Annotated in this window: 45 protein-coding genes, 1 tRNA gene and 2 rRNA genes (2 of these 48 running past the window's edge); 32 read left to right on the top strand and 16 right to left on the bottom strand. The window is 48.5% G+C overall.

The window, feature by feature from the left end:
• The 3 genes from OIR97_RS04485 to OIR97_RS04495 all read left to right on the top strand — a co-directional run.
• Positions 1–529 (top strand): 23S ribosomal RNA (locus tag OIR97_RS04485); it begins 2,216 nt to the left of the window's first position.
• Between the two features lie 99 nt (positions 530–628).
• A 5S ribosomal RNA gene (gene rrf, locus OIR97_RS04490) occupies positions 629–743 on the top strand.
• Positions 744–828: 85 nt separating this feature from the next.
• Positions 829–905 (top strand) — tRNA-Met (locus OIR97_RS04495).
• A gap of 478 nt (positions 906–1,383) precedes the next feature.
• On the opposite strand, the gene OIR97_RS04500 is transcribed toward OIR97_RS04495, so the two are convergent.
• From OIR97_RS04500 to OIR97_RS04510, 3 genes are all read right to left on the bottom strand, one after another.
• On the bottom strand, positions 1,384–1,836 hold the full coding sequence (locus OIR97_RS04500; protein ID WP_169544399.1) for a PaaI family thioesterase: 453 nt from the start codon (positions 1,834–1,836) through the stop codon (positions 1,384–1,386).
• A 604-nt stretch (positions 1,837–2,440) separates the two neighbouring features.
• Positions 2,441–3,232, bottom strand: a complete 792-nt coding sequence (locus tag OIR97_RS04505) for a class I SAM-dependent methyltransferase (RefSeq protein ID WP_169544400.1) — start codon at positions 3,230–3,232, stop codon at positions 2,441–2,443.
• Between the two features lie 621 nt (positions 3,233–3,853).
• Positions 3,854–4,417 carry a TetR/AcrR family transcriptional regulator gene (locus OIR97_RS04510; protein WP_169544401.1) on the bottom strand — a complete coding sequence of 188 codons (564 nt, stop codon included), beginning with the start codon at positions 4,415–4,417 and terminating at the stop codon, positions 3,854–3,856.
• A 46-nt stretch (positions 4,418–4,463) separates the two neighbouring features.
• On the opposite strand from OIR97_RS04510, the gene OIR97_RS04515 reads away from it, so the two are divergent.
• Genes OIR97_RS04515 through OIR97_RS04525 form a run of 3 tightly spaced genes read left to right on the top strand, consistent with a single transcriptional unit; the run spans position 4,464 to position 5,958 of the window.
• A complete protein-coding gene (locus OIR97_RS04515) occupies positions 4,464–4,835 on the top strand; it encodes a hypothetical protein (protein ID WP_169544402.1) in 372 nt (123 codons plus the stop codon).
• Positions 4,836–4,887: 52 nt separating this feature from the next.
• Positions 4,888–5,532: a hypothetical protein gene (locus OIR97_RS04520; RefSeq protein WP_169544403.1), complete on the top strand. Its 645-nt coding sequence runs from the start codon at positions 4,888–4,890 to the stop codon at positions 5,530–5,532.
• 48 nt (positions 5,533–5,580) lie between these two features.
• Positions 5,581–5,958: a hypothetical protein gene (locus tag OIR97_RS04525; protein WP_169544404.1), complete on the top strand. Its 378-nt coding sequence runs from the start codon at positions 5,581–5,583 to the stop codon at positions 5,956–5,958.
• A gap of 110 nt (positions 5,959–6,068) precedes the next feature.
• Here the strand turns inward: OIR97_RS04525 and OIR97_RS04530 are convergent, their stop codons facing one another.
• The 5 genes from OIR97_RS04530 to OIR97_RS04550 form a co-directional block, all read right to left on the bottom strand.
• A complete protein-coding gene (locus OIR97_RS04530; RefSeq protein ID WP_169544405.1) occupies positions 6,069–6,812 on the bottom strand; it encodes a substrate-binding periplasmic protein in 744 nt (247 codons plus the stop codon).
• A 402-nt stretch (positions 6,813–7,214) separates the two neighbouring features.
• Positions 7,215–8,561: a dihydrolipoyl dehydrogenase family protein gene (locus tag OIR97_RS04535; protein WP_169544406.1), complete on the bottom strand. Its 1,347-nt coding sequence runs from the start codon at positions 8,559–8,561 to the stop codon at positions 7,215–7,217.
• Positions 8,562–8,732: 171 nt separating this feature from the next.
• A complete protein-coding gene (locus OIR97_RS04540; protein WP_169544407.1) occupies positions 8,733–9,197 on the bottom strand; it encodes a nuclear transport factor 2 family protein in 465 nt (154 codons plus the stop codon).
• Between the two features lie 114 nt (positions 9,198–9,311).
• Positions 9,312–10,109 carry a cysteine hydrolase gene (locus OIR97_RS04545; protein ID WP_169544408.1) on the bottom strand — a complete coding sequence of 266 codons (798 nt, stop codon included), beginning with the start codon at positions 10,107–10,109 and terminating at the stop codon, positions 9,312–9,314.
• Between the two features lie 305 nt (positions 10,110–10,414).
• Positions 10,415–10,957 carry a PAS domain-containing protein gene (locus OIR97_RS04550; protein WP_169544409.1) on the bottom strand — a complete coding sequence of 181 codons (543 nt, stop codon included), beginning with the start codon at positions 10,955–10,957 and terminating at the stop codon, positions 10,415–10,417.
• Between the two features lie 271 nt (positions 10,958–11,228).
• On the opposite strand from OIR97_RS04550, the gene OIR97_RS04555 reads away from it, so the two are divergent.
• From OIR97_RS04555 to OIR97_RS04580, 6 genes are read left to right on the top strand one after another with little or no spacing between them, the layout of a single operon-like run.
• The gene (locus tag OIR97_RS04555; protein ID WP_169544410.1) at positions 11,229–11,510 is read left to right on the top strand and encodes a hypothetical protein; all 282 of its coding nucleotides are present in this window, start codon (positions 11,229–11,231) and stop codon (positions 11,508–11,510) included.
• Positions 11,507–12,025, top strand: coding sequence for an ATP-dependent zinc protease family protein (locus OIR97_RS04560; RefSeq protein ID WP_169544411.1), 519 nt, complete (start codon positions 11,507–11,509; stop codon positions 12,023–12,025). The genes OIR97_RS04555 and OIR97_RS04560 overlap by 4 nt, the downstream gene beginning before the upstream one ends.
• A gap of 4 nt (positions 12,026–12,029) precedes the next feature.
• Complete coding sequence (gene rimK / locus OIR97_RS04565) at positions 12,030–12,935, top strand: 30S ribosomal protein S6--L-glutamate ligase (protein WP_169544412.1); 906 nt, start codon at positions 12,030–12,032, stop codon at positions 12,933–12,935.
• Positions 12,935–13,978, top strand: coding sequence for a succinylglutamate desuccinylase/aspartoacylase family protein (locus OIR97_RS04570; RefSeq protein ID WP_169544413.1), 1,044 nt, complete (start codon positions 12,935–12,937; stop codon positions 13,976–13,978). Before rimK ends, OIR97_RS04570 begins: the two co-directional genes overlap by 1 nt.
• A gap of 33 nt (positions 13,979–14,011) precedes the next feature.
• Positions 14,012–14,974: a mechanosensitive ion channel family protein gene (locus OIR97_RS04575; RefSeq protein WP_169544414.1), complete on the top strand. Its 963-nt coding sequence runs from the start codon at positions 14,012–14,014 to the stop codon at positions 14,972–14,974.
• A complete protein-coding gene (locus OIR97_RS04580; RefSeq protein WP_169544415.1) occupies positions 14,971–15,942 on the top strand; it encodes a zinc transporter ZntB in 972 nt (323 codons plus the stop codon). The genes OIR97_RS04575 and OIR97_RS04580 overlap by 4 nt, the downstream gene beginning before the upstream one ends.
• A gap of 63 nt (positions 15,943–16,005) precedes the next feature.
• Here the strand turns inward: OIR97_RS04580 and OIR97_RS04585 are convergent, their stop codons facing one another.
• Positions 16,006–17,166, bottom strand: coding sequence for a hypothetical protein (locus tag OIR97_RS04585; protein WP_169544416.1), 1,161 nt, complete (start codon positions 17,164–17,166; stop codon positions 16,006–16,008).
• Between the two features lie 258 nt (positions 17,167–17,424).
• On the opposite strand from OIR97_RS04585, the gene OIR97_RS04590 reads away from it, so the two are divergent.
• On the top strand, positions 17,425–21,033 hold the full coding sequence (locus OIR97_RS04590; protein ID WP_169544417.1) for a Dyp-type peroxidase: 3,609 nt from the start codon (positions 17,425–17,427) through the stop codon (positions 21,031–21,033).
• A gap of 9 nt (positions 21,034–21,042) precedes the next feature.
• Here OIR97_RS04590 and OIR97_RS04595 read toward each other — a convergent pair whose 3' ends face one another.
• Positions 21,043–24,111 carry an adenylate/guanylate cyclase domain-containing protein gene (locus tag OIR97_RS04595; RefSeq protein WP_169544418.1) on the bottom strand — a complete coding sequence of 1,023 codons (3,069 nt, stop codon included), beginning with the start codon at positions 24,109–24,111 and terminating at the stop codon, positions 21,043–21,045.
• 332 nt (positions 24,112–24,443) lie between these two features.
• On the opposite strand from OIR97_RS04595, the gene OIR97_RS04600 reads away from it, so the two are divergent.
• The 5 genes from OIR97_RS04600 (at position 24,444) to OIR97_RS04620 (ending at position 29,241) form a co-directional block, all read left to right on the top strand.
• On the top strand, positions 24,444–24,755 hold the full coding sequence (locus tag OIR97_RS04600) for a peptidase associated/transthyretin-like domain-containing protein (protein ID WP_169544419.1): 312 nt from the start codon (positions 24,444–24,446) through the stop codon (positions 24,753–24,755).
• Positions 24,756–24,860: 105 nt separating this feature from the next.
• Positions 24,861–25,559 carry a Crp/Fnr family transcriptional regulator gene (locus OIR97_RS04605; protein WP_267177791.1) on the top strand — a complete coding sequence of 233 codons (699 nt, stop codon included), beginning with the start codon at positions 24,861–24,863 and terminating at the stop codon, positions 25,557–25,559.
• A 298-nt stretch (positions 25,560–25,857) separates the two neighbouring features.
• Positions 25,858–26,937 (top strand): saccharopine dehydrogenase, encoded by a 1,080-nt coding sequence (locus tag OIR97_RS04610; protein ID WP_169544421.1) that lies wholly within the window; start codon positions 25,858–25,860, stop codon positions 26,935–26,937.
• 27 nt (positions 26,938–26,964) lie between these two features.
• Positions 26,965–28,119 (top strand): saccharopine dehydrogenase family protein, encoded by a 1,155-nt coding sequence (locus OIR97_RS04615; protein ID WP_169544422.1) that lies wholly within the window; start codon positions 26,965–26,967, stop codon positions 28,117–28,119.
• 24 nt (positions 28,120–28,143) lie between these two features.
• Positions 28,144–29,241 (top strand): PQQ-dependent sugar dehydrogenase, encoded by a 1,098-nt coding sequence (locus tag OIR97_RS04620; RefSeq protein ID WP_169544423.1) that lies wholly within the window; start codon positions 28,144–28,146, stop codon positions 29,239–29,241.
• Positions 29,242–29,289: 48 nt separating this feature from the next.
• On the opposite strand, the gene OIR97_RS04625 is transcribed toward OIR97_RS04620, so the two are convergent.
• From OIR97_RS04625 to OIR97_RS04635, 3 genes are read right to left on the bottom strand one after another with little or no spacing between them, the layout of a single operon-like run.
• The gene (locus OIR97_RS04625; protein ID WP_169544424.1) at positions 29,290–30,669 is read right to left on the bottom strand and encodes an HlyD family type I secretion periplasmic adaptor subunit; all 1,380 of its coding nucleotides are present in this window, start codon (positions 30,667–30,669) and stop codon (positions 29,290–29,292) included.
• The gene (locus tag OIR97_RS04630) at positions 30,669–32,798 is read right to left on the bottom strand and encodes a peptidase domain-containing ABC transporter (RefSeq protein ID WP_169544425.1); all 2,130 of its coding nucleotides are present in this window, start codon (positions 32,796–32,798) and stop codon (positions 30,669–30,671) included. Before OIR97_RS04630 ends, OIR97_RS04625 begins: the two co-directional genes overlap by 1 nt.
• A 3-nt stretch (positions 32,799–32,801) precedes the next feature.
• Positions 32,802–34,577: a peptidase domain-containing ABC transporter gene (locus tag OIR97_RS04635; RefSeq protein ID WP_169544426.1), complete on the bottom strand. Its 1,776-nt coding sequence runs from the start codon at positions 34,575–34,577 to the stop codon at positions 32,802–32,804.
• A gap of 237 nt (positions 34,578–34,814) precedes the next feature.
• Between OIR97_RS04635 and OIR97_RS04640 the strand changes: the two genes are divergently transcribed.
• Positions 34,815–39,221, top strand: a complete 4,407-nt coding sequence (locus OIR97_RS04640) for a cadherin domain-containing protein (protein ID WP_267177792.1) — start codon at positions 34,815–34,817, stop codon at positions 39,219–39,221.
• Positions 39,222–39,232: 11 nt separating this feature from the next.
• Here the strand turns inward: OIR97_RS04640 and OIR97_RS04645 are convergent, their stop codons facing one another.
• Positions 39,233–40,420 carry an aminotransferase gene (locus tag OIR97_RS04645; RefSeq protein ID WP_169544428.1) on the bottom strand — a complete coding sequence of 396 codons (1,188 nt, stop codon included), beginning with the start codon at positions 40,418–40,420 and terminating at the stop codon, positions 39,233–39,235.
• Positions 40,421–40,467: 47 nt separating this feature from the next.
• Entirely contained in the window at positions 40,468–41,424 is a 957-nt protein-coding gene (locus tag OIR97_RS04650; RefSeq protein ID WP_169544429.1) for a LysR substrate-binding domain-containing protein, read from the bottom strand.
• A gap of 196 nt (positions 41,425–41,620) precedes the next feature.
• Here OIR97_RS04650 and speB point away from each other — a divergent pair, with 196 nt between their 5' ends.
• The 6 genes from speB (at position 41,621) to OIR97_RS04680 (ending at position 47,399) form a co-directional block, all read left to right on the top strand.
• Complete coding sequence (gene speB / locus OIR97_RS04655; protein ID WP_169544430.1) at positions 41,621–42,679, top strand: agmatinase; 1,059 nt, start codon at positions 41,621–41,623, stop codon at positions 42,677–42,679.
• A gap of 52 nt (positions 42,680–42,731) precedes the next feature.
• Positions 42,732–43,820, top strand: coding sequence for an ABC transporter substrate-binding protein (locus tag OIR97_RS04660; RefSeq protein WP_169544431.1), 1,089 nt, complete (start codon positions 42,732–42,734; stop codon positions 43,818–43,820).
• 96 nt (positions 43,821–43,916) lie between these two features.
• On the top strand, positions 43,917–44,954 hold the full coding sequence (locus tag OIR97_RS04665; protein WP_169544432.1) for an ABC transporter ATP-binding protein: 1,038 nt from the start codon (positions 43,917–43,919) through the stop codon (positions 44,952–44,954).
• Positions 44,951–45,808 (top strand): ABC transporter permease, encoded by an 858-nt coding sequence (locus tag OIR97_RS04670; RefSeq protein ID WP_169544433.1) that lies wholly within the window; start codon positions 44,951–44,953, stop codon positions 45,806–45,808. The genes OIR97_RS04665 and OIR97_RS04670 overlap by 4 nt, the downstream gene beginning before the upstream one ends.
• The gene (locus OIR97_RS04675; RefSeq protein WP_169544434.1) at positions 45,805–46,605 is read left to right on the top strand and encodes an ABC transporter permease; all 801 of its coding nucleotides are present in this window, start codon (positions 45,805–45,807) and stop codon (positions 46,603–46,605) included. Before OIR97_RS04670 ends, OIR97_RS04675 begins: the two co-directional genes overlap by 4 nt.
• Complete coding sequence (locus OIR97_RS04680) at positions 46,602–47,399, top strand: nitrilase-related carbon-nitrogen hydrolase (RefSeq protein ID WP_169544435.1); 798 nt, start codon at positions 46,602–46,604, stop codon at positions 47,397–47,399. The genes OIR97_RS04675 and OIR97_RS04680 overlap by 4 nt, the downstream gene beginning before the upstream one ends.
• Here the strand turns inward: OIR97_RS04680 and OIR97_RS04685 are convergent.
• Positions 47,377–49,323, bottom strand: a complete 1,947-nt coding sequence (locus OIR97_RS04685) for an AMP-binding protein (RefSeq protein ID WP_169544436.1) — start codon at positions 49,321–49,323, stop codon at positions 47,377–47,379. The genes OIR97_RS04680 and OIR97_RS04685 overlap by 23 nt on opposite strands.
• A 174-nt stretch (positions 49,324–49,497) precedes the next feature.
• Between OIR97_RS04685 and OIR97_RS04690 the strand changes: the two genes are divergently transcribed.
• The 7 genes from OIR97_RS04690 to OIR97_RS04720 form a co-directional block, all read left to right on the top strand.
• Positions 49,498–51,780 carry a PAS domain S-box protein gene (locus OIR97_RS04690; protein WP_169544437.1) on the top strand — a complete coding sequence of 761 codons (2,283 nt, stop codon included), beginning with the start codon at positions 49,498–49,500 and terminating at the stop codon, positions 51,778–51,780.
• A 265-nt stretch (positions 51,781–52,045) separates the two neighbouring features.
• Positions 52,046–53,542: a glycerol-3-phosphate dehydrogenase gene (gene glpD / locus OIR97_RS04695; RefSeq protein WP_169544438.1), complete on the top strand. Its 1,497-nt coding sequence runs from the start codon at positions 52,046–52,048 to the stop codon at positions 53,540–53,542.
• 34 nt (positions 53,543–53,576) lie between these two features.
• A complete protein-coding gene (locus OIR97_RS04700; RefSeq protein WP_169544439.1) occupies positions 53,577–54,659 on the top strand; it encodes an ABC transporter ATP-binding protein in 1,083 nt (360 codons plus the stop codon).
• Between the two features lie 5 nt (positions 54,660–54,664).
• Positions 54,665–55,738: an ABC transporter ATP-binding protein gene (locus OIR97_RS04705; protein ID WP_169544440.1), complete on the top strand. Its 1,074-nt coding sequence runs from the start codon at positions 54,665–54,667 to the stop codon at positions 55,736–55,738.
• Between the two features lie 2 nt (positions 55,739–55,740).
• A complete protein-coding gene (locus OIR97_RS04710; RefSeq protein WP_169544441.1) occupies positions 55,741–56,628 on the top strand; it encodes a carbohydrate ABC transporter permease in 888 nt (295 codons plus the stop codon).
• On the top strand, positions 56,628–57,437 hold the full coding sequence (locus tag OIR97_RS04715; protein WP_169544442.1) for a carbohydrate ABC transporter permease: 810 nt from the start codon (positions 56,628–56,630) through the stop codon (positions 57,435–57,437). The genes OIR97_RS04710 and OIR97_RS04715 overlap by 1 nt, the downstream gene beginning before the upstream one ends.
• A 15-nt stretch (positions 57,438–57,452) precedes the next feature.
• A protein-coding gene (locus OIR97_RS04720) for a DUF2160 domain-containing protein (protein WP_169544443.1) crosses the window boundary here: on the top strand, positions 57,453–57,671 show its 5' portion. The gene runs 63 nt beyond the window's last position; the window shows 219 of its 282 coding nt (coding positions 1–219); it begins with the start codon at positions 57,453–57,455; its stop codon lies off the right edge, out of view.

Here is a 57,671-nt window from a genome sequence, read left to right on the forward strand (position 1 = left end):
CAAGTCGAGCAGAGACGAAAGTCGGTCATAGTGATCCGGTGGTCCCGCGTGGAAGGGCCATCGCTCAACGGATAAAAGGTACGCCGGGGATAACAGGCTGATAATGCCCAAGAGTCCATATCGACGGCATTGTTTGGCACCTCGATGTCGGCTCATCTCATCCTGGGGCTGGAGCAGGTCCCAAGGGTTTGGCTGTTCGCCAATTAAAGAGGTACGTGAGCTGGGTTTAGAACGTCGTGAGACAGTTCGGTCCCTATCTGCCGTGGGTGTAGGATATTTGAGAGGAGCTGCCCCTAGTACGAGAGGACCGGGGTGGACGTACCTCTGGTGGACCTGTTGTCACGCCCGTGGCACTGCAGGGTAGCTAAGTACGGAAGGGATAACCGCTGAAAGCATCTAAGCGGGAAGCCCACCTCAAAACCAGATATCCCTTGAGAGCCGTGGAAGACCACCACGTTGATAGGCTGGAGGTGGAAGAGTGGCAACACTTGGAGCTGACCAGTACTAATCACTCGATAGAGTTTGATCTGAGCACGTTCATGCACAGTAGTCAAAACAGACACTCAATAAACGAGGCGCTTCCCTCAACGAAGCCCTCCGGATGTAATTTATATCTGTCTTTCGCCGGCCTGGTGGCTATGGCGGGAGGCCCGCACCCGATCCCATCCCGAACTCGGCAGTGAAAACTCCCAGCGCCGATGGTACTTTGTCTTAAGGCACGGAAGAGTAGGTCGCCGCCAGGCCTGCGAAAGACAGATATTAACCTCTCACAACGTCAAACAAAAAAACACCCAAATGGGTGTTTTTTGCTATAACACTCTACACAACCGCGGGGTGGAGCAGCCCGGTAGCTCGTCAGGCTCATAACCTGAAGGTCGTAGGTTCAAATCCTACCCCCGCAACCAATAAAATAAGGGTCCCATCGGGGCCCTTTTTTATTGGGTGGCTGGGAGATGGAAGGGGAGCTTAAGGAAAGGTCCATAAGACCTTTCCGAGGTTCGTCGCCAGTGCAATGCGCGCCAGACACTACGGAGAAAAGCGGCGCTAAATCCTACCCACGAAACCAAATGAAAAAAAGGTCATCCAACAGGATGGCCTTTTTGCATTTTGTTACTCTGGAATAGCATGAGAAACTCAGCCAGGCTTTGCAACGCAAAGGCTGGAAAGGTTCACAACAAGCAGAGTCAGCTGCTCAGGTGCAGGCAGGGGCAACGCCTCGAGCAAAATCCTGCCCACGAAATCAAAATCACCAACGGCTTAAACAGAAATGCTTGAGCCATTTTTGCGTTAACACGCACATGCAACAAAAACAAAATACGCATGGAGCAGCTTTGAACTCTTGTGGGTGACATTTGTCCATGAGGGTAACATTGTATAAGTGTGTTATATTCCTACCCTTATTTTGCCAGTTGCATATACACAGGGTAAATCGTTGCAGTCATAGATAGTGGCCTCAGAGAACAGATCCTTCCCAATCGTATGATTGCATTTTGAGAGTGCGTAGAACTGACCATTTTGGACGGCTTTAGCAATGTCAATATTGAGGTTTGTGGTCGCAAAATTTCCCTTGTTAGCATGTTGTAAGCCGGTTAGACCTAAGGCAAGGTCAAGTACGGCTGATATGATCGCGCCATTGATAAAATCTTGCCCAATTCCCCCAAGATGAAAGGCTGAAATCTTTTTGACCATACATTTGGGTGCCAGTGGATCATCTAAAGAGATTGTAATTCCCATATGGCTTGTAAATTCGGCATTGTTAAAGTGGGCTTCAATCTCCCCCCAATTATTGTCTGTAAGGTGTTTTGAAATTAACTCGGAAGTTGGTTTTTTCTTCATTCTATTCCCTTTTATCAGAGCGTTGGTTAATGTCTTGCTTAGTTACTGGAAAGGTAAGGTATATGAAGTCTATGGAATTTATTAGACAATTCCCGATATCCATTGCGATCGCTATTGTCAGATGAATAGTCTCTCGTTTCTTAGACACCTTCTATTTTAAATCTGAGAAGGGTTTCTTTGGTGTGTGGAGGCGAATTTTATAGATTGTCGTTGTTTGCGTGCCCCCGCAACCAATAAAATAAGGGTCCCATCGGGGCCCTTCTTTATTGCTTGGCTGGGAGATGGAAGGGGAGCTTAAGGAATCAAGATTCGTCGCCAGCGCGCAGCGCGCCAGATGCTACGGAGCACGGGCAAAGCCCGAGCGCACGCTAAATCCTACCCACGAAACCAAATTTCCGTGAAATATTCATAAAATTCAAACTATTGGCTATATCGGTTCAAAACGGTACGGACCCAAGCTACAATTTAGAAACCAAAGCTGAACTATAGCGATATGTTTGTTTTTATGCTGAAAAGTGAAAGTGATCTCTTATCTCTAAAAGGTCTGTTTATGACCCAACTCGGACAAGAGCGTTCCTGGCGAACTAAGGTTTGATCTGGGTGTTCACTTGTAACCAATCGCCATGTGTACGGCATCAGCATAGATAATCCGGTCACCTTGGACAAACGGCTCAAGCGCTTCGGAAACGTCAGTGATCAGGGCCGCCTGAGCATCTGCATCGAGCGCCATGAAGGCGCCTGCAATTGGCATTGAACCAAGATGTAGGGGCACGAACTCCTCCGCCAACGGAACATCAATCATTAGTTCCTGCCTACGGACCTCGACCTCGGAAAAACCAGCGTTGCTGACTTGTGTTGCGAGCTCGTCGGCCGAGGGGGTTTCTCTCTGAGAGCGCTGTTTGGAGGCTATTTCCGAGGAGATATGCTGCGCCAATGCGGCGGCTATCGCCTGTGTATAAGGGCTGTGACCGTCCCAGATCGAAAAAGCCATGCGCCCGCCTGGTCTGAGTAATCGGTGGAACTCACTAAGGGCTGCGGGCTTGTCTGGGAAATAGTGATAACCGTGTTGGGACATCAGCACGTCGTACGTTCTTGATGGTAACGCGATTTCGCCGACGTCGCTCTCTATCCAGCCGATTTCGAGCCCGTCTGCGATCTCCTCGGCCTTGGCGAGCATTGATGTGTTGATGTCGAGTCCGTCAACACGTCCCTCAGGACCAACTTTTGTCTTGGCCAACCGTGTTGTGACACCAGTACCGCAGGCGACGTCCAAAACATTTTCCCCAGCTTTTAAGCGCAGTGTTTCTATCAATGCCTCCGCCCATCGACCAAACCACAGCGGCACCATCACCTTTTCATAGATCTCAGGTCCATTGCCCGATAGCTGGAAGGTCACTGCAATCTCCTCAAATCTTGGCGACAATCATGTACGTTGATTATATCCGCTGAGTGGGCTGAGCACAATTACCGCTTGACCGTCGGTTTTTGGCACCAAGCTGACTACCCCCCCCCATTTCGTGCAAACACTGCCACTCTCTAAGGCTAAGCAGTCGTATATGGCAGTTTATCTGACAATTATGACCGATGCTTTGGTAGGCTCTCGTCGCCTCGAGCTCCCGCAACCAGTAATATCAACGGCGTGAGCAGAAATATGCTAAACCGTTTTTGCGTTGTGAATACTGCGGATGTGTTTGAGCTTACGAAGAGAGCAGGCTCACCAGACAGCCCGGCAATGCCCACCGCATTGCGAAACAGGCCCAAGGGCAGCGACGCAATATCCTACCCCCGAAATCACAATAAACGCTGCTATACCTATCATATAGCGGCGTTTTGTCGATAACAACCAATCCCAAAAGAACCAACCGTTGAAGCATAATGGAAGCAATATGATGTCTGGGAAATCGGCGGCATGTCAAATGTCGCCTGAACCTGCCATGAATAATGTACTAACTTCTCAGTGGCGTAAGGTCGGGTAGAAGGTCACGCTTAACAACAGCGGGTTGTTCATCTTTGTGCCCTATCTAACATTCATGGCTGAACGGTAGGCAGCAAGAATATACTGATCAACAGATTTCGGGACCTGTTTATGGGGCAAATAAAGTCGTACTGAGGCGAGCGGAAATGCAACAATTCCGTGAAGGCAGGCTTGGATGTTCAAGTTATGCTTTTTTGAGTAATCAACCAAAGCGGAGTGGGTTTCTGCGTTGATTCCTTCGACAGCTTGCCTGATTTCCGATGGAGCTTTCTCATTTAATAGTGTTTCGCGGCGTCCAACGCATAATATGACTGCCCTTTCGCGATGGGTACGGGAAAAATGCGGCGTTACAAGAGCCGCCCGTTCGCCCGCTTCCAGGCCGGGGGATTGTATGGCCTTCAGAAACTCCTGTTGAAAGGTCTGCAAGGCATCCAGCCACGCGGCCGCCGTGATCCCCTCGCGTGATCCATAGTGGTGATACAGAGATCCAACCGAGACACCTGTGTCTACCGCTAGGTCATGAATTCTGAATTCATCTCCTTGAGCGACTTGATGGCTTACGGCTCCGAATATTTTTTGAACTGAAATTGTTGACTTTCTACCCATAGCAATGAATATACTAGAAAAAATATTCTAGTAAAGGGAAAATCTGATGTTGATTTCGATTTGGCTTGCTGCGGTGGCTTCGGCTGTGACGTTTGTTGTACACTTTTTCGTTGGAGGGCGAATGGTCGCGGCTCCGCTCCTTAAAGATAAAACGCTGCCTGTGGCATCAAAGTGGCTCAATTATTATTGTTGGCATGTGACCTCGGTAATGCTGATTTTCTTTATAGCCGGGTTTGTCTGGCTGGCTGTTTTCCCGGATCGGCCCTCGGTCGTCTTCCTGGCACTGCTTAGCATTTCTCTTTCTGTTTTAAGTGCAACGGTTGCCCTGAAGGCCAATCTTGCGCCTTGGCGTTTTCCGTCCACGTCCTTGTTTGCAGTTATCGCAATCTTTGGTTTCGTCGCTGTTCTTGCAGAATGACATCTTAGGTCAGCAAGTAATTGGGCGAACACCTGTTGGCAGGGGAGAGAAAATGGTGAGCTATCAGACATATCATCGCGTAAATGGTCTTTTTATCAGTCTTTTTATCGTTTTACATATGGTTACACATTTGGCAGGGCTGTGGGGCATAGATGCTTACAACGCGATGCAACAAGTGATGCGGATTGTCTACCGCAATACAGTTGTAGAGCCCATTTTACTTATTTCTGTTGTTCTTCAGGTCGGGGTTGGTCTTAAATTGGTGGGTCAAAATTTCCGACAAAAACTGAAAGAAAAATGGGCGAGACGACAGGCCCTGTCAGGCCTTTTCTTTTTGTTCTTTATCTCCCAGCATCTGAGTGCATTAGCAATGGCCCGCTGGATAGAGGGGCTGGATACAAATTTTTTCTGGCCGGCATCCGTCATGAGTGCGTCGCCTTTCTACTGGTATTTTGCGCCATATTATTTTCTGGGGGTGACAGCAATGTTTGTACATTTGGGCTGTGCATTGCGACGATATGCCATGAGAAGAAAATCGACGGTTTTGGCGGGTTCTCTTTTTTGGGGAGTATCTGGTGGCGGTGCGTTGATTGCTTTGACCATCGTTTTCATGCTGCTCGGTCTGTTTTATGACATCGAGCTGCCAGCTGTCTGGGTCAGTTATCTCACCAAGGTTAGCGCGGGTTTTTACCCCTGATGCCATCGCCATTTTCAATAACATCACACTGATCTGAAGAGGTTGAATATGTTGGTTCTAGCAGCTGTATTACTTTTTTCCGTTGGGCTTATGCATAGTCTGTTAGGCGGACGGCGTTTAATTTCTCCGATCCTCGCCCGGTCGGATCTGCCGATTATTTTGGGAAGTGTTCGCAATACCCGGCTGACCTTGTGGGTCGGATGGCATATCCTGACCTTGTTTTGGTGGGGGCAGGCGATTGTCCTGATTGTAATCGAAGTTGCACCGGCTTATGTCGCGATGGCCACTCTTTTGACATTGGCGTTCAGTTCTTTTGTGGCGGGCGTATTGGCAATTATACTCTCACAGGCCAAACATAGATCCTGGATCATGTTCCTGCCGCTGGCATTTATAGCATTTTATGCAGCAATTTGGGGTGGGGCGTGACAATATGCCAACAGGATGGTCGAGGCATTCTTTTTCCCACGGTGTCTGGCTTGAGCTGTCTTCGTCCAAGAGCCCTTTTTAGGTGGGTAAACCCAAAAAGTGCCACTGCCTCAATAGTTGGGTGGAATGTTATACTTTCTGAAAATTTCATCGATTTTTCCAGAGCTGCGTAGCTGGTCCATCGCTACTTTCAATTCTTCTAAATGGGGGTAGGGAGCGGCGCTATTCGTGGCAAGAAATGTCTTGAAGGTCTGAATGGGTTCGCTGTAGACGACATTTTGATCTTCCTGCTGGCTTAAAACACTGCCAGCAATGATGGTGTCTGTGTACCAGGCATCAATCCTGTTGTTACGCAACAGTTTGATCAGTTCGCGACCTTCACCCGGGACCCGGTGAACACGTTCATAACCATGCTCGGTCAACCAATTGTCCCAACTCGATTTCAGTTGAACGCCAATATGCTTTTCGCGGGCAGTTTCAGCTGTCAGCATAATATTATTAAAGGTTATGAAATGGGTTTGGTTGTTGAAGATATTAACCCGCCAAACGTAGTTTTGTTCCCGTGTCGGTGTTCTCGACAACGGAAATATAAGGGAGTGTGGTGTTTGCTTGGCCATATACTGGGCTCTGGCCCACGGAAGAATGACTAATTTGAAATCTCTTTTTACGAGTTTAAAAAGCTCTTGGACGATTTCATGCGCAATGCCCGGCTGATGTGGGTCTTCTGTCACAACATGCGGAAAATGGGATGTGTAGATCGTCACGGGTTCTGAGGCGTTAGTGCTTCGCACAAACAGGGCCATAAAAATCGAAATGCATAAAATTGAGGTGGTGATGTTTGTCAGTAAAACCACATTTCCCTCCTACAACTGAACATGTTTCACCAAAGATTAAATAATCACAGATTTCAAAAACAATGAATGAATACAATTTTTTTATGTGCATGCAACGTTTTTATGTGCATGCCTCGTTATTCCCTAATGTTGATTATAACATAATAAGGCCGAAATGAAGGTCGTAGTCAGCAATTTTATGTTGCTTTCCAGGGATGGGAGGGGTTTGGGGCTTTTTTATTTTTTCCCAAAAGTTCACTGTGGCTTGGCGCAAGGGGCGGAGCATGTCCGTTAAGGCAAAAACCGCCAATCAAAACCTGAAGGTCGTATTTGCTTCAGCGGACATATCTCTTGCGTGTTTTCGTTGCGGGAACAGCAATTAATTTGATCGTTTCCTAGGCTTTTTTACGTCTCCGCAATAGGCTAAATCAAATTTTTTATGTCCGATGAGAAGGTAGGAAAGGCGAAAATATCCTGTTTTAAATCACCGGCAGAGATGTTGTGCCGCATTGCCATTGCGAAAATGTGGATTAACTCCTCGCCGTGATGTCCGACCATATGGGCGCCAACGATGTGATCGCTATCCTCGTCAATAATGACCTTTGCGTAAGCGACTGTTTCGGCATAGGTCTTTCCAGAAAACCAGTTGGACATATCGCTTTCTGTCACTTTTACTGACAAACCTTTCTGTTTAGCCGCTTTTTCTGTTAGCCCAACGGTACTCAGGGCGGGCACTGTATAAACGCCACTGGGAATTGCGGCATAATCTGGTTTGCTGATTGGCCCTTCAACGATATTCGTTCCTACAATTTGTCCTTCATAGGAGGCTACCGGAGAGAGTTGGGCGGGTCCGACCAATGCATCGCCACACACCCATATAGACGGATTGGAGACAGAGCGAAGGTGATCGTCGACTTCAATGGCATGTTGATCATGCTTAATGTTTGCTGCTTCGAGGTTCAAGTGTTTGACATTCGCAACTCGCCCCGCTCCATTAACCACCTGGTCGGTTTCAATGGTGTATTCTTCCTGATCAATCATATAGGTGACAGTTTGGCGGTTGCCATTTTTGGTTATGGTTTTTACGTCTACATTCGTCTTGATCGATATCCCCAGACGTGCGCTTTCCTGTCGAAGGGCGGCGACAGCGCCCTCTTCCATGTGAGGCAACAAGGTTGGCATTGCTTCCAAAATGGTGACTTTCGACCCAGCCCTCGCGTAAACGTGGCTAAACTCCATGGCGATGACGCCGCCGCCAACAAACACAACCTCTGAAGGCTGCTGTTCCTCTGACAGAATATCCTCCGAGGTGATCATATGCTCGGCCCCTTCAATGGAAAGGGGGCGGGGTGTAGATCCTGTTGCAATTACAATATGGGAACCCTCGAGGCGTTCGCCGTTGACGGTTACAATGTTGGGCCCTGCGAATTGAGCGCTTCCTACGAAAACATCCCCTCTTTCTCGGGCCAGGTTTTCCATTCCGTCTGGAATGCCAGCGATCATCGATTTTTCGCGTCGGATCAGGGCGGACCAATTGAGGCTCGGTTTGCCGACGTCAATACAGTGAGCGTCAGATTTTTCTATTTCATGGAGGGCCTGCGCGGCGGCCACCAAAACTTTTTTAGGGGTGCATCCGCGGTTTGGGCAGGTGCCGCCAAAATCTCGATTTTCGACAATGGCGACTGTTTTACCAGCTGCTTGGACAGTTTTTGAAACTGCGAACCCGGCATTTCCGCCGCCAAGAATGATTACATCATATTTTTTTGCCATTAGGTCCTCCTGATTGTTCTGCAATTTGGAACTATCGGTAAGTCCGGTTAAATGCTGAACGCCTTTGCAGAATTAAGTGAGCGAATAAGTGCCGGACCAGGTCTTGGAAAGCTCTGATCCGGAGACGGTTTTTCTTGTGACCATTGATTGGATTAACGTAAGGCCGTTGGCTTACAAGTCCAGGTCCGATAAGGACGGGTAATCATCAGGACGGGCGCCTTGCGGCCAGAAAAATTTCCGGTCAATTTCTGCAATGGCGAGATCGTTTATGCTCGCAATACGGCGTTGCATTAAACCATCTGCTGCAAATTCCCAATTTTCGTTACCGTATGAGCGGAACCACTGCCCGTTCACATTCTGCCATTCATAGGCAAATCGCACAGCAATGCGGTTGTCGGTAAACGCCCAGAGCTCTTTTATCAATCTGTATTGATGTTCGGTTTCCCATTTTTTTGTAAGAAATGCTTCGATTTCGGTCCGCCCCACAATAAATTCGGAGCGGTTCCGCCAAATGCAATCTTTTGTGTAGGCCAGTGCAACTTTAGCAGGGTCACGTGAGTTCCAGCCATCTTCGGCGGCCTGCACTTTCTGGATAGCCGTTTCTTCACTAAAGGGGGGAAGAGGGGGTCTTGTCATAAAGGTACTCCTATGGATCAGATAAAGGGGGTCTTCGGCCAACCGCCGCAGGTAGCGAGTTGGCCGAAGACAATAGGCATCGAATGAGGGAGGGCTTCGATGCCAGGGGACAGGTTACTTGACTGCGGCCGTTTTTATGGCGGCGACAGTTGTTTCAGTATCGGTGATATGGTTTGCGATCATTCTGAAGTTGGTGAGTGCAGCGGCATAGCCATCATATCCGGGAACCTGCGCGGCGGCTGTCGCATCTGTTACTACCATTACTTCGAACCCTTCTTCAATCAGGGCACGCATATGGGACTCGGTGCAAAGATTTGCAGACATTCCGGCAATAATAACTTTGTCGATGCCCTGTTTGCGCAACTGAAGAACCAGATCGTTGCTTTCCGGCCCAAAGACTTTGTGGGGGCTTGTTACCACTGTAGCGCCGTCATCGATGTATTTTTTATATTGTTCCAACCAATCAGCACCGGACCCGTTGAAGTCAGTAGTGTCCAGTGGACTTTTGCGATTGAACATACCGATTTTATGCATCAACGCTTCCAGTGCGCCTTCAAATTTCCAGCTATGGTCATGTGGATAATAATAATGAGGTGACACAAAAACCGGCATGTTTGTGGCCTTGGCAGCGGCAAACAATTGGTCAATATGTTCTACGGTCCCGTTTGCTTCGACATTTTGGCCAACAACCCCCCAAGTCACGCCGTCAGGGCTCAGGAAGTCGTTCTGAGGATCGGTAACCAACAAGGCTGTTCTGCCTTGGACAATTTCAAAACCAGGGTCCGGTAATCCACTGCCATCTGCATGCACAATTCCGCTTGCGCTGGTTGTTGCAAGGATAGCCGCTGCCGAGAGAGCAAGGACGCCTGAACGGATTTTGTTCCGATTAAGGTCGTGCGAAAAAACCTTCATGATATTCTCCATTTCCAGTACAGCATTACATTGAATACATAAGTTTACAGATCGGTACACTTTGATAAACAGTAACTGGGTGTTTTATGGGGGAATGTCAACGTAAAATATAAAAAATTACGGACAAATTGTTTTAAGATACTGATTTATTAAAGGGATTTTATTAAAGAAAGTGGTCGCAAGGGGTTTCTATATGTACCGATCAGTAAATATTAGGGGCGCATATGGAGTCTGAATGCGGTTTGATGCTCTGATGTCGAGAGTGTGGGAAGTGTTCTCCCGCTGGGTGAAGGGTGTAATGGCGGTTAAGCGATTTGATGGGCGTGCTCATTTATTTCTGTAAATCGACAATGTTCTTCGAAGTCGATGCTATCTTCGATCACCCTGATATTTTCAAGCTTGGTGTGATTGTCCAGAATAGGGATGGTAGAAAAAAGGAGTGTATCAACATTCTTCTCATTCGAGCCTAGTGGCAATATCAAACGCTGAGTGAAAAGGCCTCTATCGTCATCATAGAGAAAGGCCGATTTGGAATAGACGGGGCGCTTGACTTCTACCGCGCAAGCATACAGGTCAATCAGGAACTCGCCATATTTCCCCGGTTTTGATTGATTGACGTCAGTTCCCGTAAAGTCTGTTCTAAAAAAATCAACCATTGCCGTGCCGATCAGGCGGTAGCGGAATTGTCTGGGGCCGGTGACATCGATGAGCCCGATATGGGGGAGCAGGTTTTTGATTTCTTCAGGGTGGATATCGCTTCGCTGGGGAAAGCATTTGCCTCGAGCTTTTATGTGCCAGTAGTCCAGCAGGCTTTTCTGATACTCATTTTCGACTCTAGTCCTGAACATATTACAAGGCCTGAAGATATAAGCGTATTGACCTAGATATTTTGGCTAGTTGCGGGCATTAGTCAATGAGAAACGCTTTTTTGGGGCTTGTACGGCTATTCTAGGGCCTGCCCTTTTTTGGTAGGTGGCTTAAAGGAAAGGGGATTGTGCGCCGGGTATTTAAAGCTGGACCCGGTGCTGACCATTTAGAATTTTATGGGGCGATTGAAAAAAGAATAAACAAAGTTTTTTTACCTATAGACATAATAATATTTTTATATAGGGTGTCTGAATGGAAAATATACCAAAAGAGCTTTCACGGGTTGCTGATAGGCTGGTTGATTTATATCTGCAGTCTTTTGGCGGAAAAGAAAAAGGCCGATATCGAATTTCAGAGAAATTAGTCAGAAAACTGGCTGACCGCCGACGTCTTTATGAGCGGGATATTCGCGCACTTACCTATTTAATGTATGAAAAAGGGTATGTTTTTATTGATATGGACAGTTTCTTTGTTGTCCTGAGTGCCAATACATTTGTCAATTATCGACGGGTCAATGAGGATAGTCTAACATGAAGGCTTCTGGTTTGCGCAACCAAGTGGGGTCGCGCACTGTTGTTGGGTGGCGTGAATATGTTGCGTTGCCTGATCTGGGGGTCGCTCAAATGCGGGCGAAGCTGGATACAGGCGCAAGAACGTCGGCATTGCATGCCGTGCATATTAAGCCTGAGATAATTGACGGTGAAGACTGGGTTTCTTTTCATATTCCCATTTCTAAAATGCCAAAGGACACGATTTGCCGGGCCAAGGTGATTGAACGGCGAAAAATCAAGAATACAAGCGGTGTTCCCGAATTCCGGTATGTTATTGAAACCACACTGATTTTGGGTGATTTTTTATGGAAAATTGAAGTTTCGCTGGCAGATCGCGAAAACATGACCCACGATTTGATTTTGGGTCGCACGGCGATTCGTCGATATGATCTACTCGTTACCTCGGGACATTCTTTTTTGACCGGTCGCATCCAAAAAAACGGTGCCAAAAAACGCAAGCTAAAATCTGAAGCTATCAAATCAACTCATAAGGAGTAATTGAATGAAAATCGCAATGCTGGCCCGTAATCCAAACCTGTACAGCCACAAAAGGTTAAAAGAGGCAGCGGAGGAACGAGGGCATGAGTTGAGAATAATCAATACATTGCAATGCTATATGAATATAGCATCCCGTCGTCCGGAGGTTTATTACAATGAAGAAAAACTGACCGGATTTGATGCTGTTATTCCTAGGATTGGGGCCTCTGTTACCTTCTACGGAACGGCTGTCCTTCGGCAGTTTGAAATGATGGGTGTTTATCCTTTGAACGAGTCGGTTGCTATTGGTCGCTCGCGCGACAAGCTTCGCTCTATGCAGTTGTTAGCGCGGGATGGGATTGGGCTTCCTGTGACGACATTTGCGTATGATCCAAAACAGACAGATAAGGTCCTGAAGCTCGCCGGCGGCGCGCCTCTGGTTGTAAAACTATTGGAAGGCACGCAGGGTATTGGTGTGGTCTTGGCCGATACAGACCGATCCGCCGCGTCTGTTATTGAGGCGTTTCGCGGTGCCAAAGTAAATATTCTGGTTCAGGAATTTATCAAGGAAGCGGGCGGAACCGATATTCGGGCGCTGGTTATTGGAGGTAAAGTTGTCGCGGCAATGCAGCGCAAGGGTGCTGAAGGAGAATTCAGGTCCAACCTTCACAGAGGTGGAAGTGCGAAGGCCATCAAGATTTCTCCTGAAGAGCGTTCAACCGCGATCAGGGCCGCAAAAGCCATGGGACTTAACGTTTGTGGCGTGGATATGCTGCGGGCGAACCATGGACCTGTTGTCATGGAAGTTAATTCGTCGCCGGGTCTGGAAGGCGTCGAGAAAGCAACCGGTATTGATATCGCGGGTAAAATTATTGAGTTTCTTGAAAAATCAGCAAAGCCAGGCAAGACGAAAACGCGAGGCAAAGGTTAGTGGCTTTACGTGACGATTTTGAAATTGGTTCGCATTCAATAAAACCGGGTACCCGTAAAACGGTCGATTTGCCGGTCAGCATCATGTCTGATCATACTCCGGTAACGCTGTCTGTTCATGTTGTCCACGGGCGCAGACCCGGTCCAACACTTTTTGTGAGTGCGGCAATCCATGGTGATGAAATTATTGGGGTGGAAATTGTTCGCCGCCTGCTCAGGACCGCTAGTTTGAAGAGTATGAAAGGAACCCTTCTTGCGGTTCCGATTGTAAACTCTTTTGGTTTTATGAACCATAGCCGTTACTTACCCGATCGAAGGGATCTTAACCGGTCCTTTCCGGGAAGTGCGACCGGGTCATTGGCATCTCGTCTTGCTCATATTTTCATGACAGAAGTGGTGACGCGGTCGGATGTCGGAATTGATTTGCATTCGGCTGCGATCCATCGGGTTAATCTGCCGCAAATCCGTGTAACCCCGTCCAAAGCAGAGACAATGGAGCTTGCACAGGTCTTTCGTGCGCCGCTTACGATCACATCGAAAATCCGTCCGGGTTCTCTGCGGGATGCTGCGCAAAAGAAGGGCGTTGATATCCTGCTCTACGAAGCGGGCGAAGGGTTGCGGTTTGATGAATTTGCGGTTCGCGCGGGTGTTTCGGGTGTACTTCGGGTGATGCGTCATCTTGGTATGATCCCGCATAAAAAAGCCAAGAAGAAGAGAGTGGAAACCATCCATGCAACGACAAGCAGCTGGACCCGTGCAGCGGCGGGTGGTGTTCTAAGAACCCACAAGAATATTGGAGAGCGGGTTGAGGTCGGCGATCTTTTAGGGGTTGTCTCGGACCCGTTCGGGGAACACGAAACCGAAATACTTGCTGAATATAGCGGTTTGATCATGGGCCGTACAAATTTGCCAATTGTGTATGAAGGGGACGCTTTGTTCCATGTCGCTAAAATTCGAAGCAATATTGATGCAGAAGCGAAAATTGATGCTTTGGCAAAGCAACTGGAAGAAGATATTCTTCTGGACGAAGATGAAATCATATAACAATCGCCATATTCTATCGACTGGGAGACACTAATGAGCGGTCTGTGGACGTCAATTTTAAAGCCGCGCGGATGGGTTACCCGGCTTTGCCTTCTGCTATTTGTCGTTGGATTTTTTCTCCTTGGGTATCTGGATTATCTAAAACCGATACAGGCGTTCCTGGATTCAGATGAACTGGCGTTCAAAGTGGGCGACATCCGGTTTTCGTTATATGGCCTGACGAAGGCACTAATCGCAATTGTGATTGCTTTCTGGCTCGCAGGTCTGGTTTCTGAATTCGGTGAGAAGAAAATAAGAAGCCTTCAGAATATTAAAGTCAGTAACCGGGCTTTAATGACTAAAGCTTTTCAGATCGGTGTTTATTTTCTGGCATTTCTGATTGGGCTCGATGTTCTGGGTATCGACCTGACAGCCTTGGCAATTTTCAGTGGTGCCGTTGGTATTGGCGTCGGCTTTGGCCTTCAGAAGATTGCGTCTAACTTTATCAGCGGCACGATACTGCTTTTGGAAAAATCGGTCGAAGAAGCAGATTTGGTCGAACTAAATGACGGAACAACCGGTTTTGTGAGAAATATTGGCGCACGCTATGCATTGGTCGAAACCTTCGAGGGCCGCGAGATTATGGTTCCAAACGAGGATTTCATTACAAACAGGGTGACGAACTGGACCTTGAGTAATACGCGTGGCCGGATCGATATCCATATTGGTGTTTCGTATGGAGCGGATCTTGATTTGGTGAAAGACCTTATTCTTGAAGCCGCGCTGGAACATCCCAGATGCGGGCAAAATCCGCCGCCCGAGGTTTTCCTTGTCGATTTTGCTGAAAGCTCGGTTAATTTCACGCTCTATTTTTGGGTGGATGATATCATTGAAGGTAGAAAACGACCACGCAGTGATGTCTTGTTTTCCATCTGGCGCAGCTTCAAGAAACATGGCGTGGAAATTCCGTTCCCACAACGTGATGTTCACATAAAAAACCATGAGGCACCGAAATGAATTCACCCATCCTTTTAGCGTGCGATTTCAATGGAGAAGGTGGTGGCCAAGCCTTGAATGAAACAGAAGCAACCCAGCAACTCAAGGCGGATCAGCTGGCATGGGTTCATTTGGACGTCAATCATCCTCAGACGAGAGGCTGGCTGGAAAAAGAGGTTTCGTATTTAGATGACTTTATCATTGAAGCCTTAATGGCATGGGAAACCAGACCCCGGATCATGGAAATTGGGGATGGTGTACTGATCATCCTTCGGGGCGTCAATCTGAACGAGAATGCCTCCCCGGAGGATATGATCTCTATCCGTCTTTGGGTCGATCGTCACCGGATCATTAGTTTGCAAAAAAGGCAGTTGAAGGCCGTATTTGATATTCACGATCGGATCAACGCTGGGAAAGGACCCAAAGATTGTGCCGAATTCATTTGTCTGCTTATCTCCCGTCTTTTTGATCGTATGGAACCGGTTCTTACAGAATTGGACGAACGGACCGATACGGTTGAAGAGAAGGTTCTGGACGAGCCGGACTTGTCTTTGAGAAACGAGATTGTGAATATTCGAAAGCAAGCCATTATTTTGCGGCGTTATATGGCACCACAAAAAGATGCGATCGGACAGTTGCGTAATTCGTCTCTGGAATGGTTTGAAATTACGGACAAACGAAATCTGCTTGAAAGTTATGACCGCATTTTGAGATATGTTGAAGACTTGGATGCGATCCGCGAGCGGGCCCAAATCGTTAAGGATGAGCTGGTGAATACGCTTTCTGACAGGCTGAACAAGAATATGTATGTTCTGTCAGTTATTGCTGCCATCTTTCTGCCGCTCGGTTTTTTGACCGGCCTTCTGGGTATTAACGTTGGGGGTATTCCGGGGACAGATTATAAATACGCGTTCTGGCTTTTTTCTGGACTGCTGATTGGGGTCGTGGGGATACAGATCTACGCCTTCAAGCGGTTGAAATGGTTCTGATACTACCAGCGCAGATCTGTTCAGGGTCGCCTGCATTTGAAGGCAGGCAACCCCGGTAAATCGTTATTTCCGACGGTATTCCTGGGTCCAAATGGCGCAAATATCCAGTTTGAGTATTCTCAGCGATAAAACCGCCAGGAACAGTCTGTCAATTTTACTTATGAGATACGCCGGGAAGTGATCGCTGGGTAAGCCCGCAACTATTGCGCCATCTTTAAGGGCGGACAATAAGTCCAGTAAATCCGGAGCGTGTTCAGCATTTATTTCTGAGCGGCAGGCGTCCGTGTAGGCCTTCTCAAGGGCAGGCCAGTCTTGAATATTATCGGCGTTTGCAAGCCGGTGAAACAGCGCAAGACACTGAATCAGAGTTTCTACTGAAATTGACGGCGCATCATAAAGCCGATTGCTGTAATTTACCGGAGGAACACTTTGCAGGGATATCATGTCTGGCAGGACGCGCGCCGGGTTGTTGATGTGATTGCTATGCTGAGTAATGAGCTCTTTCAGATGATTTGCGAAGGTATGGCATGTCTCGTGATCAAGATTATTCTCCCGACTTTGTGCATCGGTAAAAACAGTCAATGACTGAAGAATGCCTGCATAGTCAGGTTGACGCCCATCCTCATTTGCGAAAGTATCCAGAAAATCGTTCCAAAAAGAACGGCATGCAAATTGTGCGATTTTTTGATCCAGATAGAGGGCTGATTTCGTTTGATGCGTATGCATCTCAGCCAGCTTTTTTCTTTCAATTTCATTGAGATTTTCTACAAAGCGACCTTTCAGCGACCGAAATGTATCCTCGAAAAGGCTCGCATTTTCATAAGGGAGCAATGCCTGTTCTCTAGGAGCCAGATCGCGCGCTCCTGAAGAGGGCACTTTCGCCTCTTCTTCCAAAACCAATTCTGCCGAGCTTGGGGCGGGAGCGGATGAGCGGTGTGGTTGAGGAGTATTCTTTATAATCGTTTTGGCAATCTCGGGCGCTGACAGGTGCATCTGGTGTCGTAAGTTTGCCGGGTCTGCAATTGCGGCCCAAGTATACTGAAACCGGCCCACCAGTTCCATAAAGAGCGGTAATCTATAGATATCCAGTGTTTCTGGATGAAAAGGGCGCGCATGAAAGAAGTGTAGGACATAATCCTGAAAATTTTTTGTACTTTCTAAGGGTGCCTTGTCCGCTGCTGCTAATATACAGTCTGTCAAATAGGCTTCTAGAGTTTTTGGCATGATATTCCCTTATGTTAATGACTTCACAAAGGGACGTATCGAGTGTTTAGCTGTGACAGTTTGAACGCATAGAGTATCATTTGTTAGAGTATTCGAATATTCTAAATGTGGCTTTTCGCACATTGGTGGATCCGAATTTTCACTAGTGTTGACGCATTGCTGTTTCTGGAGGCTGAACTGGGAGTGGTTTTTTCCTTTACAGAATAGATGAATGCAATATCTGCCGATCAATTCTAAGGAAGTCTTACTGGGGGAACTATGCGGGACGAAATTTCAAGCAAGAGTCTTGGTGCATCATCTGAATTACTGGTGATATCTGATTTGAAACAGGATTTTATACCCATTCGCGATTCCATTACATATGCGACGCGCCTAAGAATTTTGTTGCGGGCCCTTAATTCCATTCGAAAAATCGGGTTAGAGGAAAAAGGAGAAACGATTTACGTCGGTCCGATTGATCGGCTGCAAACGATCCATACGGTGCGCTGGACTGTAATTGAAGAAAATCGAAAGATGCTTTTGGCCGTAACTTTCGACCGCTCGTTAGAAACCTATGTAAGGCGGATCGTTGATATCGCTGGTCCTGTTCTGGATGCGATCCTTTGTCATTGCAGTGGATACAAGGACCATACCTGCTGGCAGGGCCATGAGGGCTTTTCGCGCTATGTGGCGAAAAACCAAATTGATGTAGATTTTTATGGCGCGTCTTCTCCGCATCTGACAGTCGACGATATCGTTTATTTGACCAAGCTTGAGCAAAAACAGCGGTCAATGACCGACCTGTGCAAGTTTGACGAGTTCGCTGCCAAGTTAAACCTGCCATCCCAGTCGGATAATGTGCGTGAAGCGCTAAAAAACAAACCGGAAGAAGCTAAACAGCAAGCGCTTGATCTGATCAGTGCCATGTACAGATTAAAAGATTATTTTCCTTACGCCAGAAAAGGGCAGTCTCATATCGGAAGTGATCAATTTTACCTGCAGCGACTGACAGAAGCATTGGTTTTCGAATTCAAGCCGTCTTCTTTGACCACCGCGGAATATGACCAATATCAAAAGGAGATCGACTGGTTTTCATCGTTTGAAACGAACCTTTCTTCCATCTTAACAGAAGAAGCTCCTGTCGCACCGGATCCGAGGGACGTGCAGGGCGGAATCCTTAACAGCTACGGGGCAACAGACACAGGCTATTTGATGTTGCTTCAGTTTTCTGATGAAAAAAAGGCCAAGGCGTTTTTAAAGAACCGTAAAAAGGAATTGACCACCGCAGGCGAGCTGGTTGACAAAAAAGTCTACTGTAATTTTTCTCTGACCTATCGGGGATTGAAAGCCTTGGGCCTTAACGAGCCCGTTCTTCGGCAATTCCCGAAAGAATTTCGTGAAGGGATGGAGGCACGGGCTGGAAAATTAGGCGATATGGGGCGCAACTACCCCAAAAACTGGCGTCTTCCCCGGCACCCCGTGACGGGGCATGAGGTTAAGATGTCCTCGGTTGATATGGTGGTCCAGCTGCAAGGATATGCGAGCCCCAAAGGAAAAAAAGCAGCGTCACTTCATCGGAAACTGGAAGGCTGGAAAAAAGCGGCGGAAAAAGCAGGCGTCGATATTCTTGCAATCGAACAGATGCAAAGAACAAAAGCACCGGATGGGAGCGGGTTTGTTGAACATTTCGGGTTTTTGGACGGTGTCAGTCAGCCGCATGTCAAGGGCGTCGGAGCTTCCAAGCCGAAAGCGCGCAATGACAGGGATGCAATCTTGTTGGGCGACGTCTTCATGGGATATCAAAGTGAAAGAGATGTTCCCAAAACGGTCAAATTCCCGGACGAAGTGGAAATGGAGCCTTTGCTGAAAGATGGCACCTTTCTTGTGGTCAGAAAGCTGAAGCAAAATGTCAAAAGCTTCAATGATTTCGTAAATGGTTCCAAAAACACCATTGGGCGCCGGGCGCTGGAGGCGAAAATGATGGGCCGGTATCCGAATGGAACGCCGTTGCTTCCCGATCATGTGTCGCTGGGCAAAAATATAAATGACTTTGACTATCAGGACGATCCGGACGGTGTTGTTTGTCCAATGCATTCACATATTCGGCGGACTAATCCAAGAGAGATGTCGAAACCGAAGGCAGAAGGTCCACCGACGCCCCGTATTATCCGGCGAGGATTTTCATATGGGTCAAGATACAGTCACGAAACGGCACATGAAGAAAGGGGTCTGTTTTTTATGGCTTATAATGCCAGTATAGCAGAGCAGTTCGAAGTTATTCAGCGCTGGATAAACGGGGGAAATAGCACCGGGGTCATGAGTAAACATTTCGACGCGATAATGGCGGCCCGCCACGACGAAGAAGACCGAACCATCCGTTTCATGCACGACAATCAGGTGCATCGAATAGAGTTGCCGAAAGAACAGTTTGTTGATTTGGAATGGGGTCTCTATCTGTTTGTTCCCTCACTTGATGCCATTGACAGGTTATGTGGTTCTGAGGATGCTTTGCCGCAGATATCAGATGGCCGGTTGGCGGGCGGGGCAAAATCAATTTTCCAGTTGCAGAGTATGGAACGTGAGTTGACGGCTTTAGGCTACCCGGAACCTGTCGTGCAAGAGCGCATGCGGTATGCCTGGAAGGCGCTATTGGAAGACCCTAGTGGTGAGGATCTGGCCGACGAGGTTTGGGCTAAAATTCGCCATGATGGGGGTGTTCTGCAAACTCCTTATGGGGTTCTGGTAGGAAATCTCGCCAATGTAAAAGCGGTCTTTAAAGATGATGGAAGCACATATTCAACACGCGAATATTGGGAGCGGATGCGAAACTCAATTGGAGAGCTATATCTGGGCCTTGATCCCAAGCCCGCGATCATGCCTTCTGGATCAGTATCTGAAAACCCAATGCGTGACAAAGCCTTCGAAAAAGAGACCAAGAAAAGTGATTACAGTAAGATTGCAAAACCAACGAATGGGTGGATTGCCAGTATTACTGAAGAGAAGGCTTTTGATCTTGCGGTTTGCGTTACCCGGAATTGGTTTCGTGATGAACTGGTCAAAAGGCGGGACCCGCATTCTCTTGAATTAAAAGAATGCATTGTCGATCTGTTAGGGGGGCTGTCCAAGATTTGGTTCGACCTTCCTGAAGACGGCTCAATTGATATCGGTGGGGAGGCGTGCTCTCGGCCAAATGTTCCTGACGATCTGGTCAGTGCGTCTCATTACTTGTTTGGTCCCCGGCCTACGGACTTTGTCGTAGACGAAGCCAAAGAGAGGGGAACATCACTTAAGAAAGCCATCAGGGCGTTCGTTGAGGAACAAGCGCCAACGCCAGATACACTGCATCATTTCCTTTCCGTCCATCCCGTATTTAAGGGGGATCTGGATTTGATCACCCGGACCCTTGTCGGATGCGTAAACGGATTTGTCGCGGCATCCAGAGGGAGTTTTCTTTCCATAATGCAACGCTGGATGGCTAATGAAGATCTTTGGCGATATCGCCAGATGCTATTATCGGCGGTCGGATCGAGTAAAAACGGTGCGCTGGATTATGCGACTGCGAAATCCGTTTTTCGCGAAGAAATGATTATTGCGATGCAGAAACGATCACGGCCCAACTTGCTGCATCGGGTTGCGGTAAAACAGGCGATCTTGGGGGGCGTTGAAATTCAGGCTGGACAGGCCGTCGTTTTAAGCCTGCAATCTGCGGCTGAAGAACAGGAAGGAAATCCAGAAATTCTATTTGGCGGAAATTATAGGGACACAGTGCATGCCTGCTCGGGGCAGCAGATGGCAATCGGGGTCCTGATGGGTGTGATTTCTGTCGTTATGGAACAGGATGTTCTGGAGTATCAGTCAACTTTTTCATTGTCGCTGAGTAAAGAGTAAGGCAGCTTATCAGTTGTTTACCAGACTGGCGATCTGGCCGTCATAAGTCCTGATGCCCATTTGTGCGAATAAAATCTGCGCTTCGGCTGCATTTTTCTGGGCAAGGGACTTATGACCGGCTCTAAACTGGTTTTCTGCGATAAGAAGCAGGTTTTTTGCTTTTTCGTGCGGAAAGGATCTTCGCTGCGCAGAGAGGGTCGCGCGGTGCAGATAGGCATCTGCAATGCTGTTGTCGCCGCCCTGTTGAAAGGAAAGGGATGCCAGTGTTCGGCAAGCCATTGCTTCGCCGAGGCAATCTTGTTGATCCGCCCGTTCCAGGGCTTTTTCGGCATAATGCTGGGCATCCGATTTTTTTCCAAGAGAACAAAGCACATCGGCCGCCCATCCATAGAAAAAAGAGGAGTATAAAAACATTCCTTTTTCTTCAACAAGGGTCAACACCTGCTTTAATGTGTCAATGCTGGCTGGATCTTTAAACAACTTCCATCGTCCATAAGCATTGATCGCTGACGCGCAGGCATAGAGATAAGGCGCACTGACCTGTTCGGCGATCTGCTTGGATTGCTCCGAAAATTCAACCGCTTGCTCCCATTCCCCACGCCACAGACACACAGTTGCCCGGTTGTTTAAAATTGAGCCTTCGATCTCGTGTCCTTGGCCAGCCACATTCTGATGGGCTTCCACACTACAGTCATCTGATTGGGAAAATGCACCCATATCCCCCAAAACCATGGCTTTACAGGATAGGGCATAGGACGTCCCTACCTTTACCCGGCTTTTGCCCGGATGCTCCCGCTTTTCATGAATGGCCTGATCGAGAAGCGAGAGCGCGTTTTTGTAATCAGACGCGGCGGCATGGCTTTGTCCGAGAGTTGCTGTGATCTGGGTTGCGCTTTGCCGGTTTCCCACTTCTGTTGCAACGTTCAAGGCCTTGCCAAACGAATGTATGGACGCTTTCTGGTCGCCCAGGACATGGCTAATATACCCTTGCCAGTAATAGGCATTTGCCAGGCCGTTTAAATCTTCAAGTTCTTCTGCAAAGGCAATGGTTTTATCGAGGATATCCAGTTGTTTTTTTTCTGGACCATACACACAGGGCAAGGCCCAGCGGCTGCTGATTGAAATCCATTTCTGTTGATTTTCATGGGTTTGGGGCAGGCGTTTGATGGCTTGCAGACCGGCTTCGTATTGCAGTCTGGCCCGATCCAGAGAGGAGGTCGCAAGGGCCTTGTCTCCCGCCCGTTCTGCATATTCCAGTGCTTTCAGGAAATTGGCGCTGCCAGCGTGATGATACGCCAGGCTTTCCAAGTATTCGTCGGGGTTTCCAGCCTCGGCCAGTTGTTCCAGTATGCTGGCAACCTCACCGTGAATCTGGCGCCTTTGTTTCAGGCTGACGGTCGCATAAATGGTTTCCCGGGTAATGCCATGCTTGAACTGCAATGCATCGCGCAGGCCGCTACTGTAAATAATATCACTTCTGGCTAGATCGCGCAGGATGGGGGCCCCGTTTTTGATTCCGCTCAGACGTTCCAGAAGCCATAGTGGAATGATATTTCCGATGACAGAAGCGATATGAATGAGGTCGATCTGGTCCTGCGGAAGACGCCTGACCCGAGCCTCGATCAGTCCTTGAAGGGTCGCTGGAATGACCCCGCTATTGGGTGCCAGTTGTTCGCGGGCTTCCCAGTCGTAAACTGACTGGCACAATTCCTCGAGGAAAAGGGGATTTCCGCCGGATTTGGTATGCAGGCTTTCTTTTTCGCTTATCGATCCTTGTTCAGGTAACAGTTCAGCAATCAACTTGGCCGTCGCTTTTTGAGAAAGTGGGGCCAGTTTGATGGTCGAGGAGACATCGAGCAGTATATCTTCCACCTTTTGATCCCGAGCCGCCAAAACAAACAGAATACGGTTTTTTACCGTTGATCGAAGCAATCTGTTCAAGAGTTTCCGGGATGCATCATCGGCCCATTGCCAGTCATCAATTATCAACACAACAGTGCTGCATTTTTCGAGATTATCGAGAAAGGTTTCAAAAATACGGGCGCGTTGAGAAAGAGAGTCCCCTTCAATACGGATGCTTAACGCTGTTCTTAAAGAGGCCTCTGTTAAAGCCGGAGGTTGGCCCCCTTCCATTGAGGCGGGTAGGTTCAAATTTGGCTCGTCACTGATGGATAAAGACGGGGACAGATTAAAGTGATTGCGTAAAATCTGCAAAAAAGGCTGGAGTGGTTCGATGGCGCCCCGGGACTCGCAGTGGCCCCGTAAAATAGTGCAATTTGCAAGGCCGGGTTGGCGGGCAAACTCGTCAAGCAAGCGGGTTTTTCCCAAGCCCGGATCTCCAATGATCTGAACTGCCTGTTGTCCTTCGGAGGCTGCTTTGGAGACATAATTCTGCAATAGGGCGAGTTCTTGTTCCCGTCCATGAAATGCGGTTAGTCCGCGTTTTTTGCTTGCTTCAAATCGTGTGCTAATCCCCGTTGTGCTGTGTATTTTCCAGGCAGGCTGAGGACGTGTTCGGCCTTTTACAGCCACTGGTGCGGTCGCTGAGACGTTAAAGAACGGGCGGGCCCGCCCCAGTGTTTTGTCGAGAATTATGATCTCATCGTCTGCAGCGGCATTACTTATACCTGCGGCGACATTCACGGCATCGCCCACAAGTTCCAATGTACCATCCAGATAGTTTCCGTCACTGATCAATACCAGACCTGCTTCAATGCCTGTATGCAGTTTTGCTTCAAATCCTTCGGGTAAAAAGTCTTTGAGGTCGAGACTATTTATTTCTTCATGAAGGGCAAGTGCCGCGGTCGCTGCGTTTTCAACATCATTCTCCAACGGAACCGGGTAGCCAAATATGGCGAGAATACCGTCTCCATGAAATTGTGTGACAATACCATCAAATTCACTGATGACTTTTGTGGCCGCCTCTTTGACTGACCGAACGATCTCTGCTGTGTTCTCCGGATCAGCGAGGGCTCCCAGTTGTGTGGAGTGGCACAAATCTGAAAACAGGACCGTAACATGCCGCCTTTGGCTGCCTGTCTCGCGGTTGGTTATATTTTTGTTTTTATTTTTATTCATAGGATCGTTTGGGTGCTGGTCCAATTTTGAATGACAATATAACTGGCTGCTTAAATAATCGGAATTCGCTCGTTGGTAACAGCAGAATGACAAACTGCCCCGTTCTTTTTCTCAAAGTGTGCCTTACAAGTTAAAAGGGAGCAAGCCAAACACAGGATTATCCATCTCGGATGGAGGGCCGGAGACTACATGATAGGGCTATCCGGTTGAAATATTCCACAGTGTGGTTTTCCTCACAGAACTGAACGCGCGTTAAGAACACTATCCAGGGACTACTTTACTGAGGGGTAGGGTACTTTGGATGGCACTGCCTGATTCTGGAACGTCAGGCGGTGCCTTTCTTTCAGGAAGAACGAATAGAGGTTCGTGTGTCAGATAACAGGCAAATCCACATAATTGTTCAAGATATGTCTGGTAACCGATTACAGGACGCAACTGTGGTGATAGAGCGAACCCCTTTTCCAGTTGAAGAAGCATCGAAAAGAGTAAGTGCTAAGGGCGAAGTAGACTTCAACATAAAGGCAATCGGCTTGTATGAGCTTTCCTGCCACGCAGCCGGGTTTGAACCCACGTCCATTACTGCGATGATAACTGATACACCTGTTTCCCTGGTTCTAATACCCTTGCGCCCGGCCGAAGTGTGACCAGTTTTAGGTCGCTACTGTGTGTTTCATGCTTTACTTGATGAAAACATCTGGCATTTTAAGATGACGGAATGGTTAATAAGTAACGCAAAGGGCTTTCTTCAAATGCAGGGTCGCCAATTATTGGGCCTTAAAAAGAACAGGCTGCTTTCCAGCTTGTCTGAGACCCAGTTGAATATCATCAAAGAACGCTGCTTGTGGCTTCAACACGAGAAGGGGCAGCAGATTATCAGCCAGAATGACCCCTCTACAGATGTGTTTTTTGTGATTGAAGGGGCGGTGCGCGCAAAAAGTTATTCTCCGTCAGGTCGAGAAGTGTCTTTCATTGATATCGAAGAGGGTAATATCTTCGGTGAATTTTCTGCGATTGACCATCAGGAAAGAGCATCTTCTGTCTTCGCACTGGAAGCCGGTCTTTTGGCGCGGATGTCTTCTGGTGATTTTCGCCAGACCCTTCTGGACGTGCCCGAGGTGGCACTTCAATTGATCGAGTTATTGGTCGCCAAAACCCGAGCACTGAGCGATCGGGTGTTTGAGTTCAGTACCCTTCCCGTACAAGGAAGGGTAACGCTTGAACTTTTGCGCCTTGCAGAAAAATCTACAGATGACGGAGTGACGGCTCAAATCAAACCAGCCCCGACACATTACGAACTGGCGACCCGTATCAGTACGCACCGAGAGGCGGTAACGCGGGAACTAAACCATCTGGTGGACGAGCAGATCATAACATTGCATCGCCGAAGAATGGAGGTCTTGAATCTGCCGAAGTTGCGGGCGCTGGTCGATCAGGCGTTAAACGAATAAAAAAATGGGACGGTGAAAGGCAGGGAGAGAAATCCTTCCACCGCGTATGAACGACCTGTTGGCTCGCAGGTCCCCATGGTTCATACGTTCTTAATCATGTACCCGACCCCCCCTTTATAGACGGGGCAAGTACAGAATTCTGTGAGGTTCTTCACGCTGGAAAATAGTCTTTTGTTCTTTTGACACAATGAACGGTGTCACAGGCTGGCAATTTTCTAGAGGGTCAAGTAAGGTCGCGTTTGATGCCCAGTGAATGCTGGGAAGTGTATCAAAACATAAAAGCAGGTCCAAATTATCCATGGCAGAAACACTGAATAACCACCTATGGGTTCGGTCAGAGAAAAAGGCAAATGAGCGCCGTGTGGCGATCGTACCAGATGATGCAAAAACCTTGTTGGAAGCGGGGTATAAGATCACCGTCGAAAAATCCGCTCAGCGTTGCATAGATATTCAAAAATATGCGGATGTTGGCTGTGAAATTGCCGAGGAAGGAAGCTGGACCAATGCCCCGAAAGAAGCCTTTATTCTGGGGGTAAAGGAACTCCCGGAAGGGGATGGTGATCTGGTGCATCGGCACATTTATTTTGGCCATGTCTATAAAGATCAGCCGGGTTGGCAGCATACCCTCAACCGTTTTGTAAACGGAAACGGGACATTATATGACCTTGAATGCCTGGTGGATGAAGGAGGCCGACGCGTCGCAGCGTTTGGCTATTGGGCGGGATATGCCGGGGCTGCTGTGGCCGTCAAAATCTGGGCCGGACAAAAAATGGGGAATGTCCCACCACTCGAGAGGGTCGATAGCTATCCAAATGTTGATGCCCTGCTGAGCGATTTGCGTGGGCAGATACAGACGATTGGTGAAAAGCCAGACATGATCGTTATCGGCGCCCTTGGCCGAACAGGAAGCGGTGCAACCGATCTTGGGCTTGCTTTGGGAATGGACATAACAAAATGGGATATGGCTGAAACAGCCTCAGGAGGGCCTTTCCCGGAAATTCAGCAGCATTCAATTTTTGTGAATTGCATTCTGGCGACCCCAGAATGTCCTCGATTTGTAACCGCCGAAGATATCAAAGTTGCGGACCGTCGATTGTCGGTTATCGCCGATGTGAGTTGTGATCCGGAAAGCAAGTATAATCCGATCCCGATTTATAACAAAAGCACGACGTTTGATGCGCCTTCCATATCGGTTGTTTCTGAAGGAACACCATTGGATGTTATGGCGATTGATCACTTGCCGTCGATGTTACCATTGGAATCCAGTGAAGATTACTCTCGTCAACTCATGGCGGCGTTGATTGATCTGAACGAACCTGAAAAAGGAATTTGGGGGCGGGCTCTCAATGACTTTAGAAAAAATTTAGCGCGTCTTTAGAATACGCGACACAGGAGTAAGTAGATTATGGCACATATTCATTGGCTTGGTGCAGGCTTATCGTCAGTTCCCGGCATTCGCAGACTGATCAAAAACGGTCATTCGCTGACTGTTTGGAACCGTACTCTGGAAAAAGCCCAAGCCGCGGTTGATGGGGTGGATGGTGACTGTGGGGTTGCGGCCTTCGATTTAGAGGTTTTTGCAGATAAACTGACAAAAGGGGATGTGGCAATTTCAATGTTGCCGGGCGATTTCCATCCGGTTGTTGCAAAGGTTTGTCTGGATGAAGAGGCCCATTTTGTTTCCAGCTCCTACATCTCTCCGGCAATGCAGGACCTTAACAAGATGGCCGAGGACAAAGGCGTCTGCTTCGTAAATGAAGTGGGGCTGGATCCGGGGATTGATCATTTGATGGCTCATGTTGTTATGAATGATTACAAGACCTCTGAGGTTTTCGATCCCAAGAATGAACATTTTTTCCGGTCTTATTGTGGTGGCCTTTCCGATGTTCCCAATGACTTTAAATATAAGTTCAGTTGGTCTCCTTTGGGTGTTTTGAAAGCCCTTCGTTCTCCGTCCAAGAGCATCAAGGATGGTCAGGAATATGATGTCAGTCGTCCTTGGGATGCGGTAGAACGATATGAAGTAGACTTGCCACAAGGTCATGAAACCTTTGAGGTTTATCCAAATCGCGATTCACTGCCCTATCTCGCCGAATATGGTTTTGGTGCGGAAATGAATGTTCAGCAATTTGTCCGTGGAACCCTTCGTTACGGGGGCTGGTCGAAAGCCTGGTCTGATATTTTTAAAGAAGTTGAAACATTGGAAGGGCCAGAAGGCGAAGCGCGTCTTGAAGAAATGAGTGCTGATCTTTGGGACAAATACGCTGTTGAAGACGGCGAAGCGGACCGCGTCGTCCTCTGTGTTGATCTGGTGGCGACATCTGGTGGCCGGCAGGTTTATAATAAATCCTATGTAATGGACGCTTATGGAGATGAAGCCTATACGGCAATGGCGCGATTGGTTTCCGTTCCAGTGAGTTTTGCTGTGGAAGCCGTTCTTGACGGAAAATTTAAGCCGGGCGTCCATGCGGCCCCTTCTGATCCCAAAGTTGCGGCAGATTGGTTGGCTGAACTTAATAAACGGGGAGAAAAAATGGCACTGATCAATCATTTGAATTGATAAAAGGCTACCACGGGAGGTTCCATGAGAATTGTACAACGATTGGTTTATGTTGTTTGCGCGATGTTTTTTGGCGCTTCAGCTCACGCGAACTCCGAGTTGTCTTTTCTCAACCTGCCTGAGGGGTTTAACATTAAGGTCTGGGCCAGGGTTCCCGGTGCCCGATCCTTAGCGGCGACGCCGGATGGTAAGACCATTTATGTGAGCACACGAGGAGACACGGTTTACCGCATACAGGATAAAAATAACGATGGGGTCGCGGACGATGTCCGCCCCTTTTTGACCGGTTTGAAGGTTGCAAATGGAATTGCGCTGGATGCGACTGGAAGTCTGTATATTGCGGAACAGCACCGTATCTTCAAACTGTCAACCAACGGTGAAAAATCAATAATTCTGCCTGCAGGCATCTTACCTGACAGGCGTCATCATGGATGGCGTTATATCGGGATCAGTCCGGCGGGTGATCTGTTCGTGTCTGTTGGTGCACCTTGTAACATTTGTGAAGTGTCCGGGGTTGAGGGGACGCTGCTAAAGATCGATTTGTCATCGCTTGATCATACAATTTTTGCTGCCGGGGTCCGCAATTCGGTAGGGTTTGATTGGCATCCGGTCACTAAGGAGCTGTTTTTCACAGATAATGGGGGAGACAATCTCGGTGACGATATTCCGCCGGACGAGTTGAACAGGGCACAACGTAAAGGTCTGCATTTTGGATATCCCTTCTGGTATGACAACCAGAAAGCCTATCCGCAGTTCAGAAATAAAGGGTCGGTAAAAAATCCGGTTCCGCCTGTTATAAAATTTCAGGCGCATGTGGCCGCGCTTGGAATGGATTTTTACACAGGCTCACAATTTCCAGATGTCTATAAAAATGATGCGTTTGTTGCGCAGCACGGATCGTGGAACCGAACAGAGCCGGTCGGATATCGCGTGATGAGAGTGCAGTATGATAAAACGGGGCAGCCACTTTCAAAGTCTGTTTTCATCGATGGATGGTTGGCGACGGACGGGCAGGTTTTTGGTCGTCCAGTTGACATCGAAGAATTACCCGACGGATCCTTATTGATCTCCGATGATCATGCGGATGTAATTTACCGCGTCACTTATTCCGCGCCGAACTAAGCATTTTCTATAAGAAAAGACGGCCACAATTAGAGAGTGGCACCTTCTTTAGCGTTCCCGAAAAGACTGCGCCAGCGTGGTGTGGATGGGTTTAAGAAGATAATCCAACAGTGTTTTTTTACCTGAATGAATATCGGCAGTTGCGGTCATTCCTGGTAAAATAAGGTTTCTATCGGGATCATCGCCCACATAGGATTGTGTAAGGGCAACTTTCCCTTTGTAATAGTTGACGCCTTCTTCGTCTTGAAATGTGGTTGCAGACAAGTAGGTAAGTTCACCCACAATCGATCCATATCTGGAAAAATTATAAGTTGTGAATTTTACGGTTGCCGCCTGCCCAAGCTGTAAAAAGCCAATGTCTTCGGGCCTGACCCGCGTTTCGAGAACAAGTTCCTGGTCCACCGGGACGACGGACACGATCGGGTTGCCCGCTTTTATGACCGTTCCAATGGAGTTAACATCCAGTCCCTGAATGACGCCGTCAACAGGTGAGCGAATTTCAAGCCGTTTGATAACAGATTGCAGTCGGTCAAGTTCTTCACGGGTTTTTAGGGCTTCAGCATTCGCCAGCGCCATCTCGTCCAACGCTTCTTTTTTGACGCGACCTTCCATCTCTGTCAAACGGCCCCGGGCTTCGATGATTGCCTGATCGAGGGATTTGGCGGTCAGAACCAATTCGTCAAGTTGCCCCTTTTCTTTCAAATACTGGCGCTGGGATTCCAAGTAATCGTAGCGGCTTAGGGTTTTGCCTTTCAGTAGGCCTTGGCGAATTTTCATCTGTTCCCGTAACGGGGCAATCTGGGTTTGCAGAATTTTGATCTGGTCCTGCAAATTGCTGCGCTCGCCGATGCGTTGTTCAAGCTGCGCTTGAAGGACATTTCTTTGATTTTGAATGTCCAGCCTCTGGCTTTCCAAGAGTGTTTTCTGCTCTTTAATTAGCGGCGAAAACCGAGGATCTGAATAAGATGTATTAAAATCCGAATTTTTCACAAAGGCGCGAAGTCGGTCAGCCTTGATGGTTGAAATGGCAAGCTGAGTGGAAAGCTGTTTTATTTCGGACAGGGCATCGGTAGGGTCAAGACGGATCAGAACCTGCCCTTCTTTGACGATATCGCCTTCCTGAATAGTGATATCACTGATTGTACCGCCATCAACATGCTGGATGGTTTGAACGGTGCCCGAAGGAATTACCTCGCCGGATGTTACGGCAACCTCATCTATAAGGGCATACTGAGCCCATAAAATGAACAGAAGCAATATAACAAAACAGAACAGAATTGCCGTTCTCAGCAACGAAGAAGGGCCAGTTTCCTCGAGCATGATAGACTGACTAAGCCGCATTGTCTCAGGCTTGCCTTTACGAAGGGGCTGTGCCTCTTCTTTGTATTTTTCTTGATCAATTGAAATGAATTTCAGTGAGTCAGCCATTAGGCGCCTCCGAAGACAAGGGGTATGATAGTGGAGGCAGGCCCGATGGTTTGAACGGCCCCTCGATTAAGGAGAACCACGCGATCTGCGACCCGCATGTGGCTGGGACGGTGCGTAATAATCAGGACGGTTGCTTTTCCGCGCATTTTATTCACAGCCTCAAGAAAAGCTCTGTCGCCCTCTTCGTCCAGAGTATTACCAGGTTCGTCAAAGATCATGATTTTTGCGTTAGCAAGAAACGCCCGCGCCATGATCAGGCGTTGTTGAAACCCGGCTGGAAGTTGCTGCATGAGTTGGTCGCCAATGCGTGTATCAAGTTTGTCGGGCAATCGATCAATATCGGCCGTCAAATTGGCAAGTTCGCAGGCTTCCAGAATTTGTTGCTCACTGGCTGTACTGCTGGCAAGCAGTAGGTTTTGACGAATTGTTCCGTGGAAAAGCTCGCTATATTGCGGCATATATCCAATGGATTTTCTAAGTTCAATCGGGTCAATTTGCCGGATGTCGACACCATCCAGTGAAATGCGCCCGACTTGCGGTTGGTATAAGCCGGTCAGCAGTTTAACGATTGTGGATTTGCCTGAACTGTTGGCACCAGCAAAGGCAACAACTTCACCTGCGCCAATATTAAAATCCAGTCCCATAACAGCAGGGTCCTGATCAGGCGCATATCTGAAGCTTACATGTGAAAAAGAGATGTTCCCTTTAAAGCGTTTCAGTTTTGAAGACGCATATGGGTTATTTTCACTGGGCAGCATAAAAAGTTGATTAAGGCGTTTAATGCTGACCCCAATAATGTTCAGTTTAGTCAATGCCAGAAAAAGGGTTTGCGTAGGGGCCAGCATCCGCCAGATCAGGGCCATCGTTGCAACAAGTGCCCCGACTGTCATTGACTGGTCGAAGACCCGCCCGATTCCAAAGGTTAGGGTCAGGACGCCTGACGTAACCATGGTGACATGGGCAAACGTCTGCGCGACTGCCCCTGTCATGTTATTGTTCAAGCCCGCAAGCGCATTGCCGATAGAAATATCGCGAAAGCGTTCCAGCCATACTTCTTCAGCGCCCATCTGCTTGATAGCCCGCATCTTGTTGAAGGTTTCTGTTACGAACGATCCTTTAGTGGCTGAATTAGCGAGGTCGCTTGCTGTTTTCTGCTGAATAACGGGTAGAATAAAAAAGCCGACAATTGCGTACAAAACCAGCATTCCGATCGGGACAAGAACCAATGGTCCGCCCAATAGACCGATGGTGATCAGGTAAATGAAAATGAACGGCAACTCGAGAAAGGCGAGCGCCATGGGGCCGATAAAAAAGTCCCGAATGGCATCAAATTCCCGGAACCGTGCGATTTTGGAGCCAAGCGAGGTGCGTTCCGTTTGGGAAATCGGCAGGGATAATATTTTCTGTAGGACAGTGCTTCCGACAATATAATCCAGTCGAGCCCCAATATGGGCCAGCATAGAGCCGCGCAACAGGCGAAGAACGATATCGCAAAAGATTGCAATCCCAACGCCCATCAGCAGATAGGTAAGTGTTTCCAAAGACCCGGAACCAATAACCATATCATAGACCGCCATAATAAAGAGCGGTGTTGCCAGTGCTAACAAGTTCAGAAGAAAGGTCAACAGGAATATCCGCTTGATCAGCGGAGCGAACCGGCCTGTTACAGCCCTGAACCAGTTTTGTCCTGTGTTCCACTGCCCTATTTTTTCTTTCGGTGTTGGGCTGAAGAAAAAAGCAGTGCCCCTTTCGTTTAATGCCTGCTTGTCACTTAGGACAGTATATTCCTGATATTCGGCATCAAAAATATAAACGCCATCGTCGTCGTTTGAAATAAGGACTTTCAGGGACCCTTTCTCAGGGTCAAACAGGCAGGGATACAGCCGTTCATCGATTTTGTTGATCGTTTGCAGTTCTGACGAACTTTGGTAATGGAGATTGGCAAGGGTGCTCCGAAAATCCAGTAGATCCATCGTTGTTTTAAAGTGAGGCATTGCCTCAACCACCTGCTCGACGTCACCTCGCCAACCCAGCGCGTTCAGCATGGGTTTAACACACGCCGCATACTGGGTGTTTCGTCCCCAGTTATCTTCGTCAGGCCTGCCAAATGCAGAATTTAAAAAAGTCATGACTTAAACCAGCTTTATTTTTGGACGAAAGGCAGGAGCAGGTTTTTTATAGTCTGTCAGGCTGTCGACAGGCATTTTCTGGAGTTGCTTCCTGGTTATTTTATAACCCTGATCCGCGATCTTCAGAAGTGACGGGCGGTGACTAACCAAAATGATGGTGCTTTTCCCTTTTAGTTGGAACATGGCATTTTTGAGGATCTCATCACCCGCAGCATCAAGCGACGTATTCGCTTCATCAAAAAGGATGATTTCCGGCTCGTTTACAAGAGCCCGGGCAATCGCAATACGTTGCCGTATACCACCTGGCAGACTATCCGCGGCCCCATCGCCGACAATTGTGTCGTACCCTAAGGGAAGTCTTTTAATTGTATCGTCCAAACCCAGCCCAATGGAGAGGGTAATCGCACGATCAATAGACGAGCCTTTTCGAAACATGGTCAGGTTTTCCATGATCGTGCCATGAAAGATCGTTCCGTTTTGTGGCAGATAAGCGATCCGATTGTGGATTTCCTCTTTTGGCAGATAAGCCATATCTTCGCCATTTAGCAGCACACGGCCTTGTGTTGGCGCAATCAGGCCCATGGCCAGCCATAGAAGAGTGGTTTTTCCGGACCCATTGGGCCCTGCAATCGCAGTGGTACTGCCGCTGAAGAATTGTGCATCCATATCCTGGAAAAGGTCGGCTTCATCGCCCCCGTAGCCAAACGAGACCTGTTCGAAAGCCAAGCGACCGCCGATCTCCGATTTTGGCAACATCTGGAAATTGAGCACGGTTTCACTGTTGGCAAAACTGTCCCGGGACTCTTTTTCCTGTGGTAAGGACAACAGACTGTTAACCCGTTTCTTGGACAGTTTGATATTTTGATAATGTGTCCAGACACCCATGGCGCGAAGCAAAGGCTGAAGGGCCCGGCCCGATAAGAGGGTGCAGGCTGCCAAACCACCAATAGTTAGCACCTCATTAATAACAAGGACCGAACCAAACGCAGCAACAGAGATAAGTGTTATTTGCGAAAAAACGGACCCGAAACTTTGGGCTACCCCATTTTGAAAAGCGACCTTCTTAATCACACCAGCCGTCGTTTCCTGAAGCCGTTCATATCGGCGCACCATTTGTGCTTCAAGCGCAAGGCCCTTGACGGTATGAATGCCTGTTAAAACTTCTATCAGGAAGTTATATCGCCGATCATCCCATGTAGAACGTTCATCCAGTGCTTTTTTCAGGCCGCTTCCCATAAGCACTGTCAGGATGGCAAAAACCAGCAGCAGTAAAATGGGAGCAAGGACAAGAACACCGCCGATATAGCCAACCATGAATAGGAAGATGATACCAAATGGTAAATCAATAAAGACCAGAAGATTGTTGCCGGACATAAAATCCTTAAGGCTTTCAATCGAATTAAACCGATGAAGGTAAACGCCGGCGGCTTCTTTTTCAAAGCGTACAATGTCAGTGCCCATCGCATGAGACAGGGCGCGACAGCCTGCTAAATGATCAAATTTTGCACCAGAATAGGCTGTGATATAAGAGCGCCCTAAACGGAAGAAGGCTTCCAGTATCAAGGCTAAGCCAACCCCCAGAACAAGAAGCAGTAATGTATCTGTTGCATTGTTCGGGATGATGCGATCATAAATCTGCAAGATCATGATTGGTAACGCCAAGGCAAGAATGTTCAGCGCGGTCGAGGCTAGAATAATATCTAATCTAGTTTGCGTCGATTTTGGAAGCGACGCTTGCCTCAGCATCGGCTTGTCATCATTTGAGATGTCTATTTTCAACTCTTATTGCCTTAACAAATCAAAATGCCAAAAAATGGGCAATGCCCTCGAACTTGAAACTCTATTTGGTAAGCATGGCCAATAAGTCTTTAATTTTGGTAAAAATTTCAGCAACTGTTGGGGGGTTGTTAACCACATTGATTAGCTGTTTGTTAAGGCTCCTGACATAAGGTGTCATTCATTATCTATTTTTCTAAATTTATTTTTAATTTGTCGGTATTGGTGTGAGAGGTTCCTATGAGTGATGGTGACAATCAGAATTCTGATAGGCTAAACCAGGACTTAGAGCATTCAGCCTCTAATCTGGGGGCTTCTAAAAACGCTTTCTTTGATGAAGAGCAGGGAGCCAAGGATACGCAGACCGCCAATGAGTATGACCGGTCCCTTGCCAATATCCACAAAGGAAGTGGGCGGGAATACGAAGAGAGTAACACCGCCCCCCCTCCCGCGGGAGACGACAGTAATGTTCGCGACGAACAGTCAAATGACGCGGTGCTCAATGGTGAGCCCGGATTAGAGCCACTGAATATTGATTTGAACTCAATTGGCAGTACGTCTGATGTCGACACCATGCCTGAGAATACGGAAGAGGCATCACTGCGTCCGTCAGAAAGTGAGGCGGGTTCTCTCACGGGGCTTCAAAGCGAGTCCCTGCTTGGAGATTCACTTCCTCATGAGACAGAAGCTGATTTTCAGGTTTCCTTATCCTCCGTTGAAACCTCAGGAGATGCTACCTTTGGAACTGTTCAGCCAGAAAATATTAATCTGGCCGCTCATTCGGTGGCGCTGGATGATAATACGATTGCAGAAAACTCTGCGATCGGGACCGTTGTCGGCACGGTCAGTGCCAAAGATCCGGAAGGTGGTGCCCTGACCTATAGCCTGTCAGATGATGCAGGCGGCCGGTTCACCATTGATCCCAATACCGGCGAGATTAAAGTTGCGGATGCCCTCGATTTCGAAGATGTGAGTGCCTACACGGTGGTCGTGGATGTGAGCGACGGGGTGAATGTGACGCAGGAAACCTTCACGCTGAATGTCAGTGATATCAACGAAGCGGCCCATTCGGTGGCGCTGGATGATTCGACCGTACTTGAAAATTCTGCGATCGGGACCGTTGTCGGCACGGTCAGTGCCGAAGATCCGGAAGGTGGTGCCCTGACCTATAGCCTGTCAGATGATGCGGGCGGCCGGTTCACCATTGATCCCAATACCGGCGAGATTAAAGTTGCGGATGCCCTCGATTTCGAAGATGTGAGTGCCTACACGGTGGTCGTGGATGTGAGCGACGGGGTGAATGTGACGCAGGAAACCTTCACGCTGAATGTGGGTGACCTCAACGAAGCGGCCCATTCGGTGGCACTGGATGATAATGCGATTGCAGAAAACTCTGCGATCGGCACGGTTGTTGGCACGGTCAGTGCCGAAGATCCGGAAGGTGGGGCCCTGACCTACAGCCTGTCAGATGATGCGGGCGGCCGGTTCACCATTGATCCCAATACCGGCGAGATTAAAGTTGCGGATGCCCTCGATTTCGAAGATGTGAGCGCCTACACGGTGGTCGTGGATGTGAGCGACGGGGTGAATGTGACGCAGGAAACCTTCACGCTGAATGTCAGTGATATCAACGAAGCGGCCCATTCGGTGGCGCTGGATGATTCGACCGTACTTGAAAATTCTGCGATCGGCACGGTTGTTGGCACGGTCAGTGCCAAAGATCCGGAAGGTGGTGCCCTGACCTACAGCCTGTCTGATGATGCGGGCGGCCGGTTCACCATTGATCCCAATACCGGCGAGATTAAAGTTGCGGATGCCCTCGATTTCGAAGATGTGAGCGCCTACACGGTGGTCGTGGATGTGAGCGACGGGGTGAATGTGACGCAGGAAACCTTCACGCTGAATGTGGGTGACCTCAACGAAGCGGCTCATTCGGTGGCGCTGGATGATAATACGATTGCAGAAAACTCTGCGATCGGCACGGTTGTTGGCACGGTCAGTGCCGAAGATCCGGAAAGTGGTGCCCTGACCTACAGCCTGTCTGATGATGCGGGCGGCCGGTTCACCATTGATCCCAATACCGGCGAGATTAAAGTTGCGGATGCCCTCGATTTCGAAGATGTGAGCGCCTACACGGTGGTCGTGGATGTGAGCGACGGGGTGAATGTGACGCAGGAAACCTTCACGCTGAATGTGGGTGACCTCAACGAAGCGGCCCATTCGGTGGCACTGGATGATAATGCGATTGCAGAAAACTCTGCGATCGGCACGGTTGTTGGCACGGTCAGTGCCGAAGATCCGGAAGGTGGTGCCCTGACCTACAGCCTGTCAGATGATGCGGGCGGCCGGTTCACCATTGATCCCAATACCGGCGAGATTAAAGTTGCGGATGCCCTCGATTTCGAAGATGTGAGCGCCTACAACGTGGTCGTGGATGTGAGCGACGGGGTGAATGTGACGCAGGAAACCTTCACGCTGAATGTGGGTGACCTCAACGAAGCGGCCCATTCGGTGGCACTGGATGATAATGCGATTGCAGAAAACTCTGCGATCGGCACGGTTGTTGGCACGGTCAGTGCCGAAGATCCGGAAGGTGGGGCCCTGACCTACAGCCTGTCAGATGATGCGGGCGGCCGGTTCACCATTGATCCCAATACCGGCGAGATTAAAGTTGCGGATGCCCTCGATTTCGAAGATGTGAGCGCCTACAACGTGGTCGTGGATGTAAACGACGGCACCCAAATTACTCAAAAAACTTTTACGATTGATTTGGGTGATGTTAATGAAGCAATGCATTCAATTGTAATGGATGATCAATCTGTGGACGAGAATTCCGCGATTGGCACGGTGGTCGGCACAATAAGCGCGGAAGACCCGGAGGGTGGTACGCTTACCTACAGCCTGTCCGATGATGCCGGCGGGAAATTCACGATCGACCCGAATACAGGAGAAGTAAAGGTCGCTGGACCATTGGATTATGAAGATGTGAACAGTTACGACATAACCGTGGATGTGACGGATGGTGTTCATGTTGCTTCTGAAAGCTATACTGTGAATGTTGAGGATTTAGCTTCGCCCACCATGAGTGGCTTGGGAAACACCATTTCTCATGAAAATGCGTCTGAAGTGATGGAACTGGACCATATGGACATGTTCCCGAACCTTCAGTCTGGTAGAGAACTGGAGGCCAATATCGGGTCTGAAGTCTTTGAAGATATGATTTCTGATGCTGAAGGGCTCGTCATTAATCATCAATCAGATGCAACGGTCACATTTCAGGGAGAGGGCGCGGGATATCGCAGTGCAATTGGTGCCTATCAGATTAATACGGATGGGACGATTACCGACGTCCAGCTGCTTTGGGGGGACGCGTCTTCTAATAAATTGACGGCAGGCGAGTCACAAGCGACCTATGAAGGCATTGAGGCGGGTAGTCAGTTGGGCTTTTTTGTGATCGCCAATGGGTTTTCTGATTTGCCGGATGATGCGGTCAGTGGCGATGGCAACACAATCTCAGAAACAGGAACCTGGATGTATGTGTCCCCTGATTTTGACCCGGCGAGCCAATCCCCGGAAGACCATAAATATAATGTCAATTCAGATACCGGAAGTCCCCAGCTTATTTATATTGAACAAGATGGAACCATTCATACGACAGATGGCAATGTCTATCATTCATTAAATCAGTATGAGTTTAATGCGGATCGGGAAGACGGTGGGGGACAACATTTTATTGCTGGTGTTGATCAGGAAAATGGCGTTCTCAACTTCGGCTTTGAAGATTTGTGGGGCGGTGGAGACGCTGACTTTGACGACGGAATGTTCAGTGTTGAAATCGACAGTCGAGATCTGGTTGACGTACCCAACCCACTTTTTGCGGAAGATGATCTGGGGCAATCAACGTTCCAGTTAAGTGATGCCGATAGTGAGGAACTTGCTTCTGCAACCATTATATTGGGCGATATTCAGTCTGGCGACGTTTTAGGTTTAGGCGGCACCTACAATCTGGATGGAAATTCAATTTTGCTACCTGATGGGTCGGATAGCGGCATATCCATGACAATTGTGGATGATGGGTCGTCGATTACGGTCAGTTTGACCGGAACAGCGGATGTCGAGCTTTACGAAGATGTCATACAGAAACTGAATTTTTCTAATGGCACAACGGATAGCGCGATTGCTGGGACAAGAAGTATTTCCGTAACGGCAACCGATAGCAGCGGTGAGGTCTCCGATACATTCAACTCATCGGTCACAATTGAGGTGGAGCAGGGAACGGAAGCCTCAGATACAATTTATGGCGGTACAGATGATGAAGTTATCCATGGTGAGGGCGGCAATGACGTTCTGCATAGTGGCGCCGGAGATGACATCGTTTATGGTGATGCCGGCAGTGATATCTTCTATTTCGCCAGTGATCAGGGTAACGACACGTTCCATGGTGGTGATGGTGGCGGCTGGTCCGATACAATTGTTCTTTCGGACGGCCTTCCTTCTGGAAACATCAGCGACTGGTTGAGCTTGGACAGCGGTTCGGTTCAATCTTCAGCTGATGGCGAGGTGTTCCTGTCTGAAGACGCTGCCGGTACCATCAATATTGGCGGCGTTGAATTGACCTTTGATGGCGTGGAGAAAATTGAAGGGTAGAGAAACCCCCGTCAATCCACTGTATTCAAGCTCAGCATAGTAAGACGCTTCGGTAACTGTTCCAGCATCTGCTGATCGGCATTTGCAAAAGCAACCCGCAAATATTGCGATTGTCGGGGCCCAAAAAATTCGCCCGGGATCGTAATGATCCCGCGGTCACGGGCCAGGTTTTTGGCAACCAAAACCGATGAATATCCTTCAAAAGGATGTTCGATATAGGCAAAATAAGCGCCAACCGCCTTTAATTTCCAGTCCGGGCAATGTGTTATGACGTTTTGTAAGGTTTTGGATCGTGCGGCGATTTCAAGGCGGTTTTCTTCCCGCCAGCCAGTAAGGCCTGGCAATGCTTTTGCAACGGCCGACTGGGGAATTCTGGGCGCGCAGATTTGAAGATTATCCATTACCTTCGCAATCTGATCAACAACCTCGGGCGCCGCGGTAATGCTTCCCAAACGATGACCGGGAATACAGAATGACTTGGAGAAGCTGTAAAGCTGGATCAGATTGTCACCCCAATTCGGATGGGAGAAAAGGGTGTGAGGCATTTTCCGTTTGGACGGAAGGAAATCTCGATAAGTTTCGTCCAGAATAAGCCAGATCCCACGTTCTTGGCACAGTTTGAAGACCTCCTCCAATAATGCTGGTGGATATATTGCCCCTGTCGGGTTGTTGGGAGAGATCATCACAATCGCTTTTACGGACGGGTCAATTTGCTCCGTCATGCTTGTGAGGTTAGGCAAAAAGCCGTTATCAGCATCCGTGTCATATATCTTGCACTTGATACCCAGCATATCCAACGTTGACTCGTGATTAAAGTAGAATGGATTGCTGATCAAAATTGAATGGCCACTCGCCGCGACCGTCATGATTGTCGTAATAAAGGCTTGATTGCATCCGGCAGTAATATGGATATTTTCCGGCGCCATCTGTGTCTGGTAAAGTTCACCAACATGGGTTGAGTAAGCCGCTCGAAGTTCGGTCTCCCCTTCAATATTGCCATAGCCTGCCAGTTTTGTGTCCCCCGCAGCTTCAGACAACCAGTTCAGGATATCCGGATGAGGCGGGTAACCCGGAACGGCCTGCGATAAATCGAGAAGGGGACCAAGGGCGCCATCATAAGATTGTCCCCATTTTTGAACCATGGGGATAGGGGGCGCAGAGAGTGCTTTTACAGCCGGGTTAATGGATGCTGTTGGCATATGCTTTCTTTCCAGGCGTCTTTATCGATATCGTTTAAAGTATTTACTTAAAGTATGTCTGCTTTTTTCGACCGGCGCCGAGAAATATGCCGACCTGAGCTCAGGAACGGCGCTGTGACTTTGTCTTCTTCGAGTGCGGCAAAAAGCCAGTCTATAAACACATTCACAATCGGGGTCGAGCGTATTTCGTTTCGGCAGGCAACATAAAAAGCGTCATTTGCGGGTACCGCAAGATCAAACGGAACCACAAGTGATCCGTCGCTCAGCAGGCTGCTGGACGTCAGTGTATCCCCCAACGCTACACCATGCCCATTCAGAGCTGCATCAATGGCGACCCGGGCATCGCCCATATAATGATGCTGCTTGGGAACAATATTACGGGCGCTGGCAGCGTCAAACCACGAGTTCCATTCCCGGCCATCATCCGTGTGAAGAAGAACCTGATCTTCAAGATCCTTCAAGTTGCGAATGGTGCGGCGGTTAAGGTGAGTGGGGGATGTCACTGGAAAAAGATCGAATTGCGCCCAAAGGCGACCCCAGCAATCCTCTGCTGGTGCGGCCCCATAAATAATACTGACATCAATCGCTGGAGAGAGTATTTTCGTGCGGTCCACGGACGAATTAAGAGCAAGCTGGACATTCGGATATTGTTCGGTGAATTGACCAATGCGCGGAACCAGCCAATAGGACAGAAGAGCCGGTGAACAGGAAACGGACAGGCGCCCTTCCGTTGACGGCCTGCTCATTTGGGAGGCTGTTGCCGCAATTTCCTTGAAAGCGTTTGATACGGCAGGCATCAGCAGCGCGCCTTGCGACGTTAGTTTCAAACGTTGCGCCTGTCGGTCAAACAGTTTCAGGCCCAGCGATGTTTCCAGTGTTTTTATCTGATGGCTAATCGCGCTATGTGTCACATTCAGTTCTTTTGCTGCGGCGGTCACAGAGCCAGTGCGGGCTGTGGCCTCAAAAGCGCGTAGCGGTTTTAGCGGGGGAAGGCGACTGATCATTCGCTTCTTTCATATGTGAGAAAAAGTAACAATATACCTTACAACAAAATCAATTGATTTTTCAATGCAGCTTGGGAAAAATAGACAACACTGCGACAAGGAATGTTAAAAATTGCCATTTAAGGTGATCGGCATCTTAAAGTTGTTAAAATGCGTTCCTATTTTAATGTGAAAAAAATACAGCATTGGGTGAAGTATGTCTGGTGAATGGGATAAGCAAAAGCTGGAAGCATTGCGGGCTCAGTTCGGTGATAATCACGGGGGTGAGCTTTATGACCCAGATTTCAGGAAGGTTGCGGATAAGATTTTTTCAAAAAGCGGCACCCGAATGGCGCCGTATGCCGGGATACCGACATTTCTGGATGCACCAATAAAGCAGGTTGATCCAGAAGATCCGGATATAGACGATTTGGAGGTCGCGATAATTGGCATTCCAATGGATTTGGGCGTTACAAATCGACCAGGTGCGCGTTTCGGGCCGCGTGCACTTCGGGCAATCGAGCGGATTGGACCGTATAATCATGTTCTGGGATGTGCGCCAGTGCAGGATCTGCGGGTAGCAGATATAGGTGACATCCCGTTTGATAGCCGATACCGGCTTGAAAAAAGCCTCGACAATATCGAAGCCTATATGCACAAGATTATCGCGGCAGGCGTTATGCCATTGTCCGTTGGCGGGGATCATTCAATTACGCATCCCATCCTAAAGGCCGTTGGAAAAGAAGGGCCGGTTGGCCTTATTCACATTGACGCACATTGTGATACGGGAGGCTCGTTTGACGAGACGAAGTTTCATCATGGCGGCCCTTTCCGGAACGCCGTTCTGGACGGTGTCCTGGATCCCACACGAACCGTTCAGATCGGGATACGCGGCTCAGCCGAATATTTGTGGGAGTTTTCGAAGAAGTCAGGCATGACCGTTATTCACGCTGAAGAAATTCCCGGGCTGGGTATACCGGCCGTGATCGAGAAGGCCCGTGAAATCGTGGGGGACGGACCTGTTTATGTCTCATTTGACATTGACGGGGTTGATCCATCATTTGCCCCTGGAACCGGCACGCCGGAAGTTGGTGGTCTAACAACTCGTGAAGTATTAGAATTTCTGCGTGGGCTTAAGGGGCTTAATATCTGCGGAGGCGATGTTGTCGAAGTCGCACCTCAGTATGACCCAACAACAAATTCGGCGCATGTGGGGGCTCAGGTTTTATTTGAAATCTTGAGCTTAATGGTTTTCAGCCCTTTTATTGCTGAATAAAGAAAAAAGATCAAAGTCGATAAGTCGGGAAAGATTTTAACAGGAGGTTTATATGACCAGAATTAGTAAGGGCGGTATTAGCCGCCGAGCCCTTTTAGGAGCGACTGCTGCAGGGGCTGCGACGCTTTCAATGCCAGCTATTTTGCGGGCGGATGAAAGATCTTTGAAAGTAGGGGTGTATGGCGGTTACTTTAAAAAGTCGTTTGATAAGCATATTTTCCCGGAATTTACGAAAGCCACCGGTATTGCTGTAACGTCGGTTGCCGAGCCAACCGGTGAAGCCTGGCTGGTTCAATTGGAGCAGGCGGCGCGGGCAAAACGGGCCCCGGCGGATGTTTCCATGATGTCTCAGGTCGCAATGCTGAAAGGACAATCACGAGATCTTTGGACGGCGCTGGATCTCAACAAAATCCCGAATAGTGCAAATCTGCTGGATACCGCGATTAACAAATATGAGGATGGCCGGGTTTCCGGAGTAGGCGCGGTTGCCTGGTATATTAATCTGGTGTCAAATACCAAGGTTATTCCAAACGAACCAACATCATGGGCTGAGATGTGGGATCCCTCTCATAAAGATCAGCTTGGTCTGCTCGCGCTGGTTTCAAATTCTTTCCTGCTGGAAGTGACTGCGAAAACCTTTATGGGCGGAACCAATGTGCTGGACACGGAAGAAGGTATTCTCAAGGCGCTGGATAAACTTGCTGAATTAAAAGATAACGTCAGGCTCTGGTACCGGGATGAAGCTCAGTTTGAACAGGGGCTTAAAACCGGCGAAATTCCAATGGGCCAGTATTACCATGATGTAACCGGGCTTGCGATTGCAGATGGGCATCCTGTTCGGTCAACCTTCCCTAAAGAAGGTGGCATTCTTGATTCTGGAAGTTGGGCATTGTCGCGGGCTTCTGACAAGACAGAAGAGGCGCATATCTTTATGGACTTTATGTCTCAGCCTTCCGTGCAAGGTCTGATGTCTTTGAAGGTTGGTACAGCACCAACCGTTAAACGGTCTTTGTTGACCCTGACAGATGAAGAGTTTGCCAGCGTGTCTTCAGAAATTGATCCGATTATTCCGCGGTACGATATGTATCAGAGTAAATCAGATTGGCTTAACCAGAAATGGACTGAACTGATCGTTGGTTAATCAATCTGCTTTTGAGTATGATTTGGAAGTTTAAGCGTTGGCTGCCGGCATGCCGGCAGTCATCATTTTGTATCTGTTGGAGCGAGGCGACCGTTAATGTCCGGATTGACCTTAAGTAATTTGCGAAAAGAATTCGGCTCGTTTGTTGCCGTCGATAATGTCGAGCTTTCAATCCCGCAAGGAAGCTTTGTCTGTCTGTTAGGTCCGTCTGGATGTGGTAAAACGACCCTTCTTCGCATGATTGCGGGTCTGGAACGACAAACCGGTGGTCAGATTTTGATGGATGGTGAGGATATTACGGGTATCCCGACCCATAAAAGGGAACTGGGGATGGTTTTCCAGTCTCTGGCTCTTTTTCCGCATTTGACGGTGGCAGAAAATATCGCTTATGCCCTCCGTATTCGAGGGGCTTCAAAGGCGGAACAAATCGCAAGGGCGGAAGAGCTTTTGGATCTTATCCATCTGCCGGGTTACGGCGATCGCGCCGTGTCGCAGCTATCCGGCGGGCAAAGGCAGCGAGTGGCCATTGCCCGGGCTCTTGCCTTGTCCCCCAAACTTTTTCTGCTGGATGAACCTCTTTCGGCCCTGGATGCGAAGCTCCGCGAAGAGATGCAGGTTGAACTTCGCCAGTTGCAGCAAAAACTCGGTATTACAACAATTGTTGTCACCCATGATCAACGAGAGGCCATGACGATGGCGGATCTTGTGGTTGTGATGGGAGAGGGGCGTATTCGGCAAGCAGCAAAGCCTGTGGAGATTTACCGTCAGCCCGCTGACACTTTCGTTGCAGATTTTATCGGAGCAACCAATTTGCTGCCCGTTCGTAAAGGGGCAGACAATACAGCTGTTTTTGGAAATCAGCAGATTCCTGGTATCGACATATCAGCGGCTGGTGAAAATCTGACCCTGTCTGTGCGTCCGGAGGAATTGCAGATTGTAAAATCCGGACAGTCGGAATTGAAAGGAACGGTCTCTTTTGTTCGTGATCTTGGCGCAACCATTGAGACATTCGTTGAGGTTGAAGGGGAAATCCTTACCTCGGTTACCTCACCCAGAGAACGGGTTTCTGTGTCGGTCGGGGAAGAGGTCGGCCTGCATCTTCCGCCGGAACACTGTGTGGTGCTGACCCGATGAGGCAGGAAAAACCGCAATCCATTCGCGACTATGGGCCTTTGCTTTATCCTGCACTGATGCTGATTATCTTTTTCGTTATTCCCTTTGGAACAATGATAGCGGTCAGTTTTTTTCAACGGGATGTCGGAGGTTTCTATTCTGTCGATTTTGTCTTGAGCAATTACGAACGGTTCCTAAGCCTGTTCTTCGGAAAAGTTCTTGGCTTTTCATTGATGCTTGCCGTACTGGTTGCCATTTCCTGCGTTATTCTTGCCTTTCCGTTTACGTTTCTGTTGACCCGCTGTCGCCGGAACGTCCAGATATGCTGGCTAGTCGGTATCCTGTCCATTTTGTCCTTATCTGAAGTGATTATCGGGTTTTCATGGTCGACATTGTTTTCCAAAACGGCGGGACTGACCAATATTCTGGTAACCTTGGGGATCATGGATCAAGCGAAATCCCTTTATCCAAGTTTTGGCGCCGTTTTAACGGCAATGATTTATCAGGCGCTACCCTATACAATTCTGGTTTTGTACCCGTCGCTGGTTCGTTTTGACATGGCCTTTCTGGAAGCGGCTAAAACAATGGGGGCGTCACCAATAAGGGCGTTTTTGAACGTTATGGTGCCCGTTCAGCGGAACACAATTCTTGCGACACTGATTATGGTCTTTGTGTTTGCTCTTGGCTCATATCTGTTGCCTCAGATACTGGGCAGGCCACAGCATTGGACGCTTTCGGTCCTGATTACGGATCAGGCAATCTATCAATCCAACATGCCGTTTGCAGCGGCGATGGCTGTTTTCTTGGTATTGATGTCTTTGGGATTGGTTGGATTGACGTTGCTTATTGGCCGTAGAGAGCGGCAGGTCTCATGAATAAAATTTTGACCTTCATATATTTTGCCGCAGTTGCCTTTTTCCTGCTGTTGCCTGTGATTGTCGTTGTCGGTGTTTCATTTAACGAAAAACAATCACTGACCTTTCCACCCGTTGGCTTTTCCTGGGACTGGTATTTTGAGATATTTACGGATGCAGAATGGCGGTCCGCATTGATCAATTCCTTGGTTCTTGCAACATTTTCTGCGGCCGTGGCAGTTTCTGTGGCGCTTCCTCTATCCTGGTTTTTGTATCGACGGTACGCCCCCTGGGCAAATGTCTTCAGGTTGCTTGGTGTCGCGCCTTTTATTCTTCCTCCGGTCATCACGGCGCTTGGATTTTTAACTTTTTGGGCCACAACAGGCGCGTATGGAGAGCCTTGGACAGCGATCCTAAGTCACGGTATTTTCTTTGTAACACTGCCACTGGTAACAATAACTCTGGGGTTTTCGTCGATTGAATCTTCATTGGTCGAGGCCGCATCCACCATGGGGGCCAGTGAACGAACGATTTTTCGAACCATCATATTGCCGTTGATCCTGCCATATTTGATTTCCGGGTTTGCCTTTACGTTCGTTTTGTCGCTGAACGAATATATTGTCGCTTACATGACCGTTGGTTTCACAATGGAAACCTTGCCGATCAAGATATTTAATGCCTTGCGGTATGGGTATACGCCGACAATGGCTTCTGTCTCGGTCTTGTTTGTTGTGGTGGCGGCTGTCGTTTTCGGATTGATTGCAAAATTTGGCGACCTTCCGAAATTGCTCGGTAATATGTCTGGGGAGGATAAGTGATGCGTCTTGCGGTTTATCAAATGCAGGCGGGCCTTGCGAATATTGACAGAAACCTTGAAAAAATTGAGGACGCGGCACGGACTGCGGCCGGGAACAACGCAGATCTGTTGGTAACACCGGAATTGTCGTTGTCTGGATATGGCGCCGGCGATCAGATGAAGTCTTTGGCCATGAACGCCAGCGGGGCCCCTTTAAAGGCGTTACAAAGAATTTCATCCGCGCATGACATTGCGCTGATTGCCGGTTTTCCAGAATTGTCAGGCAATAACGTTTATAACAGTACCGCATTCGTTGATGGTCAAAAAGAACCTATCATATACCGTAAATCCCACTTGTACGGTGACTATGAAAAATCTTTGTTTACGGCAGAGGAGCCAAAAACTGTCAAAGCCGTTTTGAACGGGATCGTGATCGGAATGCTGATCTGTTACGATGTCGAGTTTCCTGAAAATGTTCGCCGATTGGCGTTGGCTGGTGTGGAACTGGTTCTTGTACCAACGGCACTGCCTGCCGGAGACTATAGTTCCTTCATAGCGCGAAAACTTGTCCCGACACGTGCGTTTGAAAATCAGGTGACGCTGGCCTATGCCAATCATTCCGGTAATGATGGCGCATTTGAGTATCAAGGGCAGTCGGTTATTGTTGGCGCGGATGGCACCCTGCTGGCCGAGGGGGTGCAACATGACGAAGCCCTTTTATATGCAGAGGTAGATCCTGCACAATATGAAAGCTCGAAACAACAGAACAGCTATCTGGCGGACTTGGAAATCGTTAGTTCGAAACGGCACTCTTAATAAAATCCGTGGCCTCCGGGTTGGCAAGGGAAGATAAATCTCCAGGATCTTCCTCGAGGTAGATTGATCGAATAACCCGCCTCATTGTTTTCATGCTTCGTGTTTTTGGAAGCGCTTTTGAAAAATGAATTTCCCGCGGGGAAAAGGGTTTTCCCACACGTTCTGCAACAATCGCGCTGAGGCTCTTTTTCAAGGTATCGCTCGGTTCAACTGTGGGCTTAAGAACGCAAAAACAGACGACGGCGACCCCTTTGATATCGTCGGGGACTGCAATTGCAGCCGCGTCAGACAGGTTGGTATTTTCCATCAGCGCGCCTTCAATTTCTGGCGGCCCAACCCGCTTACCCGCTACATTGATGGTATCATCAGAGCGCCCATGAATATGCCAGGTCCCATCTTCATTCTGATGGGCCCAGTCTCCATGATGCCAAATATCGTCAAACGTCGACCAGTAAGTTTTCAGATAACGATCATTGTCTTTCCATAACCCCATAGTGAGGCCCATCGGCGGATTAGTCACAACCAACTCGCCGACCTCGCCTTTTTCTGCTTCACTCCCATCGGCTCTTAGAACCTTAGCGCCAACCCCCAGATTTTGGGTCGAGAATCCGCAAGGTGGGATCGCATGTAAAACGGTGGAGGTTAAAATAGCACCGACTAATTCCGTTCCGCCCGACATATTCAGGGGGACCGCTCTATTCTTACAGATTTTATCCTTCATCCAATGCCAGTCCTCGGGCGTCCAAGCTTCTCCGGTTGAGGGGACAATTCTTAGAGACGATAAATCAAGTGTTTCGAGAGGGGTCGGGTCGAGTGTCATTAACTGCCGAACAACGGTAGGGGCAATCCCCATATGGGTAATCTTTAACGCCTCGACCAACCTGAGTATTCTAAAGGGGTCTTCTGCATAGGTAGGCGCCCCTTCCGCCAGAATAACAGTGGCACCAACCAAAGAAGAACAGATCAGCGTTAATGGCCCCATGACCCATCCCATATCAGTCATCCAGATATGGCGGTCGTCTTTCTTTATGTCCAGACACAAGGTGAAATCTGCTGCTGTTTTTGCGAGAATACCCAGATGATTTTGCACGACGCCTTTAGGCTTGCCTGTGGTCCCGGAAGTATAGGCAACAAATAAGGGGTCTTTGGATGTCATGGAAACGGGCGGGAACGTGGCCGGCTGGTTTTCAAGGCTTTCCTGCCAGTCGATGAATTTTGAATGGGATGGCAGCGCGTCGCCTGTTCTTGTAAGGCACATCACCGTATGCACAGTGTCAGATTGGTCAATGGCGGCCTTGATATTCTCGGCCATGTGGACTTTACGCCCCCCTCGAATTGTAGAGGTGGCCGTAACCACAGCCTTCACAGAAGCATCCTGAAGGCGAAGTGCAATAGCAGGGGCCGCGAAACCTGAAAATAAGGGAATTGCAATCGCACCCATGCGGGCAATGGCCATGAAAGACGCCGCCATTTCCGGTATCATCGGCATATAGATGGCAACCGTATCCCCCTTTTTTATGCCTCGTTTTTTTAGTGCGTTTGAAATTCTGCAGCATTCTTCAGAATATTCTTCGTAACTCCAGACACGTCTGTTGCCAGCTTCATCAACGGCTTCAATCGCCGGTTTTTTCCAAACCTCTAAATGCTGATGTCGGTCAAGACAGGTTTTTGTAAGGTTAAGCGTTCCGCCAACGCACCAATCGACAAACTGAGGTCCGTTTGTTGCGTCGCGTATAACAGAATATGGCGTGTCAAATTCGATACCTTGCCATTTTATGAGGGTATTCCAAAACCAATCCGGATCAGAGTTGGATTTTTCGAGTAGCTCTTCATAGGTGTTGATGTCATGCTCGTCCAAGAAGCGTTTTAGATTACTACCGTCCTGAATGTGTTTCGGAGGCAAAAAATAGCTTTGTTCGTGCATCGGCGGGTCCTAGGATTAGTTTCTTATGTTATATTTTGTCCTTGAATAGAAATGATAGAATATCGGAGCGGTGGCAAAAAGAAAAAAATGGGTCGATTTTTAGAAGACTGTTAATGTTTTAGTTTAGTTATATGACTATGTAAAAATGATACCCAGTGTTTAGGCGTGGTATAGATGCAAACTTTGTCAGATATTGAAATAGCCTTGATCGATGCTTTAGAGCATGCATCCGAAGCATTCGTTATTTTCGACAAAGACGGACGATTGGTTCTTTGTAACGGGAGCTACAGAGAGCTGTATGGCTATACGGAGGAGCAGACCAAGCCCGGAACCCATGTCAGATCTTTGTTTCAGCTGGATTTGAAAAACGGAAATGTTTTGGAAGAACTGAAAGAAGTTTCTCCAGAAGATTATATCTCTCTCAGAACAAAATACAGCGCTCGTCATAATTGGGTGTTTGAATATCCATTGGCGAATGGCAGGTGGATTTCCATTAGTGAGCGCTATACTTCTTCTGGCGGTATTGTCAGTATTCAACGAGATGTCACCAAACAAAAAGATATCGAAAATAAGCTGCAACGTGGAAACGCTATTTTCGGTGCAGCGTTTGATGCGGATAATAACGCCAGATCCATCACCGTTCTGGCTACGGGGGCATTCCTGGACGTCAATAAAGCCTGGTGTGAGCAAAATAGACTGAAGCGGGAAGATGTTATTGGACGAACCGCGATAGAGCTTAAAATCTGGGGTGAGAATGGGAAGCGAGATGAAGTCATCCAGCAGGTATTGGCCAAAAAATCCGGAGGCTCGTATTCAACAACGATTGACCACAAAGAGCACGGATTACGGTATTACGACCTGAATTGGAAGGTGATCGTTGTTGATGGTGAAGAGTGCCTGTTTCTGGCGGCCAATGACGTTACTGAAGTCAAGCTTGCTGAATTCGCCAAACAGGAGAGCGAGCAGCTGTTTCGTTTGGTCTTTGAAAATGCGCCAGTGGGGTTGGCTCTTTATGAGAAAAGAACTCATATCCTCAGCCTTGCAAATCAGCGTTATAAAGATATATCGGGCTTGGATGTGAAGCCAGGGGAGGACGTCGACTGGGAGTCAGTGACCCACCCTGACGACATAGCAAAAGATCGTCATTTATATGAAAACTTCATCAAAGGGAAAATTGACAGTTATCGCACGGAAAAACGAATTATTCATCCTGATGGATCCATTCGCAGGGTGCGGATTGATATTGTTGCGGCCAAAAAAGGTGGGGGGAGTAAGGCAGATCAGCATCTGGCGATGCTGACTGACGTTACAGAACAAAAAGATGCGGAGCTGGCATTGGCCGTTAGTCGGGATAGGTTTTCGGACTTCAATAAATCCGGCAGCGACTGGTACTGGGAAATGGATAGGGATATGCGATACACCTATATGTCTCCCGTCGTTTTCAAAAGTACAGGCCGTCATGATTATGAGTATGTTGGCAGCGGATATTTGGATTTCAGGATTGAAGACGAAAACTTGCAACAGGGCGATGAGTTATTACTGAAGAGTTTTGAGAGCCTGAAAAGTTTTCGGGATATCGTTGTCTATCGGCGGAACAAACTCACTAAGAAAAAGATCTGGTTGAAAGTTAGTGGAACGCCGTTCTTTGGTGAAAACGGCGAACTTATGGGATTTCGCGGATTATCTGAAAATATAACTGAAGAAGTTGAGTTAGAGGAAAAATTGCAGCAATCCCAAAAGATGGAGGCCGTAGGGCAACTGACGGGTGGGATTGCGCATGACTTCAATAATCTGCTCGCCGTGATTCAAGGCAATGCGGAGCTTGCCCGTGAAATGCTGGAGGAAAACGAGCCCGTCGATGTTGAAAAAATGAACGCCATCCTGCGGGCTGCGCAACGAGGAGCCGAACTGACTCAAAGCATGCTTGCCTTCTCTAGAAAACAGTCTTTGTCACCGATTGTGCTGCATCTGGATCGTCAGGTTTCCAGTCTTATTGAAATGATAAATCGGACGCTTGGTGAAACCATCCATATTGAAACAATATTCGAACAGGATTTGTGGCCCTGCTTGGCAGACAGCGGGAAGGTAGAGAATGCACTGTTGAATCTTTGTATCAATGCTCGGGATGCTATGCCGCAAGGCGGTATCATTACGATCAAACTTTGCAATGAAACCATCGGTGACGAGGATCTTGCAGAAATCGGCATCGCAACGCCGGGCAAATATGTGTCCCTGGCTGTATGTGATACGGGAAGTGGTATTGCCCCTGAAGAAATCAGTCGTGTTTTCGAGCCCTTTTATACAACGAAAGAAATTGGCCAGGGAACGGGGTTGGGCCTTAGTATGGTTTACGGGTTTGCTCAACAATCTGGAGGGCATGTCACGGTCGATTCCAAACTGGGTGAAGGGACAATTGTCACCCTGTATCTGCCCTGCAAGGAAGACACTGTCCTTTAAGTTGGTTTCGTTTTCTCCGAATATGAAGGGCAACATGAACCTTATTAACGCAAATTGTTGATTCTTTTAAGCGCATAGGTGTTTGTGAAGCGCCCTTGCTTATTTTTGCCATCCCCCAAAATTTATGAACAAAATCAGTGGGTCTTTTTGATTTCACTTTATGCCGTCTCAATTTCATTTGACATTCATAGTTATTTCATATTTTCTTCACTTTCTTTCGTGGTGAAAATAACATCACAGGGTGTTAAACGGGACGGGACGGTTCATGTCGACAGACTTTGATATCTTCATTATTGGTGGCGGGATAAATGGGTGCGGGATTGCACGCGATGCTGTTGGTAGAGGATATTCTGTCGCATTATGCGAAATGAACGATCTTGCGAGTGGGACCTCTTCTGGGTCGACGAAGCTTATTCATGGTGGCCTGCGGTATCTGGAGCATTACGAATTTCGACTTGTCCGTGAAGCATTGAGCGAGCGAGAAATCCTCTGGAAAATGGCGCCCCATATCATCTGGCCTCTCAGGTTTGTTTTGCCTCACCATTCTGGATTGCGGCCAGCCTGGCTGCTTCGTCTGGGCTTGTTCCTGTATGATCATATTGGCGGCCGAAAAAAATTGCCGGCAACCCAAACGCTTGATTTGCAAAAGACCAGTGTTGGCGAGCCGTTAAAATCTCAATTTGTCAAAGGTTTCGAATATTCGGATTGCTGGGTAAACGACGCTCGACTTGTGGTGTTAAACGCGCAGGATGCGTCGGCGCGCGGGGCTCGATTGGAAACGCGGACAAAATGTATTGAAGCCCGCAGAGAAGATGGTATCTGGCACATTAAAACACTGAATCTGAAAACGCAGGAAGTGACGTCGACGACTGCAAAACTGTTGATCAATGCTTCTGGTCCGTGGGTGGATGACGTCCTTGGTACGTCTGTTGGGGACAATGACGCGAAAAATGTTCGGCTGGTTCAGGGAAGTCATGTGGTTGTCCCAAGAATGTTCGAACATGACCGCTGCTACATCTTCCAGAACGAAGACAATCGCATCATTTTCGCTATACCATATGAGCAGAATTACACACTGATCGGCACAACGGATCAGGACTTTAAAGGCGATATCAACGACATTAAGATTTCTGAGGAAGAAACGGTTTACCTGTGCGACGCAGCTAGCGAGTATTTCAAAAAGCCGGTCAAAGTCGAAGATGTTGTCTGGACCTATTCAGGGGTTCGGCCCCTATATGACGATGGCGCCTCAAAGGCTCAGGAGGCGACGCGTGACTATGTGTTGCGGCAAGATGGTTCATCCGGGGATGCCCCTCTTTTAAATGTATTCGGCGGTAAGATCACAACCTATCGCCGTTTAGCGGAATCCATGTTGGACAAAATCGAAGCCTGTCTTGGAAAAAAGGGAAAAGCCTGGACCGAACATTCAACGCTTCCGGGCGGAGAGTTCGCGGCAGAGCAGTTTGACCAAATGGTAAATAATGTTACGCTAAAGCACGCCTTTATTTCAGAAGATTTGGCCTGGCGCTATGTGCGTTCTTACGGGACCAAAGTTGACACGCTTTTAGACGGTGTCACCTCTCAGGAAATGATGGGCCGGGATTTTGGTGCCGGTTTGTATGAGTGTGAAGTGCGTTACTTGATTAAAAATGAGTGGGCGATGACGGCAGACGATATCGTTTGGCGGCGAAGCAAGCTTGGTATCAGGATGAGCAAAGAGCAAATCGCTGGCTTGGATCAGTGGATCGCAGAAAATACGTAATAAGCCCTAATGCAGGGCTCACGTCGGGTGTGAAATGTTAGAATTGAAGAATGTCAGCAAGAAAGTGGGGACGGACTATCACATTCGTGATGTGTCCATGACACTTGAGAAGGGATCACTAAACGTTCTTCTCGGCCCCACTCTTTCGGGCAAAACGACCCTAATGCGATTGATGGCGGGACTGGACAAACCAACAGACGGTGACATCCGGGTTGCTGGAAAGTCCGTTGTCGGGGTTCCCGTGCAAAAACGCAATGTTGCGATGGTTTATCAGCAGTTTATCAATTATCCTGCGATGACTGTTTATGAGAATATCGCCTCTCCGATGCGTATCGCTGGTAAAGATGCGGCAGAAATTGATCGGCGGGTTCGTCATGCAGCAGATATGATGAAACTGGGCGACTATCTGGATAGAACCCCGCTTAATCTCTCGGGTGGGCAGCAACAGAGAACCGCACTGGCGCGTGCGTTGGTCAAAGATGCTGAACTGGTTCTGCTGGATGAGCCGCTGGCAAATCTGGACTATAAGTTGCGGGAAGAACTGCGGATTGAATTGCCGCGCGTTTTTGCAGAAACGGGTGCGATTTTTGTCTATGCGACAACCGAGCCGCACGAAGCCCTGCTTTTGGGTGGAAGTACTGCAACATTGTCTGAGGGCCGTGTTACACAGTTTGGGCAGACAATTTCCGTTCATAATCGCCCGGTCGATTTAAAAACCGCGCAGACTTTTTCTGATCCTCCTCTCAATCTTTTGGAAATGACCAAGACGGAAAAGGGCTTTTCCTTTGATGGACAAACCGTTGCTGTTGAAGGTGAATTGGCACAGTTGCCAGACGGTACCTTTATGGTCGGGGTCCGCCCTCACCATATGGCGCTGGCGCCAGAGGCTGACGGCTCCATGGTTGTTGATGCAACTGTTGCGACCTCGGAAATTACCGGATCCGAGAGTTTTATCCATGCGGAGAAAAATGGAAGTCGTTGGGTGGCTTTGACCCACGGCGTACACCGCGTGAACACGGGGGACCCGATAAAACTTTTCCTCGACCCGCATTCCTTCTTTGTATTCGGCCACGACGGTAAACTTGTCGCGGCCCCTTCTGATCCTGAAGGAGCGTAACCGATATGGCGAGAATAACGCTTGATAAATTGGCTCATTCTTATTTGCCAAATCCAAAATCTGAAAATGATTTTGCGTTAAAAGAAATTGATCACGTCTGGGATGATGGTGGTGCCTATGCGTTGCTTGGCCCGTCTGGCTGCGGCAAGACGACTTTGCTAAATATCATTTCCGGTTTGTTAGTGCCATCAAAAGGCAACATTTTATTCGGTGATCAGAATGTAACGCGCTTGCAGCCGGAACAGCGCAATATTGCGCAGGTTTTCCAGTTCCCTGTTGTTTACGATACGATGACGGTTGCTGAAAATCTGGCCTTTCCACTCCTGAACCGGAATGTGGCTAAAGACGAAGTTTCGCGGCGGGTTGCTGAAATGATTGAAATCCTCGATCTCGGGGATAAAGCCAACCGACGGGCTGAAGGATTAACTGCTGACGATAAACAGAAAATCTCTTTGGGCCGGGGGCTGGTGCGCTATGACGTGAACGCAATCCTGTTCGACGAGCCTTTGACAGTTATCGATCCTCACATGAAGTGGCAGCTTCGAACAAAGCTGAAAGAGCTGCACCGTCAGTTTGAACATACGATGATCTATGTCACCCATGATCAGACTGAAGCGCTGACATTTGCTGACAAAGTTGTGGTTATGTATGACGGTGAAGTGGTTCAGATTGGTACCCCGGAAGAATTGTTCGATGAGCCAGCCCATACTTTCGTTGGTTATTTCATCGGCTCGCCAGGTATGAATGTTCTTCCGGCTGAGATCAATGGACGCACCGCTCAAATTAAGGGGCATTCAATTCCACTGTCGAAAGGGTATTCGGATACCAGCGGTGTGATGGAGTTGGGTATTCGGCCAGAATTTGTTGCAATTTCTGCAGACACTGACGGGCTTCCTGTGCAAGTGGATGCGGTGGAAGATATCGGCCGATACAAAATTGTCCGGGGCAAGGTCGACGGACAGGCAATTGATGCGGTGCTGCCTGAGGGGGCAACGGTTCCGGCCCATCTAACGGTCAAATTTCAAACCGATAAGATAAATATTTATAAAGATTCTCACCTTGTAAGAGGGGAGGTTTAATCATGGAAAAACCGATTAATAATAAAGCGTGGTTCCTTGTTGCTCCTGTTTTCTTTCTGGTGGCAATAAGTGCGATTATCCCGCTAATGACAGTGGTGAATTATTCCGTTCAGGATACGTTCGGGAATAACCAGTTCTTCTGGGCTGGAACTGAATGGTTTTCCGAGGTTCTTCATTCAGAACGGTTCTGGGATGCGCTGGGTCGCAATCTTGCTTTTTCTTTCACTATTCTGGCGATCGAAATTCCGCTAGGGATCATGATTGCCCTGACCATGCCCAAAAAAGGGATCTGGGTTCCGGTCTGCCTTGTTCTTATGGCGTTGCCACTTCTTATCCCGTGGAACGTTGTTGGAACCATCTGGCAGGTTTTTGGCCGGGCAGACATTGGCCTTCTGGGATATACCCTTGCCGCACTTGGAATTGATTACAATTATGCAAGTAATGCCGTTGACGCTTGGGTTACGATCATTGTGATGGATGTCTGGCATTGGACGAGTCTGGTTGTCTTACTGAGTTATGCCGGCCTGGTTTCGATTCCTGAGGCATATTATCAGGCGGCCCGCATTGATGGTGCGTCCAAATGGAAGGTCTTTCGTTACATCCAGTTGCCAAAGATGAACCGGGTGCTGCTGATCGCCGTTCTGCTGCGCTTCATGGACAGTTTCATGATTTATACCGAACCGTTTGTTTTGACAGGGGGCGGGCCAGGAAATTCCACGACCTTCCTCTCGATCGACTTGGTGAAAATGGCAATTGGTCAGTTTGATCTTGGTCCGGCGGCGGCCATGTCGATCGTCTACTTCCTGATCATCCTGCTTCTTTCGTGGGTGTTCTACACCGTGATGACCAACTATGGCTCAGACGCCCCTGAAAAAGGAGTGCAGGACTGATGACTAAGACTGCAAACATGAAGTGGCTCGTGCCAACAATCTACATCACGTTCCTGATGTTACCGATCTATTGGCTTGTTAATATGAGCTTTAAGACAAATCAGGAAATTCTGTCGACTTTTACATTGTTCCCAGAGGATTTCACCTTCCGGAACTATGAAGTCATCCTGACCGATCCAAGCTGGTATAATGGCTATATCAACTCCATGATCTATGTGGGGTTGAATACGGTGATTGCGGTCGCTGTTGCGTTGCCGGCGGCCTATGCTTTTTCGCGTTATAAATTCCTGGGCGACAAGCATTTGTTTTTCTGGTTGCTGACCAACAGAATGGCTCCGCCAGCTGTTTTCGCCTTGCCCTTTTTTCAGCTGTATTCGGCCTTCGGGTTAATCGATACCCACATTGCAGTTGCACTGGCTCATTGCCTGTTTAACGTGCCGCTGGCGGTCTGGATCCTTGAAGGCTTCATGTCCGGCGTTCCTAAGGAAATTGACGAAACCGCCTATATTGATGGCTATTCATTTCCACGCTTTTTCGTCAAGATTTTCATGCCTCTTACTGCGTCAGGCATTGGTGTTGCGGCGTTCTTCTGCTTCATGTTCTCATGGGTTGAACTGTTGCTGGCAAGAACGCTGACAGTGACCGATGCGAAACCGATCACAGCAACGATGACACGGACAGTCTCGGCGTCAGGTTTGGATTGGGGCGTTTTGGCCGCTGCCGGTGTGTTGACAATCATTCCCGGTGCGCTGGTCATCTACTTTGTTCGAAACTATATCGCCAAGGGCTTTGCCCTGGGCCGCGTTTAGGGAGGGCTGCAGACAATGAATTTTGCATGGATGGCATGGACAATGCCGACGGCCCTGTTCTACGGAACGATTGTCTTTCTGCTTCTGGCGATGGCGGTTTGGGAATATGCGAAACCGGGTGGAAGCCCGCGGGTTGGTATTCTCCGCTTTGAAACGACACGAGGCGATCGTTTGTTTTTATCACTGCTCGGCAGTGCCTTTATTCACCTTGCTTGGTTGGGGCTCGTTGGCCCT

The sequence above is a fragment of the Sneathiella aquimaris genome (assembly GCF_026409565.1).
Taxonomy (GTDB): domain Bacteria; phylum Pseudomonadota; class Alphaproteobacteria; order Sneathiellales; family Sneathiellaceae; genus Sneathiella; species Sneathiella aquimaris.

What these genes read in the sequence shown, in the direction of transcription:
- OIR97_RS04500 (WP_169544399.1), bottom strand. Translation starts at nt 1,836, where the DNA reads ATGAAGAAAAAACCAACTTCCGAGTTAATTTCAAAACACCTTACAGAC.
- OIR97_RS04510 (WP_169544401.1), bottom strand. Translation starts at nt 4,417, where the DNA reads ATGGGTAGAAAGTCAACAATTTCAGTTCAAAAAATATTCGGAGCCGTA.
- OIR97_RS04515 (WP_169544402.1), top strand. Translation starts at nt 4,464, where the DNA reads ATGTTGATTTCGATTTGGCTTGCTGCGGTGGCTTCGGCTGTGACGTTT.
- OIR97_RS04520 (WP_169544403.1), top strand. Translation starts at nt 4,888, where the DNA reads ATGGTGAGCTATCAGACATATCATCGCGTAAATGGTCTTTTTATCAGT.
- OIR97_RS04525 (WP_169544404.1), top strand. Translation starts at nt 5,581, where the DNA reads ATGTTGGTTCTAGCAGCTGTATTACTTTTTTCCGTTGGGCTTATGCAT.
- OIR97_RS04535 (WP_169544406.1), bottom strand. Translation starts at nt 8,561, where the DNA reads ATGGCAAAAAAATATGATGTAATCATTCTTGGCGGCGGAAATGCCGGG.
- OIR97_RS04540 (WP_169544407.1), bottom strand. Translation starts at nt 9,197, where the DNA reads ATGACAAGACCCCCTCTTCCCCCCTTTAGTGAAGAAACGGCTATCCAG.
- OIR97_RS04545 (WP_169544408.1), bottom strand. Translation starts at nt 10,109, where the DNA reads ATGAAGGTTTTTTCGCACGACCTTAATCGGAACAAAATCCGTTCAGGC.
- OIR97_RS04550 (WP_169544409.1), bottom strand. Translation starts at nt 10,957, where the DNA reads ATGTTCAGGACTAGAGTCGAAAATGAGTATCAGAAAAGCCTGCTGGAC.
- OIR97_RS04555 (WP_169544410.1), top strand. Translation starts at nt 11,229, where the DNA reads ATGGAAAATATACCAAAAGAGCTTTCACGGGTTGCTGATAGGCTGGTT.
- OIR97_RS04560 (WP_169544411.1), top strand. Translation starts at nt 11,507, where the DNA reads ATGAAGGCTTCTGGTTTGCGCAACCAAGTGGGGTCGCGCACTGTTGTT.
- rimK (WP_169544412.1), top strand. Translation starts at nt 12,030, where the DNA reads ATGAAAATCGCAATGCTGGCCCGTAATCCAAACCTGTACAGCCACAAA.
- OIR97_RS04575 (WP_169544414.1), top strand. Translation starts at nt 14,012, where the DNA reads ATGAGCGGTCTGTGGACGTCAATTTTAAAGCCGCGCGGATGGGTTACC.
- OIR97_RS04580 (WP_169544415.1), top strand. Translation starts at nt 14,971, where the DNA reads ATGAATTCACCCATCCTTTTAGCGTGCGATTTCAATGGAGAAGGTGGT.
- OIR97_RS04585 (WP_169544416.1), bottom strand. Translation starts at nt 17,166, where the DNA reads ATGCCAAAAACTCTAGAAGCCTATTTGACAGACTGTATATTAGCAGCA.
- OIR97_RS04590 (WP_169544417.1), top strand. Translation starts at nt 17,425, where the DNA reads ATGCGGGACGAAATTTCAAGCAAGAGTCTTGGTGCATCATCTGAATTA.
- OIR97_RS04595 (WP_169544418.1), bottom strand. Translation starts at nt 24,111, where the DNA reads ATGAATAAAAATAAAAACAAAAATATAACCAACCGCGAGACAGGCAGC.
- OIR97_RS04605 (WP_267177791.1), top strand. Translation starts at nt 24,861, where the DNA reads ATGCAGGGTCGCCAATTATTGGGCCTTAAAAAGAACAGGCTGCTTTCC.
- OIR97_RS04610 (WP_169544421.1), top strand. Translation starts at nt 25,858, where the DNA reads ATGGCAGAAACACTGAATAACCACCTATGGGTTCGGTCAGAGAAAAAG.
- OIR97_RS04615 (WP_169544422.1), top strand. Translation starts at nt 26,965, where the DNA reads ATGGCACATATTCATTGGCTTGGTGCAGGCTTATCGTCAGTTCCCGGC.
- OIR97_RS04620 (WP_169544423.1), top strand. Translation starts at nt 28,144, where the DNA reads ATGAGAATTGTACAACGATTGGTTTATGTTGTTTGCGCGATGTTTTTT.
- OIR97_RS04625 (WP_169544424.1), bottom strand. Translation starts at nt 30,669, where the DNA reads ATGGCTGACTCACTGAAATTCATTTCAATTGATCAAGAAAAATACAAA.
- OIR97_RS04630 (WP_169544425.1), bottom strand. Translation starts at nt 32,798, where the DNA reads ATGACTTTTTTAAATTCTGCATTTGGCAGGCCTGACGAAGATAACTGG.
- OIR97_RS04640 (WP_267177792.1), top strand. Translation starts at nt 34,815, where the DNA reads ATGAGTGATGGTGACAATCAGAATTCTGATAGGCTAAACCAGGACTTA.
- OIR97_RS04645 (WP_169544428.1), bottom strand. Translation starts at nt 40,420, where the DNA reads ATGCCAACAGCATCCATTAACCCGGCTGTAAAAGCACTCTCTGCGCCC.
- OIR97_RS04650 (WP_169544429.1), bottom strand. Translation starts at nt 41,424, where the DNA reads ATGATCAGTCGCCTTCCCCCGCTAAAACCGCTACGCGCTTTTGAGGCC.
- speB (WP_169544430.1), top strand. Translation starts at nt 41,621, where the DNA reads ATGTCTGGTGAATGGGATAAGCAAAAGCTGGAAGCATTGCGGGCTCAG.
- OIR97_RS04660 (WP_169544431.1), top strand. Translation starts at nt 42,732, where the DNA reads ATGACCAGAATTAGTAAGGGCGGTATTAGCCGCCGAGCCCTTTTAGGA.
- OIR97_RS04665 (WP_169544432.1), top strand. Translation starts at nt 43,917, where the DNA reads ATGTCCGGATTGACCTTAAGTAATTTGCGAAAAGAATTCGGCTCGTTT.
- OIR97_RS04670 (WP_169544433.1), top strand. Translation starts at nt 44,951, where the DNA reads ATGAGGCAGGAAAAACCGCAATCCATTCGCGACTATGGGCCTTTGCTT.
- OIR97_RS04675 (WP_169544434.1), top strand. Translation starts at nt 45,805, where the DNA reads ATGAATAAAATTTTGACCTTCATATATTTTGCCGCAGTTGCCTTTTTC.
- OIR97_RS04685 (WP_169544436.1), bottom strand. Translation starts at nt 49,323, where the DNA reads ATGCACGAACAAAGCTATTTTTTGCCTCCGAAACACATTCAGGACGGT.
- OIR97_RS04690 (WP_169544437.1), top strand. Translation starts at nt 49,498, where the DNA reads ATGCAAACTTTGTCAGATATTGAAATAGCCTTGATCGATGCTTTAGAG.
- glpD (WP_169544438.1), top strand. Translation starts at nt 52,046, where the DNA reads ATGTCGACAGACTTTGATATCTTCATTATTGGTGGCGGGATAAATGGG.
- OIR97_RS04700 (WP_169544439.1), top strand. Translation starts at nt 53,577, where the DNA reads ATGTTAGAATTGAAGAATGTCAGCAAGAAAGTGGGGACGGACTATCAC.
- OIR97_RS04705 (WP_169544440.1), top strand. Translation starts at nt 54,665, where the DNA reads ATGGCGAGAATAACGCTTGATAAATTGGCTCATTCTTATTTGCCAAAT.
- OIR97_RS04710 (WP_169544441.1), top strand. Translation starts at nt 55,741, where the DNA reads ATGGAAAAACCGATTAATAATAAAGCGTGGTTCCTTGTTGCTCCTGTT.
- OIR97_RS04715 (WP_169544442.1), top strand. Translation starts at nt 56,628, where the DNA reads ATGACTAAGACTGCAAACATGAAGTGGCTCGTGCCAACAATCTACATC.